We start from the raw sequence: 57,671 nt of genomic DNA on the forward strand, positions 1-57,671 counted from the left end.
CCGCTCGAGTACCCCGAAGGGCCTTTCCGCTCGACTTGCATGTGTTAAGCACGCCGCCAGCGTTCGTCCTGAGCCAGGATCAAACTCTCCAACAAAAACTTGTCGAACAGCATCCTGACAACAAACAATGTTGCCAAAGGAATCCCAACCAGCAATCCAAAAGGATCACCAGTCCGGGGTATAAATCATAATTGGCACTGGCTTTTCAAGCACCCTGTTGAGTTCTCAAAGAACAACCACACACCGACCAGAAGCCCCACTCAGTGGAGCACCCTCTCGGGGCTTTCCGTCCTCGTCCCCGCCGCTCACTGGCGCCGGGCACTTTTACTACGTTACCTCACCGTCTTCGCCGTGTCAAACCGTGTGTCCCGGTCTGCCGTGCTTCGTACGGGTTGGTCCCGGCGCACTCACGCAGCAGCGGACCGCTGCGTCAGGTCGTCGGATTTGGCAGGCCGGCCGCTGCGGTTTCCCGCAGACTTGCCCGGTTCCCTGCCGGTCGTGAACCTTACCCGGTCGGTTGCGCTGCACCAAATCCGCCTCCCGGCCAATTCGGCGAGCCCCGCCCGGACCGTGTCCCGCAGGAGCGAACCCCTGCCTGACCCGGCTGCCTGCCCGATTCGGTGCTCCAGGACTTTCGTCCCGTTTGCCCCGTTCCGCGCTGGCAGAGAGAAAGTTACGCGTCCGTGGGTTTGATCGTCAAATCCGGGGGTAGCGTCCCACGTCACACTCGCTGCCGGGGGCCGTATCCCCAGTTCAGGGCGTTTGGCGGTTTCGCAAAGGCGCGGGACACCGCCGAAGAGGGGCTCTCAGCCGACCGAGAGTGACCAGCCGAGCCGGATCTGGGGCCTTTGGCCGTCAGGCGGCAGGGCGGTTCAGGCGCCTACGGGCGGCGAACCAGGCGCGGACGCCGAGGACGCCGACGGTGCTGCCGATGGCCAGCGACGCCCCGATCAGCAGGGCGTGCACCCACAGGAAGCTGGTGGCGCCGTCCCCCACCGTGCCGGACGCCCAGGAGCGCGGGTCCTGCCAGATGGCGACGGCGAACCTCGGCCAGATCACCCAGGTCCAGACCCCGACTCCGACCAGGAAGACAGCCCACGCACGCGACAGCACCATGGCAGCCGAGTATGCCAGCGGAGCTGGTCACCGGCCCGGACGCCGGGATTGGACCGGCCCCTCGCGGCTGGATCTGACTCAGAAGCAGGTCCCGATGCCGCCGATCGCCGGGTTGGCCCGATCGTGGTGGCTGATGGCACCGGTCGGGTCGGCCATCAGCCCACCCCAGATCGCGCAGCCGCCCCGGACGTACGCCCGAGCGGGGCCGGCGGCGTAGAGCCTGGCGGCATCGTCGACCTGGGTCGGCAGGTCCTGGGCGGAGAGGTAGGTCTGTGTGCGGGTGAGCATGCCGAGGTGAGCGGCCTTGATGGTGACCGTGCAGCCGAATCCGGTGATCGGGTCGTACAACAGGTGGACCGTGCCGAGTCGGTTGCCGGTCCGCGCGTCCCGGATCGGGTCCTGGTCGACCGAGGCGGAGCCGAGCCCGCAGAGCGCCCGCGGGGAGTACGGATTGAGCGTTCGCGCCTGCGCCGCGCTCCCGCTCGCCGCGACGAGGCCCAGCGCGAGCGCCAGCACGGCGCCGAACCGTCGAATTGTGCTGTACATCTGCGTCCCCCTTCTTCGGCAATGCTTGGATGCGGGACCAGAATGGTGGCGCCGGACCTGCCCTCGAATGCGCGGGAGGGACACAGCGCCCCGACGGCGGAGGTGCGGATGAGCGGCCCGAACCGCGCTGAGCTGGGCGGTGGCCCTGCTCGTCATCGATGTTCGACAGCTATGACGTATTTCGCAGCGCGCATTTCGATGAACTCAGAACTGCCGAATTGTTTCCGGCGGGAGCGGGGTGGGCACAGCGGAACGGGACAGCCGAAGACCGTCACCGGAGGTGTCCCGTGCAACCCTCCATCTTCAATCCCTGGGACTGGCGCGACCCGTCGGCCCTCGCCGGCGGGTACGCGCAGACCACCCCCTCGGCCTCCCCTCCGGAAGGCCCGGACGGCGCGCACGACGGGCCGGACGCACCCGGCCCCGGCACGCCGATCGACCTGGTCGGCTACCGGGTGCAGGCGACCGACGGGCGGATCGGCACCATCGACGAGGCGAGCCACGACGCGGACGCCCGGTACCTGGTGGTGGACACCGGGCCATGGATCCTCGGCCACAAGGTGCTGCTGCCGGCCGGCACGGTGGCCCGGGTGGACCACCGGGACCGCAGCGTGCACGTCGACCGGACCCGACAGGAGATCAAGGACGCACCGCCCTTCGATCCGGAGTCGTCCGACCCGGAGTACCGGGAACGCGTCGGCAACTACTACGCGGAGAGCTATCGGCCGCGCCAAGCCGGGAGCCCCGAGCCACAGCGCTGAGCGGCGCTCCCGCGCCGGGAGTGCCGGGCCACTCCGGAGTGGGCGGTACCGGCACGACTTCACGGGTACCGTGAATCCGTGGTCCGGACGAGCAGTTGCGCGTCGGAGGCGGTCGAGATGGTCGACTGCCTCCCCCTCTGCGCGGTGCCCGGGTTCCCGATCAGCTCCGGCGATGGCCGTGAGCAACTCCTGGACGTACTCCGTGCTGGTGGTCTGCGGTACCGCGCCGGCGCGCGATGGCGGACGGCTCGCTGAGTCGAACCCGCTGACCGACGGGGCGAATTTTGCCCCGCTCGGCGCGCGCCCACGCGTTACCCACTTCCCGCACGAAAGGCACACCACCATGTCCGTCGCACGAATGCTCACCGGCGACCGGCCCACCGGCCGCCTGCACCTTGGCCACTACGTCGGCAGCATCGCCAACCGGGTGCGGCTGCACCAGCGCTACGAGAGCTTCTTCATCATCGCCGACCTGCACATGCTGACCACCAGGAACCGCCGCGAGGACATCGACCAGGTCTCCGGCAACGCCCGCGAGATGGTGACCGACATCCTGGCCGCCGGCATCGACCCGGCGCGGGCGACCTTCTACCTCCAGTCAGCAATCCCGGAGGTCGGCGACCTCAACACACTCCTGCAGAACCTGGTGAGCGTGCCCCGGCTGGAACGGGTGCCGTCGCTGAAGGACATGGCCCGGGACGCGGGCAAGGAGGAGATGCCGTACGGGCTGCTGGGCTACCCGGTGCTCCAGGCCGCGGACATCCTCTGCGTGAAGGGGCAGGTGGTCCCGGTCGGCCGGGACAACGCCGCGCACGTCGAGGTGACCCGGGAGATCGCCCGCCGATTCAACCACCTGTACGGCGCGGTCTTCCCGGTGCCCGAGCTGATCCCGGCGGACACGCCGAGCCTGGTGGGCACCGACGGCGCCGCCAAGATGAGCAAGAGCCGGGGCAACACGATCGCCCTCTCCGACGACCCCGCCACGGTGCGTCGCAAGGTGCTCGGCATGTACACCGACCCGAACCGGGTCCGGGCCGATGTGCCGGGCACGGTGGAGGGCAATCCGGTCTTCGCGTACCACGAGGTGTTCAACCCCGACCGTGACGAGGTGGCCGAACTGGCCGCGCGCTACCGGGCCGGACGGGTCGGTGACGTGGAGGTCAAGGAGCGGATGGTCGTCGCGCTGGAGCGGTTCCTGGCACCGATCAGGGAGCGGCGGGCCCGGATCGAAGCGGACCGGGGGCTGGTCGACCGGCTGATCGTCGAGGGCACCGAACGGACCCGCCAGGAGGTACGGCAGACGCTGGTCGAGGTCCGCCGGGCGATGGGGCTGACCGGCGCGTACCAGCAGGTGCGGCGGCGAGCGGAGCGGAGCCGGAGGCGGACGGACGCCCCGGCCTGAAGCCTCGGCGGTGCCGAACGGTGGGGCCGGCTGAGCTGCGGAAAGAAGAATTCTGGACGCCGTGTCGATATCCCCGGTCCCCGTTCGTCGTCATGCTGTACGGCGACCCGCCGCACCGAGAGGAGCCGAAGCGTGAAGTACATGCTGCTGTTCATGAGCCCCGCGACCGACGGGGGCGAGCCCATCGACGGGTGCAGCTTCGAGGACTGGATCCGCTACGACCGGGAGATGAAGGACGCGGGGATCTGGGTCTCCGGGCACCCGTTGCAGGACCTGACCACGTGCACGACGGTGCAGGTCGGCCCGGAAGGCGAACGCACGATCACCGACGGGCCGTTCGCGGAGACCCGTGAGGTGCTCGGCGGGTACGACATCATCGACGTGCCGAATCTCGATGTCGCGCTGGAATGGGCGGCCCGCAGCCCTGGCGCCCTCGGCGGTGGGTCGGTCCAGGTGCGCCCGGTCGCCGAGATCGAGGTCGGGGTCTGACGATGCCGGGCGAGGGGGCAGCGGGGGCGGAGCCGGTCGGGTCGTCCGTGGAGGCGGTGTTCCGGGAGGAACGCGGCCGGCTGCTCGCCTCGCTCGTGCACCGCTTCGGCGACCTCGACCTGGCCGAGGAGGTCGCCTCCGAGGCCATCGAGGCGGCGCTGGTGCGTTGGCCCACCGACGGCGTCCCGAGCCGGCCGGGCGCCTGGCTGCTCACCACGGCCCGCCGCCGCGCGGTGGACCGGCTGCGCCGCGACCGGGTGCTGGCCACCCGACTCGCCGTGCTCCAGGCGGAGGCCGAGCGGGCAGACGCCGCCCCACCCGCCGACGCGGACCGCGACCTGCCCGACGATCGGCTGGCGCTCTTCTTCACCTGCGCGCACCCGGCCCTGCCCGCCCAGGACCGCGGAGCGCTCACCCTGCGCTTCCTCGCCGGGCTCACCACGGTCGAGGTCGCGCGGGCCTTCCTGGTGCCGCCCGCGACCATGGCTCAGCGACTCGTCCGGGCCAAGCGGAAGATCCGCGACGCACGCATCCCGTTCCGGGTGCCCGGGGCCGACGAACTGCCCGAACGCCTGCCCACCGTGCTTCAGGCGGTCTACTCGATCTTCACCGAGGGCTATGCCGCCAGCTCCGGCCCGGATCTCCAGCGGACCGACCTCGCCGAGGAGGCCATCCGGCTGGCCCGAATCCTGCGTCGGTTGCTGCCGGCCGAGCGGGAGGTCGCCGGGCTGCTCGGATTGATGCTGCTGGTCCACGCCCGGCGCGCCGCGCGGACCGGGCCGGACGGCCGGGTGGTCCTGCTCGACGACCAGGACCGTGGGCGCTGGGACCACCGCATGATCGACGAGGGGCGCGGCCTGGTGGTGGTCGCGCTGACCGGCCGACCACCCGGGCCGTACGGGGTGCAGGCCGCCATCGCCGCGCTGCACGACGAGGCCGCCGATGTGGCCAGCACCGACTGGCCCCAGGTGGTGGCGCTGTACGACGTGCTGCTCGGCCTGGTCCCCTCGCCGGTCGTCGCACTCAACCGGGCCGCCGCGGTGGCCATGCGGGACGGGCCGGAGGCCGGGCTCGCCCTGCTGGACGAGTTGGCCGACGATCCCCGGCTGCGCGGCTACCACCTCTATTCGGCGACCCGGGCCGACCTGCTGCGCCGGCTCAACCGGTACGACGAGGCCGCGGCGGCGTACCGGAGCGCGCTGACGCTGGTCGGCACCGAGCCGGAACGGGCGCACCTGCTCCGCCGGCTCGAATCCGTCACCACCGACGAGCCGGCCGACTGACCGGATGCCCCGGCCGCCGCGCACCGGGCCGGTCGGCGCACCCGCTGTAACCTGCACCGGTGAGTCTGACCGTGCCACCCGGCGAGTTCGAGGCGTACCTGTTCGACTGCGACGGCACCATCGTCGACTCGATGCCACTGCACTATCTGGCCTGGCAGCGGGCACTGGACGAGTGGGGCTGCGAGTTCCCGGAGGAGCTGTTCTACGCCTGGGGTGGCCGGCCGGTGGCCGACATCATCGCCACCCTGAACGAGCGGCACGGTCTGGCCATGCCGGTGGCGACCGTCACCGAGCGCCGGGAGAGCTACTACCAGGAGCTGCTGCCGCAGCTCGCCGCCGTGCCCGAGGTGCTGGCGCACATCCACGACGCGCACCAGAGGGTCCCGTTCGCCGTCGTCTCCGGCAGCACCCGGGCCTCGGTCACCGCATCCCTCGACGCGCTCGGCCTGCTCGACCGGTTTGACGTGCTGGTATGCGCCGACGACTACACGCGGGCCAAGCCGGACCCGGAAGCCTTCCTGCTCGCGGCGTCACACCTCGGCGTACCCCCGGGGTCCTGCCTGGTCTTCGAGGACACCGACCTGGGCATTCAGGCCGCCACCGCGGCCGGCATGGCGTCGGTACGCGTGCCGCAACCCCGCGATCGCTGAGGCCCGACCAGGTGGTCGACGCCACGACTAGCGGCGCCGATCCGCTCAGTCCGGGCGGTGCTGCCGGTCCAGCGAGCGTTGGTGCCGCCGCAGCGCCCGGTGATGCGCGTGCGCGAGCAACCGGTCGACCTCGCTCAGGCTGCGCGGGCCTGGGTTGAGCACGCACGCCCACCCGTGGGTGCCGTAGGCGGGATGGGGAACGACCTGGTCGAGGGCGGTGAAGTCGACCGCGGAACGGTGCTCGGCGACCTGCGCCGGTGGGTGGCCGAACCGGCGCTCGAACTCCTCGCGGCCGAGGTCCAGGTTGAGCCGGAAGACGCCCGGCCGGTTGAGCTTCGAGTCCTCGTCGAAGCCGGTGGTGTCCTGCCCGACCAGGGTGGCGAACGGGCGGCGGTGGTCCGGGCCGACGAAGAAGAACCGGTCGCCCCAACTGGACTGCGGGGCACCGGACGCCTCGTCGGCCCGTACGACGGTCACCTCGGGCAGGGCGAGGATGAGGTCGGCGATGTCGTCGGCACCGAGGTCGAACGACCAGGCGGCGGGCATTGATGAAGAAGCCATGACCTTCACCGTATCGTTGAACCACCCGTTGAGACTCTCTCCACCGACGACCTCCTGGAGACGGCCCTGAACCCTCAAACCGCAGGACACGCCTACCGGCCGGTGGACCTGGCCCGGGAGCACGGCATCTCCAGCCAGGCGGTCCGCAACTACGAGCGCGACGGCGTCATCCCCGCCGCCCGGCGCACGCCGAGCGGCTACCGCGCGTACACCGAGGTGCACGCCGCGGCGTTGCGCGCCTACCTGGCGCTCGTCGCGGGGCACGGGTACGCGACCGCCGGCGAGATCATGCGGGCGGCGGTCCGCGGTGACCTGGACGCCGCCCTGCGCGCCGTCGACAGCAGTCACGCCCAACTGCTACGGGACCGCGAGACGCTCGACGCCGTCGAGGCGACGATCGGGGTGCTCACCGCGGCACCGACCCCCAGCCCGCCCGGCCGGCCGCTGACCGTCGGCGACCTCGCCCACCGGCTCGGCGTGACACCCGCGACCCTGCGGAAGTGGGAGAGGGCAGGCATCCTGTCCCCGGCGCGCGACCGCGCCGCCGGGCAGCGGCTGTACGGCCCCGACGACGTCCGCGACGCCGAACTGGCCCACCTTCTGCGCCGGGGCGGTTACCTGCTGGAGCACATCGCGACCGTGATGCGGCAGGTACGCGCCGCCGACGGTCCCGGCCCACTGGCGGCCTCCCTGCACACCTGGCGGCAGCGGCTGGCCACCCGCGGCCACGCGATGCTGGTGGCCGCCGGCCACCTTGCCGGCTACCCGGCGGCGACCGGACCGTGATCGCCCCGGCCGCTGGGCCTAGCTGACCTTCAGCAGCAGCTTGCCCTGGTAGGAGGTCTGCAGCCGGCGGTGTGCCTCCACCACCTTGCCCAGCGGGAACGTCTCGGCGACGTGCACCTCGAACGGTGCCGCCTCGATGAGCTCGTTGAGGCGCTGCAACTGCCGGAGGTTGGCCGCACCGTCGTACGCCCGGACCGGCACGCCGGGCCGTTCGCTCGGCTCGGGCTGCACACCATGGGGGTACGCGACCACACCGCCGTCGGACAGCGCCTCGGTGAGCCGGTGCAGCGTCTTGCCGCCAGCCATCGCCAGGATGCCGTCCACTCCATCCGGGGCCGCTTCCCGGATCCGCGCCAGCACCTGGGTCAGGTCGCCGTGGCCGTCGAGAGACACGTCGGCGCCGAGCCGGGTCACCAACGCCACCCCGTCCGGCCCGGAGGCCACCGCGATCACGTTGAGCCCCTGCCGCTTGGCCAGCTGCACGGCCAGGTGGCCCTGCCCGCCGCTCGCGCCGAAGATCAGCAGCCAGGCACCGGCCGACAGACTCAGGGCGTCCAGCCCCGCCAGCGCGGTCAACGCGTCGGTGGGCATGGCGCCGGCGTGCTCCACCGACACGCCTTCGGGCAGCTTCGCGACGTACTGCGCCTTCGCCACCGCGTACTCGGCGTAGAAGCCGCCTTTCGGCCTGGTGTTGGCGGACACGTAGACCAGGTCACCCACCGCGACGTTGGTCACCTGGCTGCCGGCGGCGGCCACCGTTCCGGCACCGTCCGGACCGGGCACGATCGGGAACGCGGCGCCCTCGGGCACCAGCGTGCCCTGGCGCTCGTAGGCGTCCCACACCCCCACGCCGGCGCTCCACACCTTGATCAGCACCTCGTCATCGGCGATCTCCGGCACCGGCAGGATCCGGAGGGTGATCACCTCCGGCCCGCCGAACTCGTCGAAGGCCGCGGCCTGCATCCGCTCGGGCACATCCCCGTCAACCATGTGGATTCCCTTTCCGCGCCAGCGTCACCGTCGCAGCATGCCGGTTCCGGGACGGGCCCGGTCCGGGGCTGTGCACCGTTCACCCACAAGGGCGACCGCCCGTGCTCGATCGCCTCGGGCACCGGTGCGCCCCGAGGCGGTGGCGTAGTCGGAGCCAACGCGGGAATGGCTGCCTCGTGCACGCTCCGTCGAGGCAGACCACGGCCGGGCTTCTGGTGGTGCTGGCCGCGGCCTCCGGCTGCCTCGACGTGATCTGCCTGACCCGGCTCAACGGGTACTTCGCCAGCGTGATCACCGGCAATCTGGTGCAGTTCGGCCACGCGATCGCCACGGCGAATGCCCGCTCGCTCGCCGGTGCCGTGGCGGCGGTGGGCGGTTACGCGCTCGGCGTGGCCGGTGCCACGCTGCCGTTACGCCACGGCGGACCGGGGTGGAACCGCCGTACCGCAGTGGTCGCGGCGGCCGAGGCGGTGCTGCTGCTCGGATTCACGGCGGGCTGGCTGGGCTGCGCGGCGCGTCCCGGGTACGCCGCCGGGCTCGTGCTGCTCGGGGTGGCGTCCGTGGCGAGTGGCATGCAGAGCGTGATCACCATCGGCGCCGGCATCCGGGGTGCCTCGACCACCTATCTGACCGGCTCGCTGACCAACATGGTCCGGCGTCGCGTCCTCGACCCACACTGGTTCGCGGACGTGGGTGGCCTCGGCCGGTTGGCGGGACTGGTCGGCGGCGCCGTACTCGGCACGGTGGTGCTGCGTCTGGCACCGACCTGGGCACCCGCGCTGGCGGCGGCACTGGTGGTCGCGGTCGTCGCGGTCGCCGTCGGCCTGACCCGCCGGGCGGTGGCCGCCGTCCCGCAATCGCCGGACCGGGACCGCCCCTCCTTCAGGCCGTGACCCCACCTCGATCATGCGGTCAGGACGTCTGCGCCTCCTGACCCCGGAGCGCCTGCTCGACGGCGTCGCGCACCCGAGCGTCCTCGCGCTCCGTGCGCCGGACGCGGTTGCGACGCCGGTACAGGAGCGCCCCGACGAGAACGGCGATCAGTACGAGGAGCACCAGCACCAGCATCCACGGCAGTGCCCAGCCGTGCGCCGTGGCCTGGACCGGCTTGAGCGAGGTGGTGGAGCCTGACGCGTCGGTGAGCAGCGGTGTGAGGGTTGCGGTCGCCGCCAGCCGGACCGCGGGAGCCATGCCGTGCACGGGCACGCTCACGTTCCAGCTCTCACCCGGAAGCAGCTCCGGCGGGGCTGCGACCCCGCCCGCCTTGACCCGCAGCGACCCGAATGGGCCCGAGATCGACACTGCCTGCTGGCCGGACAGGGCGGCGTTGCCGGTGTTGTGGATCTTGTAGGCGACGGTGGCGTCGCCCTTGCTGAACGGGTTGACCGTGCCGGCGTACTTCACGTGCAGGTCCTCGATGGCGAGGCTCGGCTTCAGCTCACCGCCGACCCGCAGTTTGATCCGGATACCGAGGCGCCGGTCCACGTTGATGCCCTCAGCCTGGTCGGCCTGCGTCAGCGAGGTGAGGATGCCGCCGACGTAGTCACCGGGCGTGGCATTGTCCGGAATGCTGATCTTGAAGGGGACCTGGGCGGTCTTCCCGGGCTGGATCGCGACGGTGCCGGTGCCGGCGTGCGACCACGCCCCGATCGCGACGGACTTCTTGTCCCGGGTGAGCAGGTCGAGCTGACCGGCGCCGGTCGTGAAGCCGTCGGCGGCGTACACGGAAAGGTTCAGCGGCACCGGGCCGCGGTTGGCGACGACCATCGCGTCCTCAACCACTCCACCGGGGTTGACGTTGTAGCTGTAGCTGGACCGGGCGGCGCCGTAGCTGTTGGAGGCCGTCCGGACCGTCCAGGCGACATCACCTTCCGCTGCCAGGGCGGGGCCTGCGGCCAGGCCGGCGACGGCGGAGGTGGCGAGCAGGGCGAGAGCGGTCGTACGAAGGAATGTCGCGGTCGTGGTCTTCCAGCGCGTTACGGACGCGTGCATTTCGGGTCCTTGAGGTGATCTTGGGAGGGTTGCAACGGGTGGCGGGGTAGGCCCCCGAAGGTGCCTACCCCGCCCGATGGAGCAGGTTCGATCAGCTGCTCAGCGCAGTGATCGTGAGGGTGGCGCGGTAGCTACCCTTCGCGATGCTGTCCGGGATCTTCAGGTCCAGGTCAGCGCCGAGCTTGGCGCCGCCCCGGGGGTGGCCCTGCACGGCCGCACCGAGGCCGCTCGAAACCGAGAGGCCCTTGCCCTGGTCGTCGAAGCCCGACAGGACCGGAGCACCGGCCTCGGCACCAGCGCCAGCGTCGAGCACGTACGGGGTCCAGCCCAGGTAGGAGCCGGAGAACGTCTTGTCGGCGTCCTGGAAGTCACCCACGTTGGCCGAGATCGACCACGGGGCGAGCGATCGACGGCTGTCCGACACGAGGATCGGGTTGATCTTGCCGTTTGCCTCGAAGTAGGTGCCGTCGCGCTCCTGCGCGGTACCGAGGTCGACCAGGCCGTTGTAGCCGTCGATCGTCCAGCCGAACTCACCCGGAGCCGGGTTCGGCACGTTCACCTGGATGGCCTGGCCGTCACCGTTGAACGGGTGCACCGTCACCTTGTCGACGATCGAGCCGACCGGCTGACCCTCGGCGGTGTTGTTGCATGGGGCGTTGCCGTTCTCGACCGCCGCGTTCGGCGCCGCGCACGTGCCGCTGCGGAGGTTCTGCAGAACCAGCTTGTCGCCTCGCACCTGCACCTTGACGTAGCTGCGGACGTGCTCCTGGTTCTGCACCGAGTTGTACCAGTACTTGCCCGGGTCCAGCGGGTCGGGACCGTTACCGCGGATGCCCGTGCCGGTGCTGTCCGGCTTCTTGATGTCGTAGTACTTCGAGCCGGAGGCCGAGTTCGCCGTCACGTAGATGACGCCGCCCGGGCCGGGGAACACGTCGGCAGCGCCGGGCTGCTCGGCCGGGTTCTCCTTCTGGCCGTTCTTGATCGAGTAGCTGCGGGAGTAGCTGTGGTCGTGACCCTGCAGCACCATGTCGATGCCGAGGTTCGAGAAGGCGGTCGTGAAGTGCTCACGACGGTCCTTGTTGTCCGTGTCGGTGGCGTGGCTGGCCGGCGAGTAGATCGAGTGGTGGTAGACCAGCACCTTCCACTTGGCCTCGGAGCCGTGCTTGTTGATCACGTCGGTGATGTACGAGACGTGCGCCGCGTCGCCGACGTTGCCGCCCTCGGCGGGCACCTTGTAGCTGTTGCTGTTGATGTCGATGAACAGCACGTCCTTGTAGACGAACCAGTAGTCACCACCGGACTTGGTGCCCGCCGGGTTCCCGTTGTCGTAGTACGGGGCCGTGCGGTCGGTGTTCGGGGTGAAGTGGTGCTGCTCGTAGGACTTGCCGCCGACGTCGTGGTTACCGATGGTGGCCACGAGCGGGTACTGACGCAGCTGGTCGGGCGCCAGGAACGAGGTCCATTGACCCTCGTCGTTGGCGCTCTCGACGTGGTCGCCGCCCGACACCAGCAGTTCGGCGTTCGGGTTCGCCGCGGTGGCGACCTTCAGGGTCTCCTCCCAGCCGGCCTGGTCCTTCAGCCGGTCACCGGAGGAACCGATCTGGGGGTCGCCGAAGAACAGGAAGTCGTAGTCGCCCTCGAAGTCCTGCGTCTTGAAGGCGTACGCCGCGGACCAGCTGCCCTCGGCGCCGACCCGGTACGAGTACGCCGTGTTCTCGCGCAGGTTGCTGATCGTGGCGTGCCGGTTGAAGCCGGTGGTGGAGGTGTTCGCGGCACCGACGGCGTCGAAGCTGACGGCACTGGCGGGGAACTCACCGTTCACGATCTCGGCGGTCGGGGCGAGCTGGATCTTCTGCGCGGTGTCGGCGGAGGAGTACCAGGTCACGACGCGCTGCGTCTCGTTGGCGCCGATGCCGAGGATGACGCCGGTGATCGTGGTGGACTCGGCCGCGCTGGCGGTGGCCGTCAGGCCGCTACCGAGGGCTGCGGCCATTCCGAGGACGCCCGCGGCGACCCCGGCGACGACGCGCCGCCGCACGAGCCCGGGGGCCCCTGTCGAGGTGCTCAATGTCATCGACATTGTTCCCTTTTCAAATAGAGAAATGGATGATCTTCGCCCGACGGCGGGGAAGCAAACCAAAGCTTTCGCCACGTGATGAACCAACCATGAACGTGATCTTGCAGATGGCTGCACTTCCCGAACTACTTAGCCTTACTCATGATCCAGATACGCGCTGCACGAACCAGACCAGCCCCATAATGGACACGGCTCCAGAAACAGCGCCGGTCGCCCAGAGGCCGATTTTCGGTGTACGGCGCCGCAACACGATCAGCAGCGGGAAGACAACGGCGATAATCGCCAACTGGACGACCTCGATGCCGACGTTGAACACCAGCAGGGACCACAGCAGGGTCCACGACCACGCCTCGTCGATCCCGAGCGCGCCCGCGAAACCCAGGCCGTGCACGAGGCCGAAGCAGAACACCACACCCAGACGGATCCAGCCGGAGCGGTCCAGACTGAAGTGGCCGCGGCCCGCCGGATCAAGGTCGGTGGCGTGATCGCCGCGCCGCCAGATTCCCCACAGGTGCCAGCCGGCGACCACGGCGATCGACAGCGCGATGACCGGCTCCACGACCCTCGCCGGCACGTCGACCAGGCCGAGGGCGGCGAGCATGAACGTCACCGAGTGCGCCAGGGTGAAACTCGTGGCCGCGAGCACGATCTCCCGCAGGCGCCGCGACCCGGCGATGAGCGCCAGCAGGAACAGGATGTGGTCGATGCCCGACAGCAGATGCTCGGCGCCCAGCAGGAAGAACTCCCGGAACCGCTCGTAGGCGGCCTGACCGGTGGAGAAGGAGGGGTTGGCCGCGTCGAGGGCCGCGCTGCCCGAACGGTCGTCGATCTCGTACGTGACGATCGTCTTGGTGCCCTTGACGTAGCCCTCGCCGTCGGCGAAGAGCCCGCTGCGCACCTCGTGCTCGTCGGCCTGCTCGGGGCAGGTCCAGTCGAGCAGCAGATCGGCGTACGGCACGCCTTCGCGCTCGCCGATCGTCGCGTCGCCCACCTGCGTCGGCCGACAGGCCGCACCCTTCGAGGTCACCGAGAAGCGGTCGGTGACGTACCTGATGGTCGAGTCGGCATGGGTTTTGAGCGCGGCGGCCTGCCCTGCGGTGTCCTCCGCCTCGAACGCGGCGGTTCCCGCCTGAAAGAGCGGATCATCGTCGCCGGAATCAGCGGCGGACACGACGAGGAGGTCGTATTCGAGCTCCAATGTCGTGCGTATGTGACCCTCGTCTCCCGCTGCAATTTTGGCGTACACAGTCGACGAAAACCCGTGCGCTGACGCCGGCCCGGCGCTCAGAAAAGAGAGGACCGCGGCAGCGATCCCGACTACAGCGACGATAACGGTACGACGGACGTGCCCTGACATGCGGCTCCCTCGGTTGGCCAGTGCACGTTGCATGGCACGGGTGAACACGAGCCCGCCCGCCGAAGAACCGCTGGAGAACAAAGCCCCGGAACGACCGCCTGCGGATTCTTGGCGACCGGAACTGGGATAGGAATACGAAGCAACACTTTCCGCCACCACTCGGAGGACGATCACTTTGCGCCCCCCGCTTCGGGCCGTTGCCATGCTGGCCGCGACCGCCGCGCTGATCACCGGATGCAGCTCCGGTGACGACTGGTCACAGCCGCACCCCAGGCCCGCCGCCATCGGCTCGCTCGGTCCGGGATTCATCGACCCCTCCACCAAGCCCGCTCCGGAGGGGACCGTCCGGCCGCAGCCCGGCTCATGGGCCGGCGTCCACCCGTCGAAGGACTACCGGGTCGTGCTGCTCACCGCCGGTGACGACCGCCCGACCAAGGCCCTCGTGACGGCAATTGAGGACTGGGCCGACGACGAACACGTCGACCTCAGAAAGATCGTCGTCGGCGACGCCCACGACTCCGTTTCCAGCATCGCCAAGGCCATGGAGATGGGCCCGGATCTCATCGTCAGCGCGGGGAACGACCTCATCGACCCCCTGGCGCTGGTCACCCCCAACCACCTGGACCGGCGGTTCCTCGTGGTGGGCGCGGAGCTGGCCGAGCCCACCCACAACGTCACGGCGGTCGACTGGTCCGGCGCGTCGTTCCGTGGCGAAGGGCTCGGCATGTCCTCGACGTACGACCCCGACTCGTTCACGACCGAGCGCTGCGCGGCCGCCATCCGGGCGGGGGTGGCGGCCGTGCTCAACGACCTGACCGGGATCGTGATCTGGGTCGACTAGCCCGTGTGATCGGGCGTGATCTCGTCGAGGCAGCTAGGCCGCCGAGCAGTGGGGGTCATCCCTCCACCGTGGCACGACAGATGAGTCGGGCTGACCGGCTGGGCGCGCCTTGTCCGATCGGCGCTGCTCATCTCCGTCAACGTCGCGCTACGCTCCCCGCGCCAAATGATCGACTTCCACGGGGGACGCATGGACATTCGCGCATGGGCACGTCTCGGGGTCGTACCGCTGATCGGCGCCATGGGCCTGGTGGCCCCGGCGACGACCGCGGCCGTCGCCGCGCCCGCGGGGATCCGCGACCTGTACGTCAACAGCAAGAACTGCACGCCAGGCGGGTACGGCACCGTCGACGCACCGTTCTGCACCATCTCCGATGCGGCAGCGCTGGCAGAGCCCGGGCAAACGGTGTTGGTGCAGCCCGGCGACTACCCGGAGGCCGTGACCATCACCCGGTCGGGCGAGGTTGGCGCGCCGATCACCTTTCGGGCCGTCAACGGGCCCGGCGGGACTGTCGCGGTGGGAAACACCACCGTGGGTGCGGTCACCGGCGTGGTCTTCACCCTCGACAACGTGCACGACGTCGGGGTCGAGGGATTCCGTCTGCTGAGCACAGCCGACCAGTCGGCCCTCGTGGTGAACGGGTCGCAGCGAGTAACTCTCGACGGCGTCGTCGTCCAGGGCGTCCGCGCCACCTTCGGCGCGGTCCGGGTGACGGGCCAGTCGGGCGGTGTCACCGTCAGCCGGAGCTACCTGTCGAGCGCACCTGCGGGCTATCCGGGTCTGGCGATCGACGCCGGAGTCGTCGGCGCGGTGGTGACCGGCAATGAGTTCTCCCTCTCGGGCCTGCGAGTCACCGACGCGCCCGGCACCGTCGTCACCAACAACACCCTGCTCACGAACTGCGCCGTGGGGATCGAGGTGACTGCGGCCTCGACGGGTGTGTCGGTCCGGAACAACATCGTCCGCACCAACCCGTTCCGGCAGGCCTGCGCCACCCCGGCGAATGCGACGGCGATCTCCGTCTCGGCTGGTTCGGTGCCGGGGACGTTCGCGGATTACAACCTGATCGACCCGATCACCGGCGGCGCTCTGTACGCCTGGGGCGACGGCAGATATCAGGACCTGCCGGCGTTCCGCCAGGCCACTGGGCAGGGCGGACACGATCTCGCGGTGGACCCGATGATCGGCGCCTACAAAGGGCCACTCCGGCCCTGGCACGCAATCGACCCGTCCTCGCCTGCGGTGGACTCCGGGGACGCCTCCGCTCGTGGCGTCACGGGCACGGACATGTTGGGCAACCCGCGCACCGACAACCCGGCGATCGCCAACACCGGCACCGGGGTCGGCTACCACGACCGGGGCGCGGTCGAGGCGCAGGGCGGTTCGGAGGGCCGGTCCACGATCCGGCGCAAGCCGGGCGGAAATCCCTTCGCGGTCACGGCTTCCGCGACTCCGCAGTACGCGTGGCCCGTCGGCGGCGAGGGCGGTTCGATCGCGTACCAGTTCGAGGGTGAGCAGCTCTGGCGGGTGACCTCCGCTCGTACGTTCGACCACACCTTGCGCCGGGCGGGTCAGGCCTGCGTCCACATCCGGATCAGCTTCACCGGCTTTCGACTCCCAGCCGAGTTCTCTTCCTACCGCTGCACTCAGGTCGGTGCGCTCTACGAGACGGTGCACCCGACCCGGCTACTCGACACCCGCGAGGCGGTGGGTACGCCCACCACCACCCCGGTCCCGGCCAAGTCCGAGGTGGTGCTCGACGTTCCCAGCATCAACGGGGTGGCGGCAGCGGACATCAGCGCGGTGGTGCTCAACGTGACAGTCACCCAACCCAGCACCGCCGGCTTCCTCACGGTCTACCCGGACGGTGCCCCGCTGCCCACCTCGTCGAACCTCAACTTCGTGCCGAACGAGACGGTGCCGAACCTGGCCACCGTGCCGATGACCAACGGAAAGCTCCGGTTTCGCAACAGCAGCGGCGGCACGGTTCACGTGATCGCCGACCTCCAAGGCTTCTACGGCTCCTATGGCGCCGCCATGCAGCCGCTCACACCGACCCGGGCCCTGGACACCCGCGCCGGGGCCGGTACGCCGATGGCAGCCAACGGATACCTGCGCCTGGACCTCACCGGCAAGGTGCCGGCGGAGGCAAAGGCGGCGATCGTCAATGTGACGGTGACCGCGCCGACGGCCAGCGGCGTGCTGACGCTCTACCCGGACACCTGGCCGACACCCATGGCATCCAACCTGAACTTCGTGGCCGGGCAGACCATCCCGAACCTGGTCATCGTGCCGCTGGTGGCCGGCAAGGCGATGATGCGCAATGCCAGCTCCGGCACCGCCCACGTGGTGGCTGACCTCGCCGGCTACTTTGCCGCGCCGTCGTACGGCGTCGCTGACCAGACGTACGTCCCGTACGGGCCAGACCGGATCGCGGACAGCCGCGGCCTCAGCGGCTGGGACCGTTCCTTCTACAACGAACCCTTTTACGCACGAGAGAAGGCGACGGTCAGCGTCCGGCGTTACGGGGCGTACTGCGAGGACGAGTGCCCGATACCGACGGCAGCGGTGGTGAACGTGACCGTCACCGATCCGACCACCGCCGGTGTTCTGGCCGTCTACCCGCCGGGAGGCACACCCACGACGTCCAGCGTCAACTTCCTGGCGAGGGAGACGGCGTCCAACCTGGCCGTGGTCAAACTCGGTGCCGAGGGGCGGATGGCCGCGTACAACAACAGCAGCGGCTCCACCCATGTCATCGTCGACCAGTCGGGATATTTCATCGCGGCCCCCTGACGGTCGCTCAGGTGCACGGCGGCCGCGTCCCACTTCGGGGCGCGGCCGCCTCCTACCCCACCGACAGGCCCCGCGAGATGAAGACCGGCCGTGACCAGCTCTTTAGCTGGTCACGGCCGAGGTCGAGCACCCGAACGAGGACGTCCAGGTCGGCCCCCCACAGGGCCGACCTGGACGTCAGGATCAGACGAGGTCGTACCGGTCGAGGTTCATCACCTTCACCCACGCCGCGGCGAAGTCGCGAACGAACTTCTCCCGCGCGTCGTCGCTCGCGTAGACCTCGGCGAGCGCGCGCAGCTCGGAGTTCGAGCCGAAGACGAGGTCGGCGCGGGTGCCGGTCCACTTGACCTCGCCCGTGCCAAGGTCACGGCCCTCGAAGAGGTTCGCGTCCTCGGACGTCGCCTTCCACGTCGTGCCCAGGTCGAGCAGGTTGACGAAGAAGTCGTTGGTCAGCGACCCGGTGTTCTCGGTCAGGACGCCGAGCGGTGACTGCTTGACGGTGGCGCCCAGGACGCGGAGACCGCCGACGAGGACCGTCATCTCGGGCGCGCTCAGGGTCAGCAGGTTCGCCCGGTCGATCAGGAGGAACTCGGCCGGCAGCCGGTTGCCCTTGCCCAGGTAGTTGCGGAACCCGTCCGCGGTCGGCTCGAGCGCGGCGAAGGACTCGACGTCGGTCTGCTCCTGCGACGCGTCCGTACGTCCCGGCGTGAAGGGGACCTCGACGGTGTGGCCGGCGTTGCTGGCGGCCAGTTCGACGGCCGCGGACCCGCCGAGCACGATCAGGTCGGCGAGCGAGACCTGCTTCCCTCCGGTCTGAGCGGCGTTGAACGCCTCCTGGATTCCCTCCAGGGTGCGCAGCACCGTCGCCAGTTCCTCGGGGTTGTTGACCTCCCAGCCGTTCTGCGGCTCGAGCCGGATACGGGCCCCGTTCGCGCCGCCACGCTTGTCGCCGCCGCGGAACGTGGACGCCGATGCCCATGCGGCGGAGACCAGCTGGGGCACCGACAGCCCCGAGGCGAGGATCTGAGCCTTGAGGGTCGCGACATCCGCGGCGTCGACGAGCTCGTGCGTCACGGCGGGGATCGGGTCCTGCCACAGCAGCGTCTCGGTCGGGACCTCCGGGCCGAGGTAGCGCTCGATCGGCCCCATGTCGCGGTGCGTCAGCTTGAACCATGCCCGCGCGAAGGCGTCCGCGAACTCCTCCGGGTGCTCCAGGAAGCGCCGCGAGATCGGCTCGTAGATCGGGTCCACCCGGAGCGCGAGGTCCGTCGTCAGCATCGTCGGGGCGTGGCTGCGCGACGGGTCGTGGGCGTCGGGGACGGTACTCGCGCCGGCACCACCCTTCGGCTTCCACTGGATCGCTCCGGCGGGGCTGGTCGTCTGCTCCCACTCGTAGCCGAACAGGATCTCGAAGAAGCTGTTGTCCCACGTCACGGGGGTGTTCGTCCACGCACCCTCGAGACCGCTGGTGATCGTGTCGCCGCCCCGGCCGGTGCCGAAGGTGTTCTTCCAGCCCAGCCCCTGCTCCTCCAGCGAGGCACCCTCGGGCTCGGCACCGACGTACTTGTTCGGGTCGGCCGCGCCGTGGGTCTTGCCGAACGTGTGCCCGCCGGCGATCAGCGCGACGGTCTCCTCGTCGTTCATCGCCATGCGGTGGAACGTCTCGCGGATGTCCCTCGCGGAGGCGAGCGGGTCTCCGCTGCCGTGCGGGCCTTCCGGGTTCACGTAGATGAGGCCCATCTGGACCGCGGCCAGCGGGTTCTCAAGGTCCCGCTCACCGGTGTGGCGCTCGTCCCCGAGCCAGGTGGACTCGGGACCCCAGTAGACGTCCTCGTCCGGCTCCCAGACGTCCTCCCGACCGCCGGCGTAGCCGAAGGTCTGGAAGCCCATCGTCTCCAGGGCGACGTTTCCGGCGAGGACCATGAGGTCGGCCCACGAGAGGTTCTGGCCGTACTTCTTCTTGACCGGCCACAGCAGACGGCGGGCCTTGTCCAGGTTCGCGTTGTCCGGCCAGCTGTTGAGCGGCGCGAAGCGCTGCATGCCGGCGCCGGCGCCGCCGCGGCCGTCGCTGATCCGGTACGTGCCCGCGCTGTGCCACGCCATCCGGATGATGAACGGGCCGTAGTGGCCGTAGTCGGCGGGCCACCAGTCCTGCGAGGTCGTCAGGACCTCCGCGATGTCCTGCTTCACGGCGGCCAGGTCGAGGGTCTTGAACGCCGCGGCGTAGTTGAACTGCTCACCGAGAGGGTTCGCCACGGCCGGGTTCTTGGCGAGGATCCGCAGGTTCAGCCGGTTCGGCCACCACTCCCGGTTTCCCCCGCCCTGGGTCGGATGCGGGGCACGTGCGGCCGCCGAGACTGGACAGCCACCCTCGCTCTCCTCCGAGTTCATGTCTCCTACGACTGCATCATGGTGGTGCTCAGCCACGTGATTCCTTCCGGGATTGGGGTTCAGGGGTTCAGGAACTGTGTGCGGTGGAACAGCCGGGGCACAGGCCCCGGTAGACGACCTCGGCCTCGTCGATCAAGAAGCCCTGGTCGTCGGACGCGGTCAGGCACGGTGCCTGACCGACGGCGCAGTCGACGTCGGCGATGACGCCGCACGATCGGCACACCACGTGGTGGTGGTTGTCCCCGACCCGCGACTCGTATCGCGCCACGAAACCGGCCGGCTGGATGCGTCGCACCAGCCCCGAAGCCGTCAGCACACGCAGTACGTCGTACACGGCCTGGTGGGACACCTCAGGGAGATCGCGGCGCACGACACCGATGATCGAGTCGGTGTCGGCGTGTGAATGGGCGTACACCGCGTTCAGCACCGCCACCCGAGGGCGGGTCACGCGCAGCGCTGCCTCGCGCAGCATCTGTTTGAAGTCCAAGGCCGTGGCCACGCTCGGCAGTCTGGCCTCTTTTCTGGAATCAGTCAAGATCGGCCGCATGGCGCCCTGGCGAAGCGCGGGTGACGAGTTCGGTCGGCAGGTGCGGCACGGGCACTGCCGGCGGTTCCGATTGCGGGAGCACCATGCCTAGAACTACTATGCATTGCAGATCTAGGTATAGGCGGTCCATATGCGTATCACCAAAGACCTCGTCGCGGCGTCGGCTACGCCGCTCGTGCTGGGGATTCTCGCCGAGGGCGAGAGCTACGGCTACGCGATCCTCAAGCAGGTCAACGACCTGTCGGGCGGGCAACTGGAGTGGACCGACGGCCTGCTCTACCCGCTGCTGCACCGCCTGGAGCGGCTCGGCCACGTCGAGTCGGCCTGGGAGTCCCCGCCGGGGGGACGACGCCGCAAGTACTACCGCATCACCGACCAGGGCCGGGCCGAGCTGGCCGAGCAGCACCGCCAGTGGGCCGCGGTCGTCGACGCCCTGCGGGGCGTCTGGAGCACGACACAGTCCATCAAGCCGATCACGGCGCCGGCATGGGGGTCGGGACTATGACCATCGACAACGATCTGGAGGGCCAGATCGCCGAGTGGCGGGCCTACATCGACCGCCGCCGGGAGCTGCACCACACCGACGCCGAGGAGCTGGAGGACCACCTCCGCAGCCGGATCACCGAGCTGACCGAGGCGGGCCTGCGACCCGACGAGTCGTTCCTCATCGCTGTCAAACGCATGGGCAGCCTCGATGAACTGTCGCGGGAGTTCGCTCGCGAGCACTCCGAGCGGCTATGGAAACAGCTCGTACTGCCCGGGGAGCCGGATACGCCCACCGCCGCCCGTACCCGTCGCGAGCTGCCCGTCATGGTGCTCTGTGCGGCCGTCGCGGCGCTCGCGATCAAGGTGCCGTCGCTGTTCGGGCTTGACCTGTCCGGGGACGATGGCAGCTTCTACGCGCGAAACATCAGCCTCTTCGCGCTGCCGGCGCTCGCGGCGTACTTCGCCTGGCAACGCCGGGTCGGTGTTCGCGTCATCGGGGCGCTGGCGTTGCTGTTCGTTCTCGGCGCGGTCGCCGCGAACGCGTATCCGCTGGCCGATGACTCGCAGACCATGGTGCTCACGGCGATCCACCTGCCAATAGCCCTCTGGCTGGTGGTCGGCGTCGCCTACGTGGGCGGCGACTGGCGCTCCGACCGGCGGCGGATGGACTTCATCCGGTTCACCGGGGAGTGGTTGATCTACTTTGTCCTCATTGGACTAGGGGGTGGCGTGCTCACCGCCTTCACGGTGGGCACCTTCCACGCCATCGGCCTGGACGCCGAGGGATTCATCCAGTCGTGGCTGCTGCCGTGCGGCGCCATGGCCGCCGTGATCGTGTCGGCGTGGTTGGTGGAGGCCAAGCAGAGCGTCATCGAGAACATGGCGCCGGTGCTGACCCGCGTCTTCACGCCGCTCTTCGCGGCCATCCTGCTGGCCTTCCTGGTCGCCATCATCTGGACCAACAACGGCATCGACGTCGAGCGCGACGCGCTCATCCTCTTCGACCTGCTGCTGGTCATCGTGCTGGGCATGCTGTTGTACGCCATCTCCGCCCGTGACCTCACGGCCCGACCCGGCCTCTTCGACCGCCTGCAGCTCGCGCTCATCGTCAGCGCGCTGGTCATTGACTTCCTGGTGCTTGTGGCGATCACGGGCCGGATCAGCGAATGGGGCTTCAGCCCGAACAAGACCGCCGCGCTGGGCGAAAACCTCATCCTGCTCACCAACCTCGCCTGGTCGGCATGGCTGTACCTCGGCTTCTTGCGCGGCCGAATGCCCTTCGCCCACCTGGAACGCTGGCAGACCCGTTACGTGATCGTGTACGCAGCGTGGGCCTGGGCAGTCGTCCTCGCCTTCCCACCCCTGTTCGGCTTCGCCTGAGCCCTCCCCCGACCGCCGGCTGGATCCGGCAGAAAAGACGGGCCTCCTCTGCCGCATCGACGTGGGAAACTCCTTCTCGCGGGTAATCACGGCGCCTGTTCCACAGTGGGGGGACCACATGCGTACACCTTCGCGGGCTTATCGCCGGGTCGCGGCGATGGTCGTGGCAACGGCGCTCGGCTGCGGATTGACGGTGGGGCTGCCGGCCACTCCGGCCGCCGCAGCGGTGACCGCGCCGACCGATCTCAAGACTGCCAACCAGCCCTGCGCCACTGCCGTCCCCGGGCCATATCTGAGCCCGATCAGGCTCAACGACGCCAATGCCGTGGTGCTGAAGGGCACCTTCAGCCGGACAGGCGACAGCACCGAGTTGCAGGCCGACTTCCAGGTATGGGACGTCGCCGACCCGGAGCACCCGCAGCAGTGGCTCAGTGGCATCGCCGAGCAGAGCGACGAGGTCTACGTCCAGCTCGAAGACGAGTCGAAGCAGCTCGACGGCGTGACGTACGCCTGGCGGGTGCGCGTGCTCGACGGTGCGGACCCCTCACCGTGGAGCAGCACCTGCCACTTCACCGTCGACCGCCGCGGCGGCCCGGCACCGACCGTCACCTCCACCGAATATCCCCCCGGCAGTTGGGACGACGCCCACGGCGCGATCGGGGTCCCCGGTGACTTCACGCTGACCTCGGCCAGCGACGACACCGTCAGCTACCGCTACCGGTTCTACTCCGCCGAGTTGAGCGACGATTCCCCCGAGTCCACGGTCGACGCCGCAGGGCTCGGCGGTCCGGCGACCATCCGGTGGACGCCCCGGGCAGCCGGCCACCACTCGGTCACCGCCTACGCCGTCGACCGGGCCGGAAACAGTTCCGAGGCCCTCTACCAGGAGTTCCACGTCAAGGAGACGCGCCCGTCGATCTTCTCGGCCGCGTACCCGGACTGGGGCACCAACCTGGACTACAACGTCGGCGTGTCCGGCGCGTTCGAGCTGAGCGCGACGGTCCCCGACGCGGCGACGTTCGTCTGGCGGATCGACGAGAACGGGCCCTCGGGTACGGTTCCGGCGGATGCCGCCGGGAGAGCGACGGCGATGATCGCCCCGACGCGCGCCGGCCGGCAGACCCTCTACGTGCACAGCGTCACCGGCGATGGCACCGCGCACGCCCCCCGCGCCTACGAATTCCTCGTCGACAACGGCCCGAGGGTCACCGGCGACACGAACCGGGGTGTGACGATCGGTTCCTCGCTCACGTTCCATCTCGCGCCCCGGGTACCGCAGGTCGAGGCGTACCTCTACTGGCCGGAGTACTCCGGCCTGGAGGAGCGGCCGATCGAGAAGATCACCGTGCCGGCTCGCGCCGACGGCACCGCCGACCTCACCTGGACGGCCACCGAGACCAGCGTCACCGGCCTGCACATCCAGAGCCGAAGTGCGGACGGCACCCTGTCCGAGCCGCGCTGGAACTATGTCTCGGTCGACGGCGCGTCGCCGACGGTGACGCGCACCGGCGGCACCGACCTGGGGACGCCGGCCACCTTCACGGCCCGCACCCGCATGGAGAACGTCGTCGAGTACGTGGCGACGCTGAACCGCGACGACGCCACGAAGCAGGTCGTCCGGCCGGCCGCCGACGGCAGCGTCACCTTCGGGTACACGCCGACGAAGAGCGGCTACAACTACGTTGTCGTCGTCGCTCGCAACGCCGCTGGCGTGCAGACCGAGGAGGGCGGCACGTACTGGACGGTGTCGGACGCGCCGCGGGTCACCTCGACCGACTTTCCGGCAACCGGCAGCGGCCGGCTCGCGACGGGCACCTTCACCTTCACGCCGCGCCTTCCCGGCACGACCGCGTACGAGTACTCGATCAATTTCGGGCAGTACGTCACCGTGGCCGCCAAGCCCGACGGCACCGCGACGCTGACCTGGACGCCAGCGGAGGCTGGCACGTACTACCTGACCGTTCGCAGCCTCACGGCCGGCGGCACCCGCTCCATGAACACGCAGTACAGCTTCACCGTCGAGCCCGGCGTGGCCACGGTCAGCTCGGTGGCTCCAACCACCGTGCCCCCGGGCGGCCTCCGGACGATCACCCTCCACGGCACCGGGCTGCATCCGCGTGACGAGGTCCAGGTGACCCCCGCCACGGGACAACCGCTGACGGCGACGGTCAAGACAGTCTCGGCGGACGGCACGACGATGACCGCCGAGGTGAACCTCGCCTCCGCGCCGGCCGGCAATGCCAGCCTGACCCTGCGCCCGTATGGCGCGGGCCAGCCGGTGGTCCTGGCCAACGCCTTCACGATCAACCCGCCCCTGGCGATGCGCGCGGTCAACCCTCCGACGATCACCGGAACCCTGGAGGTCGGGGGCACCGTCACCGCGAACCCGGGCCAATGGACTCCCACGGCGACCGCCTACGTGTACCAGTGGTCGGCGAACGGCATCGCGATCACCGGCGCGACCGGCGCAACGATCAAGATCCCCGTGGCGCTGTACGGAAAGCGGCTCACCGTCACGGTGACCGCCAGCCGAGACGGATACGCCCCCGCCACGGCCACCTCGGCCTCCACGGCTGCGGTCGCCAGGGGCCAGCGACCCCCTCGCCGGCCGATAGTGCCGCCGGACACGCAGTGGCCAGACACGCGCCGACCGACACCATGATCATCACCGGTTGACGTTCACACCAGTGTCGTCCGAGGTGCTCAATGTCGGCGATGTCGCGGTGTCCCAGCGCGGGGATGCCCCGATGTCGGTGATCTGGAGTTGACCATCACCAGCGGTGCCGCGTCGCTGCCGCGGCCGGGCCGTACTTCGAGCGCCTAGCGCAGCCGCAAGCCCGCGATGACGAGTCCGACCATGAGGCGCGCGTCGTAGTCAGGGCTGTCGGCGCCGATGCAGAGATTGCCGATGCCATGCATCAGGACGAGGGCGTCCAGGTCGGGGATGATCTCGCCCGCCGAGGCGGCGGCGTCGAGCAGCTCGGCGCAGACGGGGACGAGACGGTCGAGGAAGTAGGCGTGCAGCGTCTGGAAGGCGGCATCGTCGGACCGCATCGCCTCAGCCAGGCCGTGCTTGGTGACCAGGAAGTCGACGAAGAGGTGGATCCAGCTCGCCAGGGCGGCGTGCGGGGTGGCGCTCTCCGCCAGCAGCACCGGGCCGGCCTCGGCGCACGCCTCGACCTGGTGCCGGTACACCGCGACGATGAGATCGGCCCGCGTCGGGAAGTGGCGGTAGATCGTGCCGACCCCGACGCCGGCCCTGGCGGCGATGTCGCGCACGGGCGCGTCGACTCCGGAGCTGACGAACGCCGCGGCGGCCGCCTCCAGTAGCGCCGCCTCGTTGCGCCGCGAATCAGCCCGCTGCTTCCGCGCGCCACCCGATCCGCTGCCCGTACCGGCCACCGTTACCCCCGTCACATCCCTTGTTAAGCGGAACCATGTTCCGTATGTTTTAGCGGAACATGGTTCCGCATTGGCAGCATGCCAGAACGGCAGGCCCAATGCCAAGTCAGAAGGAACGCCCATGCCCGCAATGCCAGAGCCCACGCCGGTCGTCTCGGTCCACCCCATCACGCTGCCGGCCCCGGATCGCGGCGACGATCAGCGCGTACGGGTCTCCGCACCCACGACCGGCCACGAACTACCCGTCATCGTCTTCTCGCACGGCTTCGGCGGTTCGGCCGCCAACTACGGTCCGCTGGTCGACTTCTGGGCCTCCCACGGCTTCGTCGTCATCCAGTCCACCCACCTCGACTCACGGAGACTGAACCTTCCGCCCGACGACCCCCGCACGCCGCTGATCTGGCGAATCCGGGTGGACGACCTGAAGCGCACCCTCGACCAACTCGACCTGCTGGAGTCGTCCGTCCCCGGCCTTGTCGGACGCCTCGACCACACCCGCATCGCCGTGGCCGGCCACTCCTGGGGCGCCCAGACGGCGAGCACCCTACTGGGGGCGCGAGTCCTCGACGCCGACGGCAACCCCGGAGAGGACATGTCCGACCCACGGATCAAGGCAGGCGTCCTGCTGGCCGTGACCGGCCAAGGTGGAGCCGATCTTGCCCCGTTCGCGGCCGAGCACTTTCCCTTCATGAGCCCGAGCTTCGTCGACATGACCACCCCGGCCCTCGTCGTCGCGGGCGACCGGGACGACTCCCCGTTGTCGGTCCGCGGGCCGGACTGGTTCACCGACGCGTATCACCTGAGCCCGGGCAGCAAGAGCCTGCTCACCCTGTTCGGAGCGGAGCACTCGCTCGGCGGCGTCTCCGACTACGAAGCCAGAGAGACGACGGACGAGAGCCCCGAAAGGGTTGCTCTGATCCAGCGGCTCACGTGGGCCTACCTTCGGGACGCCCTCGGCCTCAAAGACTCCACCTGGCCGGCGCCGGTCGAGAGCACCCTGGGCCGTCTCGAATCCAGGTAGAGACGAGCGGGCTCGGGAGGATACAGCCACGGTGCTCGCGCTCGGTGCCGTGCTGCTGGGGGAGGGAAAGGTGACCTCTTCGTCACCTTTCGGCCGAATCGGGAGCCTGGTTCTCTGACGGACAGCTAGTCACGTCCGCCAGAGAATGCGAGTCCCCATGTCGATCCTCCGCCGAACCACAGCCATCGCCGCCGCGGCCGTCGCCGCTGCCACCGTCTCGCTGGTCAACGCGTCGCCCGCCCTGGCCAGCACCCCGGCCAACTGCTCCAGCGTCCGCCAGATCGGTACGACGCGGGTGCTGACGGTCGGCGGCATGGAGGCGGCCTCGGTCAAGCAGTACTACGGTTGCGGCTACAACTACGCCTACATCTACGTGTGGGAGCAGTACCGCAACACCCACACCAACTGGGACCTCTACGTCCACGTGATCGACCACTCAAACAGCGGCTCGGACTACGGGGTGGGCCAGCTCAACAACACCACCCGCGCGGAGTTGTGGGGCGCGCCGGCCAACACGGCCGCGCACTGCACGCACGTCACCGGCTACCTCAACTCCACGGGCGGCTCGACCAGCAAGGTCTGCTGACGTCCCAACCCGCCAGCTCCGGCAGGCGGCGAGCGCGCCGTCCAGGGAGCTGACGCCCGCAGAAGAATGAGGGGCAGCCCCGGCTGGGCGTCGCCCGACCACCGCCGTGCGGTCCATGCCCAGATCCGGGCATGGGCCGCCGGCGGCGGGGACCGCACGGTCTCGGGAGTCCGACGGCCCGACGACCGCGCTGCCGGCCTCGGTACCATTCAACGACGATGGTCCACAGTAAGCAGCCGGTGACGTACCCGGAGTCCGCACTCGGGGTCGACGGTTGCACCGACGCCGTCGAGGTCGGTCGGGGCGGTTTCGGCCTCGTCTACCAGGCCTGGCAGCCGACCTTCTCGCGCTGGGTCGCGGTCAAGGTGCTCGCCGCCGACTGGCATGGCCCGTCCCGCGCCCGCTTCGAACGGGAACTGCGTGTTCTCGGCCGGCTCTCCGACCACCCGCACATCGTCACCCTGCACCAGGCAGGCCGTACCGCGCCGCGGGGCCACGACCTGGCGAACGTCAACGTGCTCCTCAACGAGCCGCATCGACTGTGGTCGGCCGTGGTGATCCACGTCGACGACGCCCAGTGGCGGCTCTCGATCGACAAGGCCGGCACCGTCGAGACGCCGCTGTTCCCCAAACTGGCCAGCCTGCGGGTCTGAGGCCCTTCACCGAAGAAGGCCCGCCTCGGCGGGCCTTCTTCCGGTCCACTGTTCCCGCCAGAGGTGATCGTGGTGGCGGTGCGCTGGTATCTGCGGTTCAGCCCGTCGTATCGGGACGTTGAGGAGTTGCTGGTCGAATGCGGCGTGGAGGTGGATCACGAACCGTGTTCCGCTGGTGCAGCGGCTCACCCCGCTGCTGGCCGGCACCGCCCGGTTCCACAGGCACTCCCGGGTGACAGGTGGTTCGTCGGTGAGACTTACGTCAAGGTCAACCGGGTGTGGCGGTACGTGTACCGGGCGGTCGACCAGTACGGGCAGGTCATTGACGTGCTGGTCGCGGCCTGCGGTGATGCTGACGCGGTCCGGCGGTTCTTCCGGCGGGCGCCGTCGATGGTGAAGGTGCCCTCCAGCGAGGTTGTCACCGACGCAGCGCCGGTCTTCCCCTGGGTGAGCTGGTCCCGCTGGCTCTTCTTTCATGATCAACGTTGCGTCGCGAACACCACGATGTTGTCCTTGTACGATTTCGCTGCTTTGTCGTAGTCGCCACCACAGGTAATCACGCGGAGCTGCGCCTTGCCGGTGTGACCGTAGACCAGGTTCAGCGGGAGCTTTTTCTTCGGGTAGCGGGCCACCCCGTCGACGGTAAAGCGGGCCTTCTTGCCGTCTTTGCGGAGCACATCGATGGTGTCCCCCGGTTTCAGCGCGCCCAGGCGGAAGAAGACAGCCCGACCCGTGGCGCGTGAGTCGACGTGGCCCACCACCACCGCGGTCCCCACCTCGCCGGGACTTGGTCCCAGCTGGTACCACCCGGCCGCATTGGGCTGATTCAGCGGTGGGACCGCGATCTGCTGGTTCCGGTCCAGCCCGAGCGGAACCGTCGGCGCGTCAACGCCGATCCGCGGGATCGTGATACGGGTCGGCTGCGATCGCGGCATCCCGGCCAACGTCGGTGAGGGAGACGGGCGGGTCGCGGTCGACCCGAGAGCGCCTTCGATGCGGCCGGGAGCACTGCGCGCCTCGCCGTGGGTCGTCCCGGAGTCCGGCGACGCGTTGGCTCCGCTCGGCGTCGGCTGTGGTGTGGTGGGTTCGTCCGTCAACGGTGACGGCAGAGACTGCGGTGCGGCGGCGGGGTCGGGCTGCGGCGGTCCGACCGGATCAGGAGCCGTGGCCGCGAACGCGATCACTCCTGCTCCGCTAAGCGTTACAAGGGTGACCAGGACGAGGCCAGCGGCGCGCCACGGGAGACCGTGGCGGCCGCTGGCGCTCCTGGCCGCTCTAGGCGACAGTGCCATTGGTGGACCGCCGACGCAGCAGTGCGATGCCACCGAGCACGCCCACGCCCATCATGCCGGCACCGGTCGCCGTCAGAACACCGGTGTTGGTGTCGGAGAGCGCGCCGCCGTCACCGGCCGCGACGCCGGCCGTCTTCGGCAACACCCAGGCTCCGTCCGGACCCGCGTACGCGCCGCCAGCCGTGGTGGCAGGCTGGCCCACCGGCGAACCAGCCTCGCCAAGACCGGCCTCGACCATCCTGAGGAGGTCGCCGAGCAGATCGGTCTCCACGTCCACCTCCACGTCGATGTCGCGGATGCAGACGACGAGGGTGTGCTGAGTTTTGTTGTCGTTCGTCGCCGCCTGCGCTGCGGACAGGGACACGTTGAAGGTGACGACGCTGTCCGTGATGGTGTTGTCCTTGATGATCTGGGAGATGTTCTGCTCGTTGATCTGCTTGTTGGTCGCGCAGGTAACCCCGTTACCGTTCTTGTCGCGCAGGTTGAACGTCTTGGGCTTGTCGTCTGACTTCTTCTTCGACTCCTCCCCCTGCTTCGAGGCCGCGGGCTCCTTGGGTTCTCCGTCGGTCGCGGCGAGCGCGGTGGCGGGTGCCGCGAGCAGCAGCGCGGCGCTGCCCAGCACCACCCCGCCGGCGAGCTTGGTCAAAAATTTCATCGACATACTCCTCAATCCCTTCTGGTTGGCTCAGGACGACGAGCCATGACGAACGTTAGGCCGATAAACGTGAAACGAGAGGAGTTTCCGGGTTTCGTAACATGTAGTACGTGAGAGGCCATAAGTAGTTAATTCATGTTCGCTGGGGCGTAAGGGCCGTTCTGTCCGCCGAGCTTTGGTAGCGGCCAGGCGCTGCCGGGTGGTGCTGCCACCCGTACCGGCTCGCGGTGGCACCTGTGCACCGCCGGCGGGGGAGCCGCCGGCCTGCTGATCGCGGCGGCCGAGGAACGCTTCCGCGCCCTGGGCGCTGCCCGGGTCGGCATCACTTTGGTGGCTACACCAGTCGTACCGTGGGGCGGTGGTCGTGGAAGCCCAGCAGCTCGCGCACGCGTGGCAGTGGCCAGGCGAGTTGCTCGGCGCGTGCTGGAAGGGTCAAGCCGTGGCGGCTGGCAAGGTCGAATGCCTGCTGTAGCAGGATCGGCTGTTCACCGGGAAATCCTGCGATGGGCTGCGGGGTGAGCACCCGGTCGCGTCGTAGGGCATGCAGCTGTTGACACGCCCGGAGAAGAGGCCAACCTCGCGGCAACGGTAGAGCAGGCTGTCGGCCGATATCCCCAGGCGTCCTGCAAGCTCGTCAGGATTTTGAAGTTGAGCCGGTGCGGCAGGTGCGACAGGTGCGGCAGCGCGGGGGGTCAGGAACTCAGCGGCGAACGTGTCCGCTTCGCGTTCTTGTGCCGTGTCACCGGGCAGCGTGTAACCGTGCAGCACGAGATGACCCAGCTCGTGGGCGGCGGTGAACGATAACGGTACACATCGTCGGCGCGGTCTCTGCTGATCACCACAATCGGGCGTGGTAGACGTGAGGTGGAGAGGGCGTCGACGGTGGCAACCTCGCCGTCGGCTAGTGGGGCGAGGGCGACGACGATGCCGTGCGCCTCCATGGTGCGCACCAGGTGCGGATGGGGCCGGTTCCAAGCCCCAATGGGATCGCAGAGCGCGGGCTGCCGCGCCGGGGTCGCCCGCCGAGGAGCTCGGCGACGAGCGGAGCCAGCTCGGGTCGAGACCGGGAGCCGGCCTCGTACTGCCCGACAGTGGCCGGCGTGACACCGACGGCCTCCGCGATTTCCTTCTTGTCTTGCCTGCAAGATGACGCGCCTGGGTCAGCCGAGCCCGATCGATCGCTCGCGCCACTGCCCCCGGCATTTACCGACGAGGCCACCCGTGCTGCGTCATCGCGGACGAGGGCGAGACGGAGCTGCTCAGACCTGGTCATCGTGGGTCAGCAAGTGGCCGACGGCTGTTCGCTAGACGGGCGTCCCTGCTGACCTTCTCAGCCGGCGAGAGGGCTGAGGATGGGATGTCGCAGCGGCGCCTCGTCGAAGCGACGCGCCCCGGCGCGGCCGGACTCGTTGGCCCGGGGCAGACCGGTGACCGAAAGCGACCGACCATGCGTCGCGTCGAGCGCTGCCGGCAGGACAACAGTTCGACGTGCTTCCACTGCAGGCTGCCGTTCGCGGGCAGGGACGCTGTTGCCGCAATCGGGTAACAACGACTGCGTCGTTCACCGCTAGCCGGATCGATCCTGCACGGTGAGCATGAGAAGTATGACCAGGACGAGGCCAGCGGCACGCCACGGGAAACCGTGCCGGCCGCTGGCGCTTCTGACCGCCTCAGGTGACGGTGCCGTTGGCGGACCGCCGACGACGCAGCGGTGCGATGCCACCGGGCACGCCCACACCGATCATGTCGGCACCGGTCGCCGTCAGAGCATCGGTGTTGGTGTCGGAGAGCGCGCCACCGTTACCCACCGCGACGTCGCCCGTCCTCGGGAACCCAGGCTCCGTCCGGACCCGCGTATGCGTCGCCAATCGCGGGGTCGTTGCCGGAATGCTGGCCTACTGGGCGAGCCGGCCCCGCCGATACCGGCACGCTGGAGCGACTCGGGGCAACTCCTACTCCTCCACGTCCACGTCCACGTCGATGTCCCCGATGCAGACGACGATGTTGTGCTGAGTTTGGTTGTCGTTTGTCGCCTCGACCCAGGCGGACTGCTCGACGTCGACGTCGACGTCGCTGTCCTTGATGGTGTTGTCGCTGATGATCTGGGCGATGTCCACCTTGTTGGTCTGCTCGCTGTTCGCGCAGACAACCTCGTTGCGGTCCGAGGCCTGTCCGTAGGGCGCGGCGAGCGCGGCGACAGGCGTACCGAGCAGCAGGGCGGCACTGCCCAGCGCCACCCCGCCGGCGAGCTTGATCAGAAACTTCTTCGACATGTCCCTCACTCCTTCTGGTCGTCCCAGGCGGACGAGCCACGATGAACATAAGAAGGATTCATGTCCGGTCGGAGCGCTTTCCAGGTTTCTGAGGCAAACATGCCTCCGGCTGCTATACGTAACTGTTTCACGTTTCCGGGCGATAAGCCTGGTTCAGGTCTTGTCGGCGGCGACTCACGCGGCCTCGTACGGTACGGCTGCACCCGCGTCCTCGCCTTCGCCTCGCTGTCCAGCACCGCCTTCGCGGTCGGACTTGCCTGGGCGCCGAACGCCCACGCCATCGCCGCTCTGTGGATACTGACCGGTCTGGCGTGGGCGGCCGTCATGCCAATCCAGCAGGCCGCCATCGCCGACGCCTCCGGCGCCAACATCGGCCGCGGCATGGGCATCTACGAGTCGGCTAGCCTGATCGGTGCGCTCCTGGGCACGGCGGGCGCCGGAGCCGTCTACGACCGAGCCAACTGGGTCGGAGTGACCGGTGGGATGATCAACTTGGGCGGCATGGAGTTTCACCTGCCCTGTGCTGGTCAGTTGTCGATGCTGCCGCTGCGGCCCTTTCGGCGGTTGACGCCGACGGCCCGCCCACTTCTCAGCGCAGAGTGTGTCAGCTAAGAACCTGAGTCCCGATGGTGTTCAGCAAAGCGAACTGGTCGGCTGTGGCGGTCCCTGCTGGTGGAGAGCAGATGGCGATGCGCAGGTCGTTGCCGGGGATGGTGAGGGTGTCGCAGTCGACGGTGACGGGGCCGATGTCGGGGTGGTGGACGGTTTTGCTGTCGGTGGTGTGGAAGCCGACCGTGTGGGAGCCCCAGAGGTCGTCGAAGCGGTCGCTGGCGCCGCGCAGACTGCTGATCAGTGCCGTGAGCTGGGTGTCCTTGGGGTAGCGGGCAGCGGAGGAGCGCAGGTCGGAGACGAGGGCGGTCTCGAAGCGGCCCTGTTGGTCGGGGGTGTGGGTGACGCGGGTGGGCTGGTGGGTGAAGTGCCGCCAGGCGATGTTGCGGTCCTTGCCACGCCAGGGCGAGGGGTCGCCCATGAGGGCGGCCCACAGGAGGTTCCATGAGATGAGGTTCCAGGCGGCGTCGTGGACGCTGAGCGGGCTGCTGTTGAGCTGGTCGAGGAGGCGCTGGACGCGGCGGGACGTGCGGGGAAACCTGGCCGGTGGTGGGCGGCGCCTGACCGGCCAGGAGGTAGAGGTGGTCGCGTTCGGCCTCGGTCAGGCGCAGGGCGCGGGCGAGGGAAGCGAGGACCTGCGGGGAGGGCGAGGTGGCCCGGCCCCGTTCCAGACGGAAGACATAGTCCACGGACAGTCCGGCGAGCTGTGCGAGCTCTTCGCGGCGCAGCCCTGGTGCCCGGCGGACGCCGCCATGGGGGAGGCCGAGGTTCGTGGGGCTGGTGCGGTCGCGCCAGTGGCGCAGGGCTTGGCCGAGGGCTGCCGGACCGTCGTTCACCCTTCCATTGTCCGCCGGACCTGCGTGAACAGCCTGGTACTGGCCGACCCCCCGCTGAGGAGGGCTCTCCCTGTCTCGTCCGGCGGTGCATAGGTTGAGTGGCATGACAACAGTCACCGTGATCACCGGGGCCAACAAGGGCCTCGGATTCGAAACGGCCCGTCGCCTCATTGAGGCGGGCCACACCGTCTACGCCGGAGCCCGCGACGCCGCCCGCGGCGCGCAGGCCACCAAGGCCCTCGGTGCCCGGTCGCTGCTGATCGACATCACCGACGACGCGTCCGTCGCCGCGGCCGCCGACCAGGTGCGCGCCGAGGCGGGCCGGGTGCGCGCCGAGGCGGGCCGGGTGCGCGCCGAGGCGGGCCGGGTCGACGTCCTGGTCAACAACGCAGGCGTCGCCGGCCCGGCTCTCCCGGCTGGCGAGCTGACCGCCGCTGACCTGCATCGTCCGGTCGAGGCTGGTGGTAGCCGGTGACAGCCGCGGGCTTTCTGAGCGGGTGACCCTCGATGTGCACGTGCCGCGATCCCTGACGCGGGTCGATCACCGTGCGTCGGGTAGGCGCCGGTCAGCCGGCGTGGCAACCGACTTCGACGGTGACGTTCAGCGGGTCTTCTTCGTCGCCCGTTTGCGAGGCGGCGTCAACAGCTCAGCGATCGCGGCGATCGCGGACGGCACCAGCCGGTAGTACGCCCAGACGCCGCGCTTGTCGCGCTCGAGCAGGCCGGCCTCGGTGAGGATCCGAAGGTGATGACTCACGGTCGGCTGGGAGAGCCCGAGCGGCGCGGTGAGGTCACTCACGGACGCCTCGCCCTCGGGAGCCGACTGGATCAGGCTGAGCAGTCGTAGCCGGGCCGGGTCGGCGAATGCCTTTAGCACTCCCGCGAGCCGCTCGGCGTCGGCACGCTTGATCGGTTCGCCAGCAAGAGGCGAGATGGCAGGCATCGTCGTTTCCGCAGTTCCCACGTCATGCATCGTTGCAGCAACACCCCCGCTAGACCGGTGTAACGAGGCCTTGATCACGGTGAGGCTCTCGGGTGGGACTTTCCCGCACCCGGCCGGCGAGCAGTTCGACACTCTCCTCGAGGTCCAGGTACTCGGCGAGAACTGGCGCATCGAGTACATCAGTCCGATCCGGGCGCCGTCATTGGCAGCTCGTGTGGGCGTAGGCGGGGACCGTGGCGCATCGCGTCGCGGCGAGCGGGCTCTCCGGCTGCCGAACCGGGGGCCGGGAGCCGGACCTGGCCCGACCCCCGGCCGAGAGGGTCCGTGCCCCTTGGTGCCAACCCAGGTTCACAAGACCACCGCTCGCCGCCTACCCGAACGTGCACCTAGTTCACTGGGTCAGCCGGAGGTTGAGTGGAGCTAGTGCCCGTGATCTCATCGGGGCGCCAACTCAGGAGTGACATGCCCCGACGAATGACCTACCGCCAAATCGCGGACGACATCGCCGCCCGCATCGCCACCGGCGAGTACCCACCCGAGTCCAAGATTCCTTCCTATAGCGAGCTGTCACAGCTCTACAGCGTTTCCATTGCAACCGTGCAGCGTGCACTTCTGGTGCTGCACGCCAAAGGCGTCGTATATGGAGAGCCTGGTCGGGGCGTCTACGTCAAGGAGCATGACGACTCGTGAAGTAAGGCGAAACAGGAGACGTGGACGTTACGCCGACTGCGTGGAGCTGAACCCGTTGGACGCTCGTGGGAGCGCACCAAGTCCGGTAGTACCAGCGTTCGTCTATGGAGTCGTGCAGGTAGGGGGCTTATGCGAACCGTCTTCATGTTGCGCAATTTGCACGAACCGGCACCCGGCTTGTCCGGGCGCTTAAGACGCCGCTAAGCCCGGCGTCATCGTGGCACGTTCCTCACCCGCGCACTGAAAGCCCCTCTCCGGCCGCTGCCTGGCGGACGGGCGGGCCGCCAGGACGACGCCCCCAGCGGCATTAGCCCAGGATCGGCGCTCGACGCGTCCACGATCGAACCCTTCGCGGTCGCCGAGACGGACGCCGCCCCCTTCGAGGCGGTTATCGCCGCCTTTCACCGGGTCGCGGACGAGATCTTCGCCGACCGCCTCGACCTGGTTCGCCTGCGTCAGTCCATCATCGAGGGCAGCCCAGAACTGCAGGAGCGCGAGCTGCGCAAGACGGGCTCGCTGGCGGCGGCGGTCGCCGCCGCCCTGCGTACCAAGGGCGTCGGCGAGACCACGGCCACCCTGGCCACCGAGTCGGGCGTCATGGTTTGCCGGGTGGCGTTCGCCCGCTGGGTCGCGCCCGGCAGCGACGCCTCCCTCACCGACCTGATCGCCGAGGTGGCCGCCGAGCTGCGCGCGGTCACGTCAGCCCCAGAACTACACCCGGATCTCGGTCAGTACTGAACGGTGCAGTACCGGTGGCCCGCTGGTGGGCCGTAGAACCTCACCCTCCCCGACGGGCAGACCGTGAAGTCGGCAGGCGTCCCATCCGGCGAACTTCTGGCCAGGCAGCGGGCGAGCGGTGCGCCGTCCGTCACCGTCACCTCCGCGCTGGCCCCGACCACGCCGGCCGTGTCATTGCCATCACCGAGTGGCTATGCCGCGATAGCGAATATCCGGACTGGCGCGGCGCGCCGGAAGAGGACGCTTCGTCCCTCGAAGCGACTGGCTGCCCGCCCTTGACGGAAACCAGCGCCCGGACCCGCGCGGACCGCCATGGACCCGGAAGGCGTATCACTCCCAGATCTGGTTTCGGCTTTCTCGCGCTTCTTCGGCGTTCGTTGACAGCACCGCGCCGGGGTCGACAAGACGCAGGCCGACGCCGCGCACCGCCTGGATCCGCAGCGGGCAGTCCAATTCGTCGAGCTTGCGGCGGAGTCGCTTCACCACCGACCACACGTCGCCCCGGCCGCCGAGGTGGTCGTTGCCCCAGACCGCGCGGTGCAGCGACTCGAAGGTGCAGGTGCGGCCGAGTTGTGCCAGCAGAAGGTACCGAAGCAGGTCGTGCTCGAGGGGCGACAGGGGTACGGTGCGCCCGGACCAGGTTGCCACCCGCCTGTCCGAGTCGACCTCCGGGACGACATCAGCCGTTCCTATGAGGGCTCGCGGGAGCGGCTCGACGACGCGTGGATGGACTGACGGGGCTTCGGCGGGCGGGGCGCTGTCGACAAGTAGCGACAGGAGCTCCTCCGGCGACGAGACCAGCAGCACCGGAGCATGGCCGGTCACCAGCGACGCCAGGCGCACTCTCTCCGCCGTCGAGGAGGCGATCGCGATGATCACGGTCGCGCCGTCGGCTCCCGGTGGACGTTCCATCCGGACGTCCTCGATGGACTTCTCTCCCCGAGCGAGAGTCATCTTTCTCCTTACCTGTGGCCTACTGCGTTCCGCCTGCGTCGCCGGCCCGATATGGAACAGGAGCAGACGCTGGTAGGACCGGAACGACCCCCCAAAGCCCTCTGGGCGCCGTGTGGGTCACGCCGGCTACCCGAAAGGACACTATGAACTATGTGAATGGATGGTCAAGCACAGCACGTGAGCAGCTTGTCACTAGCAGTCGACGAGATTGACAGTTATCGTCAGGGCCATGACGAAGTTCGGCAGAAATTGCCCATCGGTTCCGGATGGGGTGTAGGGGCTCATTACGCTGGTGTGGCGTTGACCAGCAGCGACACGGCAGGCCGTCGGAACAGTGACCTCGCCGATCTGATCAGGCGACTCGCCGACGAGGAACCCCTCCTGGCGCTACACCGTCGGGGTCTTAGAGGCCGATGCCCGTGACCCAGCCGGAGTCGGTGATGCCCATGGCGTGACAGGATCCATCCTGAGTCGGTCGGGAGCAGCGACGTGAGAGCCACGAGGTGGTCGTCTGCCGTCCACAGCACCGCCCGGTCGCTGGGGTCGAGAACACTCTCCTTGATCGGCGGTCAGCCGAGCGGCGAACCGTCGAAGGAGTAACTGAAGTCGTAGAGCTTCCTGCCGCCGCCGACTCGGCTGAGGGCGGCGGCGTGCCGGGCCTCCTGGTGGTCGACGTACGACACGACCCGGCCGACCGCGGGTCGACCTTGCGCCCGGGGGGCGGGCTTGGGCGCGGCAAGGCCGGCAACTCCGCCCTCGTAGGCCACGACCGGGTCGAGTGCCATCTGCACCACGTAGGTCTCGGTCGGCTGTGGGCTGGCACTCGCGGTGCTGGTCCCCGGCACGATGGTGAGTCCCATGGGCGCCACGCCCAGCGCAACCGGCGCGTTTGTCCGCTGCTGCCAGGTACTAGCGGTTTGGTCGTTCGGGCCACGTGGTCCTTCCCTGCCGGCGGGCCGCTTCCGAGCATCCAACGGCCGGAGTCGATATGTGCTGTGCGTGCAGCCTCGTGACTTACTCATCGGTCGCCCCTGTCGGAGTCATGCCATGTCGGAGAACCCGCCATCTCATGGGTTTGGGACGAGGACCCGGAAACGCCGCACGGTTATGACGCGCTGACCATCAGTTAGCCACGAGTTGACCGGAGTGCTCCCGAGTTGCCCATGCCGCCGGGTAGACCCACCTGTGCCGCATCATCCATGTTGGTCTATAGCCCACGACCGTGGGGTGTCGTGCGCGTCCTGTCTCTGCGGCGCGCTAGTACATGGAGGTTCCGTGCACACACGAACCAGACATGCGAGACGCGCGTCAGTCGTGACAGCGGCTTTCGCGGTTCTCGCGACAGCGATGGCGAGCGCAGTACCCGCGTTCGCCGCGCCGTCGACCACAGCACCGTCAGCCAACCCGGCCGACAAGCTCACCTCGGCCGTCGAGAAGACGCTCACCACGCACGACTCGGCGGACTTCTGGGTGAAGCTGTCGGCGAAGGCCAACCTGGACGCGGCGCCGAACATCGCCGACTGGGGCAAGCGCGGCCAGTACGTCTACGACGCGCTCACCAGCACGGCCAAGACGTCCCAGGCGGACGTGATCCAGCAGCTCGAGGCGAACGGCGTCGACCACGAGAGCTTCTGGATCAGCAACCGCATCCTCGTCGAGGACGGCACGCTGGAGCTCGCCAAGGAGCTCGCCGCGCAGTCCGAGGTCAGCCAGATCACCGAGACCACGAAGTTCGACCTCGTCGAACCGGTCAAGCGCGAGAAGGCGCCGGCGAACGCCCCAGCCGCGGTCGAGTGGGGCCTCGACTTCATCAACGCCCCTGAGGTCTGGGCCCAGGGCTTCACGGGCGAGGGCATCGTCGTGTCGAGCGTCGACACCGGCGTCCAGTTCGACCACCCGGCGCTCGCCGACGGTTACCGCGGTCGGCAGCCCGACGGGACGATCGTCAACGACTACAACGCGTTCGACTCCTCTGGGCGGTGCGGCGCCGGCAATCCGTGCGACGTGAACGGGCACGGCACCCACACCATGGGCACCATGATGGGCGACGACGGCGCGGGCAACCAGATCGGTGTCGCGCCCGACGCGCAGTGGATCGAGGCCAACGGCTGCGACACCTGCTCGGACGCCGACCTGCTCGAGTCCGGTGAGTGGATCACCGCGCCGACCCGCACGGACGGCACCGACCCCGACCCGGCGAAGCGGCCGCAGGTCGTCAACAACTCGTGGGGCGCGGTCGCCGCCGGGGCCATCGACGACTGGTACCAGGACATCACCGACGCGTGGGCTGCCGCCGGCATCTTCGGCGCCTGGTCGGCGGGCAACAGCGGTCCCGGTTGCCAGACGACCTCCTCGCCGGGCGCGAACACTACGAACTACTCGGCGGGCGCGGTCGACTCCTCGGGCCGCATCGCGTCCTTCTCCTCGCGCGGTCCCGGTGAGGGCGGCGGGATCAAGCCGAACATCTCGGCCCCGGGCGTGGCCGTTCGCTCCTCGGTCCCCGGTGATGGGTACGCGCTCTTCAACGGCACCTCGATGGCCGCCCCGCACCTCGCGGGCGCCGTCGCCGTACTGTGGAGCGCCGCACCGGCACTGATCGGCGACATTCCGGGCACCTGGGAACTGCTGAACCAGGCCGCCCACAACGTCGACGACACCTCGTGCGGCGGCACCGCCGAGAACAACAACGTCTACGGCGAGGGCACGCTCGACCTGGCCGCGCTGATCGACGCTGCGCCGATCGGTGACATGGGCACCGTTGCCGGCACCGTCACCGAGACCGACGGCGACCCGATCAGCGGGGCGCGCGTGACGGTCGACGGCGAGCACGACCGTACCGTCACCACCGGCACGGACGGCACGTACTCCGCCCGCGTCGCCGTGGGCGACTACCAGGTCTCGGCCTCGGCGTTCGGCTACCTGCCGTCTGCCCCGACCGGCGCCACGGTCACCGTCGACGCGACCACCACGGTGGACATCGACCTCGAGGCCGCGCCACGCCACACCGTGTCCGGCACCGTCACGGACGTCGCCACGGGCAACCCGTTCGTCGGCACCACGGTGAGCATCTCCGCACCGATCGACCCGGTCACCACCGACGCCAACGGCGCGTTCGCGTTCGCCGACGTGCCCGAGGGCACCTACACCATCTCGATCGAGGGCGGCACCTGCACGAGCGCGTTCTCGGAGGAGGTCGTCGTCGACGGTGACGAGACGGTCACCGCCGAGATCGCCCGTCGGTACGACGACTTCGGGTACTTCTGCACGGTCGGCAGCGACGGGGCCGCCACGGGTGACACCCGGGTGAACCTGACCGGTGACGACGCGGCGACCACGGTCCCGCTGCCGTTCTCGTTCCCGTACTACGAGGGCGACTACACGACGGCGTACGTGACCACCAACGGCCACGTGAACTTCGCCGGGCTCTCGACCTCACTCGGCAACGTCCAGATCCCGAACAGTTCCGTACCCAACGCGGCGATCTACGGGCTGTGGGACGACCTGTTCTTCGACGCCTCGTCGGGTCTGTACTCCGCGACCACCCAGGTCGATGGGGTCGACGCGTTCGTCCTCGAGTACCGGAACGTCGCGTTCTTCTCCAACCGCGCCGAGCGGACGAACTTCTCCGTGACACTCCTGGCGAACGGTGAGATCGAGCTCGGCTACGGGGCGAACTCGGGCGGAGCGCTCTCAGCAGGCAGCTCGGCCACGGTGGGAATCGAGAACGAGAACGGCACCATCGCCCATCAGTTCTCCTACAACACCCCGGCGATCAACGCCGGAATGTCGATCCACTACGACTCCGCGCCGCGGGGCACGGTGACCGGCACGGTGACCGACCGGAACACGGGTGCGCCGATCTCTGGCGCGACCGTGGCGGTCTCCTCCGAGGCCCAGAGCAAGACCGCGACCACTGGAGCGGACGGCACGTACTCGACGTCGGTCCTCACCGGTGACTACTCGGTCGAGGTCACGGCGCCGAACTACCAGGGTGCCACCGGCTCGGTCACGGTCACCGAGGACGGCACCGTGAGGTTCGATGCCGCGCTGGCGGCGGGCAAGGTGACCATCGCTTCGGACGGCGACACCCATGCCGAGCTGACGATGGGCGGTTCGCACACCGAGGAGCTCACGATCACCAACGAGGGCACCGCCCCGGCGTCGGTCGAGCTGGAAGCCCGCAGCGGCGAGTTCGCGCCGCTCGCCACGGGTGCTCTCACGGCGGTGAAGAGTAAGGCGACCGTCCCGGCGTCGGTGGCCCCGAAGGGGAAGCTGTCGGCGGCCGGCTCGTCGATGTCGCGTTCGAACGTCAAGGGCGAGACGGTGACGCCTCAGGCGGCGCCGATCCCGGCCGACGAGATCACCATCACGCACTCCGCGTCGCAGGCGATCATGACCGGCAACTCGGCGTCGTGCAACAACGGCGCCACCACCCGGAACAACTCCTACCTGCGGACGTTCACACTGGACGACTTCGGGCTCAACGGCCTGGACGTGTCGAGCGTGTCGTTCGGGGTGGAGGTGAACCAGGGGAGCCAGCCGCTCACGGTCAACCTCTACACGCTCGAGGGCGACCTGCGGTACGCCAACATGACGCTCATCGGCTCGGCCGACGCCACGGTCCCGGCCGGTAACGGCACTCTGGTGACGGTCCCGGTCGAGGGCGCGGTTCCGTCCGGTGGCACCCTGGTGGTCGAGGTGAGCGTCCCTGCGGATGGCTACTTCTTCATCGGCTCGAACAACGCCGGCCAGACGGCTCCGTCGTACATCGCCTCGGTGGACTGCGGCATCTCCGAACCGGCCGACACCTCGTCGATCGGCTTCCCGGGCATGCACATCGTGATGAACGTGACGGGTAGCACGGGCGGCGCTCCGGCGGACTGGGTGTCCTTCGACAGGCCGTCCGTCACGCTCGAGCCGGGCGAGTCGGTCACGGTGGAGGCGACCATGTCGGCCGACGTCGACCAGCCGGGCGCGTACTCCGCCGCGATCGGTGCCAGCACCAACACGCCGTATAACGTGGGTGAGGTGCCGGTGTCGATGAACGTCACCGCCCCGAAGTCGTGGGGCAAGGTCGCCGGCACCGTCACCTCGGCGGCCACCGGCGAGCCGTTGGGTGGCGCCATCGTCCAGGTGACCGGCGGCAAGGGATACCGCCAGACGCTGGTCACCGAGGACGACGGTACGTACGCGTACTGGATCGACGCGACGGTGAACCCGCTCACGCTGGTCGTTGCGGTCCAGGGCTACGCGCCTGAAACGGCGAAGGTCACGCTCAAGGCGGGCAAGACGGTCACGGCGGACTTCTCGCTCGACCCGCTCCGGTAGCGCGTACACGGGGCGCGCCGTAGCGCGCGTCCCGTAGCGCGCGTCCTGTACGACGGCGGCCCGGTCACCATCCAGGTGGCCGGGTCGCCGTCGGGCATCGAACGGACCTGCCTACGCCGAGCGGGTCATGGCCCGCGCGGGCGCGGCCGGCTGCCGGCCCACCACCTCACCGGTCCCGGTTCCAAAGCGAGGCGCTAGCGAGGGCCGTGAGGGCTTGGCGTTCCAGAGCGGGGTGGATCTCGGCGTAGGCGAGGCGGCTGTGGTCGTCCACGGCGCAGTGGACGTAGTCGAAGCCGACGCAGTCGTGGTCCCAGCCGAGGGCCTGGTGCGGGTAGTTCCGACTCGGGCAGCACGCCGCTGGCGTAGCTGGCGTGCCACGCAGTCACCGCTGCTGCGAGCGGGAGCCGTGTTCCTGTTGGTTAAGGGATTGTGATGGCGATTTCGTTGGGGAGCGCGTCGAGGAAGATCAGTACACCGGCGATGCCGACGATCCAGCTCATTGCGGTGCGCGAGCCGCCCGCGATCTTTCGTTGCCAGCGTTCGAGGCGTTCCTGCATTCGCTCGCGCAGTAGCAACCATGCCAAGTACAAAGCGATGCCGGGCAGGATCATGATGATCACGTAGACCCCCAGCAGCAGGAGCCACTGTGCTGGTTCCAGTCCGGCGGAGGTCATGATTCCGATCGCGCCGAAGTACGGGACCGCGGTGTAGAACTCGAAGAGCCAGGTCCCCAGCCCCACGAGGACCATCGAGCGCGGGGTGGGGGTCTTGACCGGAGCCGGCTCTACGTCGGGTCGTTTCTTCGCGGGGATGAACCAGCTACCAGCGAAGAGTGCGATACCGATCCCGCCCTGGATCCACGCCCATACTGACGGGTCGATCGCAGGCAGTATCGCTCCCAGCCCCAACATCAGTAGGACGCCAAGAGCGAGGTATGCGACGGCGATCGTTCCCAGGTACAGGCCCAGTAGGAGCCCGAGGCGTCGGGGGCGTGCCAGGAGCAGGTAGACGGTCACTCCGATGAGGGCGGGGCTGAGCATGTCGAGCAGGGCCAGCCCGAACACTGCCCCCACGGTCACGATTGACACAGCCCCGGCACCTTCCTCATCGACGGTCACATTGACGTCCCATCGTGCCGGACCGCCGACTCAATCACCCCAACCTGGCGAGACATCCGAAGATCACAGCACCCATAAACATCTGAATCAGACGCCTCTTAGCCGAGGGGGCTCAGGGTTCGAATCTCGATGGCTGGTCGGTCCTGTGCAGTGACGCGGCTCGGACTCACGGGGCGGAGCGGTGCGGGCGGAGGCGGCCGCCGATGCGTCGTCCTCCGCCGTTCGATGACCGGCGGCTTGACGCCCGCTAGCCCGGACGACAGGCGTTGCTGGGAGCGGAAGATCGGTCTCGCTCATCCAGTGACAGACCTCGAACGTCTTGACTGTTGCCCAACCCCGCACCTTCTGCCCGGAGCGGACCCCTGCGATCGCTAGAACAGCCAACAAGAAAGCGGTTGTCGCCGCGGAAGGCACGGTTGTCTCCGACGAACGTCTTGACCACTGCGACTGGAACAGAGTCAGCGGCCGGAGCCTGTCAGGCTCCGGCCGCTGACCGCGACTCACATATGGATTACAGTCGCGCGCACTGGCCTGATGCGGGGCCCTTAACGCTGTTGGGTCGGCTCTCGTTTGCCGGGGCCGGGGTGTTGCCCGAGCAGGCGAGGGGTCCGCTGATGGTGTTGGCGGAGATGACTACCGGTTGGCTGCCGGTGTTGCTGTTGACGGTGATCGGACCGTTGACGGTAACGGTGTCGATCCGGACTCCACCGGTGTTGGCGGTGACCGACACTGGGCCGTTCACCTTGCCCTTGGTGATGTTCAGCTGGCCGGTCGCGCCGGTGACGGTGACCGGGCCGGACACGGTGGCGCTGGCGAGATCGAACAGGACCGGGCGGGTGGCGTACACCGGGCCGCTGATGGTGCCGCCGGTGACCACTAGCGAGGCGCCCGGGTTGACCGTGACGGGGCCGCCGATCGTGGCGTTCTCCAGGCAGGTCAGGCCCGCGGTGACCACGAGCGGCTTGCGGTACGCGCCGGTGATGGTCGTGGTGCACTGCGGACCCGCCTGCCCGACGGCCGACCGCGGCTGAGTATCCGCGGTGACTGGCGAGTTCGCGGCGAAGTAGCTCACCAGCATGGTGAGGTCGTTGTCGCCGGTGGTCGCCGGGTCGGCGCCGTCGCCGAGGGTGGCGAAGTTGTCACCGCCCGTCGCGAGGAACGAGTTCACCGTGACCCGGTACGTGCCCGCCGGGTCGAGCGGTGTGCCATTGAGCTTGATCGAGGTGATCCGCGAGCCCTTCGGCGCGTCGGGGTTGTAGGTGTAGCTGAACCCCTTCGAGACACCCAGCCACAGCACCGGACGGGACGCCCCGTCTGGCTGCCACTGCTCCTCCAGCACCTGCTTGATCTGGGCGCCGGTGTAGCTCTTCGTCACCACGTCGTTGGCGAACGGCTGGACGGCGAAGGCGTCCGCGTAGGTCACCATGCCGTCGGTGCGGTAGAGCAGGTCGGCGCGTAGGCCACCGGGGTTCATGAACGCGATCTGCGCCCCGCCCCGGCCCTGGTCCTTCGTGCCGGCGAGTTGCACGTCGGCGATGAAGTTGCCGAGCGCCGACTCCTTGCCCCGGTCCTCGTTGCCGTTGGTGTAGGCCCGCTTGATGTCTGCGGTGATCGAGCCCAGCTGCTGCTTGCCGAGCTCGCCTGCCTTGGTCTTGGCGGTGGCCACGATGTCGGCCACCGCCTGGTCCTGCGGCGCGCCGACCACGTCGACCAGCTGCGCGTCGGCCGTCGTGACCTGGCCCGTGTTCGGGTCGTAGGTCAGCGCGACCTTGCCCAGCCGCTTGCCGTAGTCCTCGGCCTGTACCACCGGACGCAGCCGGTCCGATCCGGGGACCGGGAGCTCGAACGCGTACGGCTGGTGGGTGTGACCGCTGAAGATCGCGTCGATGGTGGCGTCGACCCGGGTGAACTTGCCGAAGACCGGGTCGTTGGCAAGCGCCTCGGCGGAGGTGATGTTCTCCGTCGCGGCGCCCTCGTGCGCGAGCAGCACCACCACGTCGGCCTCCCCGTTGTCCGGGTTGCCGTCCTTGAGCTGGCCGGCGACCAGGTTGGCCTCGGCGACCGGGTCGCGGAAAGTCAGCCCGGCGATGCCGTCGGGGCTGACCAGCGACTTGGTTTGCTCGGTCACCACGCCGACGAAGCCCACCCGCACCCCGCCCACCGTGCTGACGGAGTACGCCGGCAGCGCCCGGGCGTCGCCCCGGTACACGTTGGCGCCCAGGTACGGGAAGTCGGCGCGGTCGGACACCCGGCCGGTGAGGTCGGCGATGCCCTTGTCGAACTCGTGGTTGCCCACGGCCGAGGCGGCGAGGCCGGCCTGGTTCAGCGCGTCGATCGTCGGGTTGTCCCCGTCGATCGCCGAGATGAACGTGGATGCGCCGATGTTGTCGCCGGCGGACACGAACGCGGTGTTGGGGTTCTGCGCGCGCAGCTGCCCGACCAGGCCGGCGAGCTGGGCGGCGCCGCCGACAGGCTGGCCGCCGACGGTGGCTGGGGATTCCAGCCGGCCGTGGAAGTCGTTGATGCTGAGCAGCTGCAGGTTGACGGGGTTCGCGCGGGTGTTGATGCCCACCACGAGCGGGTTGTGGTCGCTGGCCCGGTACGGGTTCGCCTCGTAGAAGGCGGGCAGCCCGTCGTATTGGAACGCGTACGACTCGACCGCGTTGATCTGCCACACGTCGACGCCGGTGACCCGGGCCGCGAGCGAGGGGGAGGCGAGGGCGTGGTCGAGGGAGCCGGACTCGCCGCTGAAGACGTAGGTGGCCTTGCCGGTGTTGTTCAGGTCCCGGTACTGCTTGTCGTAGAGGACCTGCATCGGGTCCTCGTGGGTGTAGGCGTTGAAGTCGCCGAGCAGCAGCACGTCGTCGGTGCCGCTGTCCGCCTTGACGTGGTCGACGAATACGGCCAGCGCCCGCGCCTGACGGACCCGGTCGCCGTTCCACGAGCCTTGGCCGTCGCCGGTGTCGGCGTTGTCGCCGGTCCCGGTGCCGCTCTTGGACTTGAGGTGGTTGGCGATCACGGTGAAGGCGATCTTCCCCGCGGTGAAGGTCTGGGCGATGGGCTCGCGGGCGTTGGACCAGACGGTCTCGTCGTTCACCGACCGCGACGGGCCCTTGGGTTGTACCTTCGCCGGCTTGAAGATGATCGCCGTGGTGATGAAGTCCTGCTGGGTCGGGCCGGGCAGGTTAGCCGGGCTGCGGACGTAGTCCCAGGTGCCGTTGCCGTCCTTGGTGTTCAGGGCGGCGACCAGGCGCTTGAGCGCCTGCTGCGGGTCGCCTGCGTCGAACCGGACCGAGTTCTCGATCTCCTCGAGCGCCACCACGTCGGCACCAAGCGCGCTGATCGCCGAGACGATCTTCGCCTCCTGCTTGGCCAGACCGGCCTCGTCAGCGGCGCCGCGGGCGTCCCCGCCGAAGTGCACGAAGTAGTTCAGCACGTTGAAGCTGCCCACCCGCACGTCGCCGCCGACGTCCACCGGCTGCGGGGTACGCGGGTTGGTGGTCTTGAAGCTGGTCCGGGCGGGCGGCGCGGTGTCCGCGTCGACCGGGGTGCTGGGCTGTAGGCGCCACTCGTTGAAGCCGTACGAGAGCACCGACGACCCGAATGCCTCTACCGAGTCGCCGACCCGCAGCGGGCTGGCCTTCGACAGGTACGGCGGCAGCAGGCCGGCGGTGGACAGGTTGGTGGTCCGGCCGTCGTCTAGCAGGATCCGCGCGAGCTTGTTCGCGGCGGCCACCTGCTTCGCCTCGTCCGAGCCGGGACGGGCGACGTCCGTGGGGTTGGCGGCCGGACGGTTACCGGCGGTGAGCACGACCTCGCCGTAGCGGTTGGTGTTGTACACCTCGGAGACGGTGTACTGGCCGACCGGCGACACCAGCATCGACTCGACCGACTCGCGGGCGCCGTCGGCCAGCGGCAGGCTGACCGGGACGGGCGCCGGCAGCGTCTGGCTGTGCTCGCAGACCTGCAGGTCGGCCTTCGCGCCGATGGTGAGCTGGGTGAGCCCGTTGAACTCGCTCGGGGTTCCGCTAACCCGGACCCGGTCGCCGATCGCCACCGACGGGTGGTTGGCCGTGCTGGTCGTCAGGTAGACGAAGATGCCGTCCGAGGCGGTGCCCGCGGCGACGGGACGGTCCCCGCCGCTGCCGGCGGTCTGCACGTAGATCCCGTTGTAGCCACCGCTGCGGTGGTCGGCGGTCACCACGCCCTCGACAGTGACCCGGGTGCCCGCGAGCGGCGTGGCGTCTCCGCCGCCCTGGACCTCGCCAATGGTGTGGTCGACGGTGACGGTACAGCCCGGAGCCGGATCCGGGTCGGGATCACCGCCGCCCGGGACGGTGTTCACGACGCCGAAGCTGCTCGGCGCGGGGGCCCGCCACGTACCGTCGATCTTCTGCAGCGATTCGCCGGCCGGCGTGGTCGCGGTCTCCGCGACGCCGATGTCGACGCCGGTCAGCCCATTGGCCGGCCCGCCGACGGCGGTCATCGTCCCCTCGTAGGTGAGGAACTCCGCCACGGCACCGCCCGGGGCGACGAGCGCTACGCCGTCGGGCGACCCGTTCTGGATGCCGTCCGCCGGGTACGTCGCGACGACCACACCGGCCGCCGGCATCGGGCCGCTCAGCGTGCGGGTGTTGTAGGCCGCACCGTTCGCGCCGTTGTACAGAACGATCTGCCAGCCGGTCAGATCGAAGCCGGCGGGCGCCTCGATCTCGATGGCCTCGCCGGTGTCGGTACCAGCGTTGTCATAGTGGATCTCACTGATAAAGGGGTCCGATGCCGCTGGCTCCGCCAGCGCGGGTGCCCCGCTGGTCAGAAGGAGCGCGCCGCTTGCGAGGAGGACGCTGAACACGTTTCGTGTTCGTTTGCGCCGGTTCCAGTCCATTAAGTTCGCCTCCGATGGCGGGGTTGGCCAGGTGGAGATTAGAGGCCTTTTTCTGTCCGCCCAAGAGCCGCCAGGTGTATGGAGCAGATTGATCACGGCTAGATGAACAGAACTGATCGAGGCTGCCGACCGATTGTGGCGATCGCATCGGCCGAATGGCCATTAGCGACAGACCCGCCGGATGACCGCTCGGAGCGCCAGTGGCCGGAATGCCGCTCGAAACAGGTCCGGTGCAGGCTGATTCAGTCGTTTCCCCGAGCAACCTTGCGGTCAGTTGATCATTTGGTGAACCTTGTTAGCCGCGGTTGTGGGACTCCGTTGTCGACGGCGAGGACAAGGGCAACCTCACGGCAGGTGCGACACGCCGCCGGGGGTCCTGGCCACGCAGCCCGGCCGGTTGCCGGCCAACCATGCAATCGGTCAACGATCTGTCGTTCTGCGGCGCCCCCGGGCTTGACCCCGGTGTGGTCTAGCGTTGCAGCTGGTCCTGCACGGCGATGACCACCTCCGGGCCCGGCCGGCGGACGACCGCAGCCTTCGACGGGGTGATCCGCAAGAAACGGTTGCACGTCGACCTGACCGAGAGAGCCCAGCGGACGGCCAGCACAACGAGCGGACCCGGAGGCGGGGCCGGGGCCAGCGGTATTCGCGCTTCTGGGCTCGGAGACGTACGTGTCGCCGCCGCCTTCTTCGCGGCCCGGATCACCCCTCCTCGGCGAGGTCGGATGGCCTGTTCAGGAGGTTCAGGGCCCGCCCGCCCGGCGTTCACCTGTCCATTCCTACCGGCCGCAGGGCTTCCTCACGTCGCGGCTTCGGGCCTGCCAGCGACGGGGCCGGGGCAGAGATAGATCCACTACCTCCAGTCATCTGGCCTCCTCGATGCCGATGGTGTTTCGCGTAACGTCTTCGCACTTCGGAGCGCCTTCTGGTCGGCGGGCCAGGATCCGATCCCGGCCCGCGTCGCATATCGGATCAGAACGGGGAACGATGAGCCGAACAGCAAACAGGGGCCGGCGCGCCCGGGTCTGGATGGTGGGGGTGGGCGTGCTCGCCCTCCTGGCCGCCGGTGCGGGCACCGCCGTGGCGGGCAGCGGCCGGTCCGCCGACGACAACGCGGCGGAAGCGCACCTGGTCGCTGACAGCACCAAGTCGAAGGCCGACAAGACGCCCCAGTCTCCGCGGCCGGGACGGAAGCCACGTCCCACCGCGTCGCCGACGTCCAGCCCGACCGCCAGCCCGACGCCGACCCCGACCACCACCACTTCGCCTCCGAGCACCGACGTGAACGCCCAGATCCCGATCCCGGGGTACGTCACCGGCTTCCGGTTCGGCGACATCCTGGTAGACGAGGCACGCGGCCGGGTCTACATCACCGGGGGCAAGGGCACCGACGGTCTGATCGTCACCGACCTGGACGGCAACGTCCTTCGCACCCTTCAGGGCATCGCGCCGGGGGCCGCCGGGATGACGCTGAGCCCGGACGGCAGCAAGCTCTACATCGCCGCCGGCGACCAGGACTGGCTCAGGATCGTGGACCTGGACACGTGGGAACTGGACGGGCAGTTCGCTGGGAAGACCGACGGGACCATGACGTGCCCGAAGGACATGGCCTTCGCGGCCGGCCAACTCTGGGTCTCCTGGGGATGCGAGAACGAGCCCACGGCGGGCATCGGCCGGGTCGACCTCGCGACCGGCAAGTTCTCCGTGAACGCCGTGGACGCCATCGACGAGCGGATCAGCTCGGCGATGCTGCTGGCCACCTCGCCCGCTCAGCCCGACATGCTGATCGCCGGCGCGACGGGCACCAGCCCCGCCCTGCTGGTCCGCTTCGAGGCCACCGCGACGGGGCTGGTCCAGCGGGCGATCAGCCGCACCGACGGTGGGTCGGTCGCGCAGTTGGCGGTCACTCCCGACGGCACCGAGGTGATCGTCCCCTCGGGCGCGCCGTACTACCACCCGGTCCTGCGCACGTCCGACCTCGTCGAGGTGCACCGGTACCCGACCGTGACGTACCCGAACGCCGTGGCGATCCGGCCCGACGGCCTCGTCGTCGCCGGCACCAACTCGTCGTACGACAAGGACGTCTGGGTCTTCGAGCCGGGCGGCACCACGCCGATCATCACGTGCGAATTCGGGCACCTGCCGAACCAGGAGACGTGGGCGCACAACCTGGTCAAGGGGGGGCTGGCCGTGTCCGGCAACAAGATCTACGCGGTCACTGACCAGTCGGCCGAGCCGGAGATGGTGACGTTGCGGATCCGTACCCTGCCGTGACACCCGACGCCCGGCCCGCGACCGGCGGGCCGGGCGATCGGCGGTCGTCACCGGCTGCGGCACCGGTTTGAGGAGCCGGAGGCCAATTTCGGCGAAGGCCGCCGTGTTGAGAAGCTCCTCGACGCGCGCCGGCCTCGCGGACCACCTCGGCGATTCCCAGGTGCCCGCCCGGCGGCACCAGCCATCAACCACCCTGCCGCCGCCGGGCTGAGCGCGCCGAGGAGACAGCGCTGGGGTACGGCGGCGGCGCTGAAAGGAGCCACCCATTCGCACCTGCCCCCACGCGCAAGGCGATCGGGCTGAAGAACCGGTTGACCGCGACTGCTGGGAGGCAGAAGGCGAGTACCACGCCGAGCACGGGCTCTGCCTCATCTACCCGCGGACTGGTCAGGATGCGCGACGTCAACAATGTCGTGATGACAATCCGCGATCTAGAAGGCGACGAGTCAGGCGGGTGTTGCGGGTTGGCACAGCAGCTCACCCGTGGCCGGATCCTGGCACAGATAGCGACGGTCTTCGTGCATCCATCCCCATAACCAGTCCTGCCACAGGGGCTCACCACAGTGCCGGCACTCGGCACGTTGTTCCTCGGGTGCCGGTTGTGGCACCTGGGTCGATGTATCTGGCGCGCTCGTTGTCACGGTTTTCCTAGCGTTGATGTTCCGGTTTGTCGTACCTCGGCCCATAACCGTCCGGCCGAAACTCCCTCATCAGCGGGGGTGTTGGAAAGCTCGCGGTCGGCGCGCAGCCGGTAGAGGCACGGCCAGTAGGCCTGGCAGTCCCGGCACCGGCGAGGGTCGCCATCGCTCTGCCGATGTCACGGCCGTCTCTGCGCGCCGTCGTGAGCATCCCCCCAGTCCGATGACTTCATCTGGCCAGCACGATGACCACCATGGCAAGGCACCCGATCAGCAAGGTCGTCCCGCCTTACATGGCATAGGGCCACCACTAGTCGGACAGCTAGGTTTCGATGCGAATCAATTGAGTCGGCAGGCTCTAGTGCAAAGGTGGAGGCGGCGTCGTGTTGTCGGCCGACGGCCGCTCCGGCGGTGGAGTTTGGGGCATCGATTGAGCCATGGCTGCTCCCTGCGGGCGTCCCTGCGCGCTGTTCGGGTTTGGATCGGGCGGGACCACCGGGGGGCGGGCGGTCCCGCCCTGTCCAGGAGGCCGCGCACTCGACCTTCTTTCTCCACCGGCGTGGGACATCGGCATGGCGTTACACAAACAAGTCGGATGAACGCGGACTCGACCCCCCAAACCGCAGCTGAAAGCGGCCCGCTCGTTCATTCATCGAGTTGTAGTGCCTGCCGCAGCCTGTCGACCGGCCGGCCGGCGGATGGCTGGGCGGACCAATCCCCTCGGCGCAGACCAAGCGCGACCAGCAGCGCAAGCCAGGCCGCGCCGAGGGCGTAACCGGCGAGAACGTCGGTGAGCCAATGCGCGCCGAGGTAGACCCGGGAGGCGCCGACGAGCAGCACGACCACCGCCGTGGCTGCCAGCATCCTGGCGCGGGCAAGCGACGACCGGCCGGCCAGCACCACGACGGCGAGCATGCCCCAGACGGCAATCGCCTGCGTGGCATGCCCGGACGGGTAGGCGGTGCCACCGCCCGCTCCGATCAGGTCCACGGCGGGCGGGCGGGTCCGGCCCACGAGCGGCTTCGCGAAGGCGTAAAGCAACACGGCGCCGACATACGCCGCCCACAACCACCCGGCGCGCCGCCGATCACCGCGGCGCAGCAGAACGATCGTGGCGGCGACGAGGACCGGGACGAGAACCCAGCTGGACCCGAGCCAGGTGACGGTGCGCATGACCGGCGTCAGCCAGCCAAAGCGGTGCGCCACGGCGAAGGCGTGCACGCGAGCGTCAAGCGTGGCGAGTCCTTCGCCGCTGATCACGTCTTGGGTGAGCCCACCGAAGATCCACGCGGCGAGCGCGGCGGCGGTCAGTGCGGCGGTCAACGGCAGCCCGTGGGGCGTGGCGGGATCCAGACGGCGGTGCGCCCACCCCAGCTGGGCTGGGAATCGGCGCCGGGCCCACCGGGCGGGCGGTATCGCGGCCAGCCGGCCGCCGAAAGTGTGCAGCCGGTCAGAGTATCGGCGGGTGGCCCGCGTCGCGTACCGGAGCGCGAACACGAGTACAAGCAGGGCGAGCAGCGCCAGTCCGATCCGGCTGGCCCACTGCGCCGCCCGCTGCCAGCTCGCCCCAGCCAGATAACCGGCAAGCACCACGGCGGTCGCCCACACCGCGCCACCGAGGACGTTGTAGACGGCAAAGGTGCGGTACGGCATCCGGGCCATCCCCGCAAGCCCAGGGATTATGACCCGCAAGGCGGCGGTGAACCGGCCCAGAAACACCGCATTGCCGCCGCGTTCAGCCAGGTACCGCTCGGCCCGCTCCATGTGCTCTCGTTTGATGATCAGCCGACCGAGCCGCACGCTCAGCAAACGCCGACCATAACGGCGACCAACCGCGTACCCGATGGTGTCGCCGATGATCGCGCCGGCTATCGCAGCGGCGAGCACGGCGGCGAGGCTGACCCGATGCTGGAAGGCGAGTACCCCGCCGAGCAGCACCGCGATCTCGCCGGGGAAGACGAAGCCGACGAACGCCGACGACTCCAGCAGTGGCACCGCGAACACAATCGCGAGGGCCGCGAAGCCGTGCAGTTCGAGGATGTGGCGAGCGATCGTGTCGATCACGAGCTAGCGCCCCGCCACCAGCCGACGGCGCTGCGGTTTAGCAGCGAGGACCAGCAGACAGCCAAGCGCGTGGGCGAGGCCACCCGGCGGATCGTTCCTCCCGATCCCCTCCTCCTGCCTCACCTGCGAGACCGCCATCTACTACCCGTTAGTTGCCGAGGACACGGGTGAGTACGGCAGTTGCGGCCACGAATGGGCCGGTCAGCAGCGCCGCGGCCCGCACCAAGGGTCCGGTCAAGGTGAACGGTGGGTACCGGACTTTTCCCGATCCTGGACCACGCCGACCACGCTCTTTACCTCGATCAGGAGGCCGGAGACCGCGTCGATCAGCTGACCGAAGATCAGGACCCGCGCGCACAGCACGGCGATGATGGCCTTGGAACGCGTCAGCAGGTTCGCCCAGAGGATCTGCCGCGGTCGGCTGGTGCGACAACGCACCCCGTTGACCGCTCCGGTCGCCACCCGGTCGGTGACCTCGGGCACTCGTCAGCCCGCGAGGCATGTCCCGAGCCTCTCTAGTGCGGCGGTCATACGTCCGAGCGTACGGACGACCCAGCCGGTCAGTGGGCGAACCGCCGGGGTGGCGTTGCTAGCCGCGCGGCGAGGACGCGCGGCGAGGGGTGAGGGTGGCGGCGAGCAGGCCCAGGGCGAGGAGCTGGGTGGCGCCGAGGACGGCGATCAGGGTGGGCAGCGACCGGGTGTACAGGGCACCGACCAGGCCGCCGCCGGCCAGCGCGGCCAGACCCTGCACGGCGGCGAACACGCCGTACGCGGTGGCGCGACGTGCCGCCGGGACGATATCGGCCACCAGGGCCTTGACGGTCGAGTCCTGCACGCCGACAGCGGCGCCCCAGAGCAGAGCACCAGCCACGACCGCGTCCACACTTCCTGACAGGGCCAAGGCGGGCACCGCGGCGCCGAGCAGGGGCAGGGCGAGCAGCACCCGCCCACTCCACCGGTCGTACAGGTAGCCGCTGGCCAGCGCGGCGACGGCCGCGGCGGCCATGGCGCCGGCGTACAGCAGGGGAATGCCTGCGAGGGGGATCAGGCCGGTGCGGTGGGCGTGGAAGGAGATGATCCCGAAGGTCACCAGGCCGGCGGTGGCAGCTCCGGCCGCGGCGGCGAACAGGAAGAACCGGCGGGGCAGGTCGGCGCCGAACCAGCGGCCCAGGGCGGTCGGCGGGCGGCTGGCAGCGGCGGGGGGCGCGGCCCGTTCGGTGTCGTACGCGGCGGGGTCGGGTACGCGTAGCCGGATCCACAGCAGCAGGCCGACGGCGAGGGCGCCGGGGACGGCCAGGACGGCCATCGCCGGCCAGATCAGTCCGGTGGCGGCGGCGAGTGCGGCGACCAGCAGCGGCCCGGTGAACGCGCCGACCTGGTCGAGGGCCTTGTGCACGGCGAATCCACGGCCGCGGCCGACGGCGCCGGCCGCCTGGGCCAGCAGCGCGGTCTTGGCCGGACTTCGCACCGCCTTGCCGGCGCGCTCGGTCAGGATCAGCCCGCAGGCCAGCGCCAGACCGGCGCCGCCGACGAAGGGGGCCACAGCCAGCAGGGGGACGCAGACCGCGGTGAGGGTGTAGCCGACCAGCGTCAGGGACCAGTACCGGCCGGTGCGGTCCGCGAGGGGTCCGAAGGCCAGGCGCAGCAGCAGCGACATGGCCTCCCCGGCTCCGGTGACCAGGCCGACGACCATCGCCGACGCGCCGAGGGCTCCCAGGAGCGGTCCGCTGATGGACCGCGCACCCTCGTAGGCCATGTCGGCGGCGAGGCTGACCACCCCGAAGCTGACCACGACCCGCCACGCCGACCAGGCCGGGGTGGGAGTTCCGGCTCTGGCCGCGGTGGTGCTGTCGGACAGGTCGGTGGGGACGCTAGGCACGGTATCTCCTCGAGCCGGCGCCGGGATGGACGCCCGATGCCGATGGCAGCAGGATCGTGATCGTGGTGCCGGCGGTCGGGTGTGCGCACGGCAGCTCGAATCGGGTGTCCGTGCGGTGGTGTGCCCCGGCGGAGCAGATCCGTAGTTCGCCGTCGTGGGCGCGGACGATGGCCTCGACGAGGGATAGGCCGAGCCCTGTGCCCGGGGAGGTGCGGGCGGTGTCGGCGCGGCTGAACCGTTCGGCGGCGTGCGGCAGGAATTCGGGGCTCATGCCGGGCCCGTCGTCGTGGACGGTGAGCCGGATCAGTCCGTCGGCGGGGGCGGCGGCGACGGTGACGGGCGGCGCGCCGTACCGGACGGTGTTGTCGAGCAGGTTGGTGACGACCCGGCCGAGGCCCGTGCCATCTCCCCTGACGATCAAGCCTGCCGTGACCTCGGCGTGCAGGGCCTCACCGGTCGTGGCCTGGTAGCGCTCGACGAGGCCGGCCAACAGTTCGCTGAGGTCCACCTCGGGGGCGGTGTCGGCGTGGGCGGGTTGCACGCCGACGCTGAGCAGGGTGTCGGCGAGCGCGATGAGGTGGGCGGTGTCGGCGGCCGCGCTGCGCACAGTCTGTTCCAATTCGGCGGCGCTGCGCGGACGACGCAGGGCCAGTTCCAGCTCGGTGGACAGCAGGGTCAGTGGGGTGCGCAGTTCGTGGCTGGCGTCGTTGATGAACCGTCGCTCCCGGTCCAGGGCCGACTCCAGCGCGGCGAGCATGTCATTGAGGGTGCGGCCGAGCCGGGTCACCTCGTCGTCGGACCGGTCAGGTACGGCCAGCCGCACGCCGGTGGCGCCCGCGGCGATGCGGGCGGCCTCGCTGCGGTACCGCTCGACCGGGGCGAGTGCCGCGCGGGCGAGGCGGTAGCCGACGACGGAGGCGATGGCGAGGGCGGCAAGGTTGGCGAGGGCGAGCTGGCCGATGAGTTCCCGCAGCGCCTCGTCGCGCTGGTCGCGACGCACCGCGGCGACGATGACGGCGGGCTGGCCGGCCGGTGGCCTGGCGCCAGGTTGCAGGGGTACGGCGTACAGGCACAGCGGGCGGGTGCTGATCGGCAGAAGGGAGCCTCGGTCGGCGCGTACCGGCGCCCGCAGCGCCACGTCGAGCTGCCCCGGGGTGAGCAGCGAACCGGCCGGCAGACCGGGACTGGCCGAGAGCACATGACCAGCGGCGTCGAGGACCTGGTAGTACTCCCCCGCCCCGGTCCGGCCGGCGTTCGGCGGGAGCCCGCCGGCGCGGACGAGGTCGGTCAGCTGCGCCGACTGGGCGGCCAGGTCCTGGTCGAGGCGGACGTCGAGGGCGTACTGCACGCGCAGGTAGACGAACGCGCCGGCACCGGCGAGGACCAGGAGCATCGCTGCGGCGAAGCCGGCGATCAGCCGGATGCGCAGCGGCAGTCGACCCAACAGGCCGACATTGGGGCCACCGGCTGACGACCTGGCAAGGACACCGCGTGGCCGCGCCGGGCGGGAGGGCATGTCAGCCCCCGTCGGCGCGCAGGCGGTAGCCGACGCCGCGCAGGGTTTCGATGGCCTGCCTGCCGAAGGGCTTGTCGACCTTGCCTCGGAGGGTGGCGATGTGGACGTCGATGACGTTGGAGCGGATGTCGGTTTCGCCGTCCCACACCTCATCAAGGATCTGGTAGCGGGTCAGGCACTGCCCAGCCCGGGTCAGCAGGAGGGCGAGGATGTCAAACTCGCGGGCCGACAGGTCGATCTCCACCTCGCCGCGGAACACCCGCCGCTGTCCGGGGTCCAGGTGCAGGTCTCCGGCGCGTACCTCGGCCGACGGCGGGCCTGCGGCGCGCCGGTGCAGTGCCCGCAGCCGGGCGAGCAGCTCGTCAAAGGAGAACGGCTTGGTCAGGTAGTCGTCGGCGCCCGCGTCCAGACCGGTGACCCGGTCGGGGACGTCACCGCGGGCGGTGAGCATCAGCACCGGTACCTCGTTGCCCTGCTGGCGAAGGGCCCGGCAGACGGCGATGCCGTCGATCCCCGGCAACATGATGTCGAGCACCACCGCGTCGTGGGTGCCGGTAGCCGCGGCGAGCAGCCCGTCCGAGCCGGTGTGCCGGATATCAACGGTATGACCCGCTTCCCGCAGCCCTTGGGCGAGCAGGGCAGCCAGGCGCCGCTCGTCCTCCACCACCAGAACCCGCACCCCGCTCCTCCCCCCGCTCGTACCGGCGACAAGTGCAGCACAGCGTCGGTGGTCTTCATCTGGCCTTCATGTCCGGCTGTCTACCGTCGGCACCTCAACATTGCACGGCGGAAGGACAGCATGAACACCCGTCTCTTCCTGGAAATCAACAACCTGGCCAGGGCGACGCCATGGGCGCACGCCCCGC

At 69.4% G+C, this 57,671-nt stretch carries 49 protein-coding genes, 1 rRNA gene and 3 pseudogenes (2 of these 53 only partly in view); 23 read left to right on the forward strand and 30 right to left on the reverse strand.

Features of this window, described 5'->3' with window-relative positions:
- From OG470_RS05640 to OG470_RS05650, 3 genes are all read right to left on the reverse strand, one after another.
- Positions 1–95, reverse strand: a 16S ribosomal RNA gene (locus OG470_RS05640) (it extends 1,422 nt beyond the left edge of the window).
- 760 nt (positions 96–855) lie between these two features.
- On the reverse strand, positions 856–1,116 hold the full coding sequence (locus tag OG470_RS05645; protein ID WP_328421451.1) for an SCO4848 family membrane protein: 261 nt from the start codon (positions 1,114–1,116) through the stop codon (positions 856–858).
- Positions 1,117–1,194: 78 nt separating this feature from the next.
- Entirely contained in the window at positions 1,195–1,662 is a 468-nt protein-coding gene (locus OG470_RS05650) for a hypothetical protein (protein ID WP_328421454.1), read from the reverse strand.
- 287 nt (positions 1,663–1,949) lie between these two features.
- Here OG470_RS05650 and OG470_RS05655 point away from each other — a divergent pair, with 287 nt between their 5' ends.
- The 5 genes from OG470_RS05655 (at position 1,950) to OG470_RS05675 (ending at position 6,247) form a co-directional block, all read left to right on the forward strand.
- On the forward strand, positions 1,950–2,423 hold the full coding sequence (locus OG470_RS05655; RefSeq protein WP_328421456.1) for a PRC-barrel domain-containing protein: 474 nt from the start codon (positions 1,950–1,952) through the stop codon (positions 2,421–2,423).
- Positions 2,424–2,766: 343 nt separating this feature from the next.
- Positions 2,767–3,825, forward strand: coding sequence for a tryptophan--tRNA ligase (gene trpS / locus OG470_RS05660; protein ID WP_328426148.1), 1,059 nt, complete (start codon positions 2,767–2,769; stop codon positions 3,823–3,825).
- 141 nt (positions 3,826–3,966) lie between these two features.
- A complete protein-coding gene (locus OG470_RS05665) occupies positions 3,967–4,314 on the forward strand; it encodes a YciI family protein (protein ID WP_328426150.1) in 348 nt (115 codons plus the stop codon).
- A 2-nt stretch (positions 4,315–4,316) separates the two neighbouring features.
- Positions 4,317–5,597 (forward strand): RNA polymerase sigma factor, encoded by a 1,281-nt coding sequence (locus OG470_RS05670; protein WP_328421458.1) that lies wholly within the window; start codon positions 4,317–4,319, stop codon positions 5,595–5,597.
- Positions 5,598–5,656: 59 nt separating this feature from the next.
- Complete coding sequence (locus OG470_RS05675; protein WP_328421460.1) at positions 5,657–6,247, forward strand: HAD family hydrolase; 591 nt, start codon at positions 5,657–5,659, stop codon at positions 6,245–6,247.
- 45 nt (positions 6,248–6,292) lie between these two features.
- On the opposite strand, the gene OG470_RS05680 is transcribed toward OG470_RS05675, so the two are convergent.
- Positions 6,293–6,808 (reverse strand): DUF6194 family protein, encoded by a 516-nt coding sequence (locus tag OG470_RS05680; protein ID WP_328421462.1) that lies wholly within the window; start codon positions 6,806–6,808, stop codon positions 6,293–6,295.
- Positions 6,809–6,910: 102 nt separating this feature from the next.
- Here OG470_RS05680 and OG470_RS05685 point away from each other — a divergent pair, with 102 nt between their 5' ends.
- Entirely contained in the window at positions 6,911–7,594 is a 684-nt protein-coding gene (locus tag OG470_RS05685; RefSeq protein WP_328421463.1) for a TioE family transcriptional regulator, read from the forward strand.
- An 18-nt stretch (positions 7,595–7,612) separates the two neighbouring features.
- On the opposite strand, the gene OG470_RS05690 is transcribed toward OG470_RS05685, so the two are convergent.
- Positions 7,613–8,584, reverse strand: coding sequence for a quinone oxidoreductase family protein (locus tag OG470_RS05690; RefSeq protein ID WP_328421464.1), 972 nt, complete (start codon positions 8,582–8,584; stop codon positions 7,613–7,615).
- Between the two features lie 176 nt (positions 8,585–8,760).
- Between OG470_RS05690 and OG470_RS05695 the strand changes: the two genes are divergently transcribed.
- Complete coding sequence (locus tag OG470_RS05695) at positions 8,761–9,477, forward strand: YoaK family protein (protein ID WP_328421466.1); 717 nt, start codon at positions 8,761–8,763, stop codon at positions 9,475–9,477.
- A gap of 19 nt (positions 9,478–9,496) precedes the next feature.
- Here OG470_RS05695 and OG470_RS05700 read toward each other — a convergent pair whose 3' ends face one another.
- From OG470_RS05700 to OG470_RS05710, 3 genes are all read right to left on the reverse strand, one after another.
- Positions 9,497–10,576, reverse strand: a complete 1,080-nt coding sequence (locus tag OG470_RS05700; protein ID WP_328421468.1) for a WxL protein peptidoglycan domain-containing protein — start codon at positions 10,574–10,576, stop codon at positions 9,497–9,499.
- Positions 10,577–10,667: 91 nt separating this feature from the next.
- Positions 10,668–12,650 (reverse strand): metallophosphoesterase family protein, encoded by a 1,983-nt coding sequence (locus OG470_RS05705; RefSeq protein WP_328421470.1) that lies wholly within the window; start codon positions 12,648–12,650, stop codon positions 10,668–10,670.
- A 142-nt stretch (positions 12,651–12,792) separates the two neighbouring features.
- Positions 12,793–14,010 carry a HupE/UreJ family protein gene (locus OG470_RS05710; protein ID WP_328421472.1) on the reverse strand — a complete coding sequence of 406 codons (1,218 nt, stop codon included), beginning with the start codon at positions 14,008–14,010 and terminating at the stop codon, positions 12,793–12,795.
- Positions 14,011–14,185: 175 nt separating this feature from the next.
- Here OG470_RS05710 and OG470_RS05715 point away from each other — a divergent pair, with 175 nt between their 5' ends.
- Together OG470_RS05715 and OG470_RS05720 are read left to right on the forward strand one after the other, a co-directional pair.
- Positions 14,186–14,851, forward strand: coding sequence for a hypothetical protein (locus tag OG470_RS05715; protein WP_328421474.1), 666 nt, complete (start codon positions 14,186–14,188; stop codon positions 14,849–14,851).
- Positions 14,852–15,040: 189 nt separating this feature from the next.
- Positions 15,041–17,647: a right-handed parallel beta-helix repeat-containing protein gene (locus OG470_RS05720; RefSeq protein ID WP_328421476.1), complete on the forward strand. Its 2,607-nt coding sequence runs from the start codon at positions 15,041–15,043 to the stop codon at positions 17,645–17,647.
- Between the two features lie 183 nt (positions 17,648–17,830).
- Here the strand turns inward: OG470_RS05720 and katG are convergent, their stop codons facing one another.
- Together katG and OG470_RS05730 are read right to left on the reverse strand one after the other, a co-directional pair.
- The gene (katG, locus tag OG470_RS05725) at positions 17,831–20,038 is read right to left on the reverse strand and encodes a catalase/peroxidase HPI (RefSeq protein WP_328421478.1); all 2,208 of its coding nucleotides are present in this window, start codon (positions 20,036–20,038) and stop codon (positions 17,831–17,833) included.
- Between the two features lie 67 nt (positions 20,039–20,105).
- Positions 20,106–20,510 carry a Fur family transcriptional regulator gene (locus OG470_RS05730; RefSeq protein WP_328426152.1) on the reverse strand — a complete coding sequence of 135 codons (405 nt, stop codon included), beginning with the start codon at positions 20,508–20,510 and terminating at the stop codon, positions 20,106–20,108.
- 205 nt (positions 20,511–20,715) lie between these two features.
- Between OG470_RS05730 and OG470_RS05735 the strand changes: the two genes are divergently transcribed.
- The 3 genes from OG470_RS05735 (at position 20,716) to OG470_RS05745 (ending at position 25,113) form a co-directional block, all read left to right on the forward strand.
- Positions 20,716–21,090, forward strand: coding sequence for a PadR family transcriptional regulator (locus OG470_RS05735; RefSeq protein ID WP_328421480.1), 375 nt, complete (start codon positions 20,716–20,718; stop codon positions 21,088–21,090).
- Positions 21,087–22,451, forward strand: a complete 1,365-nt coding sequence (locus OG470_RS05740; protein WP_328421482.1) for a permease prefix domain 1-containing protein — start codon at positions 21,087–21,089, stop codon at positions 22,449–22,451. Before OG470_RS05735 ends, OG470_RS05740 begins: the two co-directional genes overlap by 4 nt.
- 118 nt (positions 22,452–22,569) lie before the next feature.
- A complete protein-coding gene (locus tag OG470_RS05745) occupies positions 22,570–25,113 on the forward strand; it encodes a hypothetical protein (RefSeq protein WP_328421484.1) in 2,544 nt (847 codons plus the stop codon).
- A gap of 158 nt (positions 25,114–25,271) precedes the next feature.
- On the opposite strand, the gene OG470_RS05750 is transcribed toward OG470_RS05745, so the two are convergent.
- Positions 25,272–25,976, reverse strand: a complete 705-nt coding sequence (locus OG470_RS05750) for a TetR/AcrR family transcriptional regulator (protein WP_328421486.1) — start codon at positions 25,974–25,976, stop codon at positions 25,272–25,274.
- Here OG470_RS05750 and OG470_RS05755 point away from each other — a divergent pair.
- From OG470_RS05755 to OG470_RS05770, 4 genes and pseudogenes are all read left to right on the forward strand, one after another.
- Positions 25,975–26,874: an alpha/beta hydrolase family protein gene (locus tag OG470_RS05755; protein WP_328421488.1), complete on the forward strand. Its 900-nt coding sequence runs from the start codon at positions 25,975–25,977 to the stop codon at positions 26,872–26,874. The two genes, OG470_RS05750 and OG470_RS05755, sit on opposite strands and share 2 nt — an antisense overlap.
- Before the next feature lie 157 nt (positions 26,875–27,031).
- Positions 27,032–27,460: a hypothetical protein gene (locus OG470_RS05760; RefSeq protein WP_328421490.1), complete on the forward strand. Its 429-nt coding sequence runs from the start codon at positions 27,032–27,034 to the stop codon at positions 27,458–27,460.
- Between the two features lie 218 nt (positions 27,461–27,678).
- Complete coding sequence (locus OG470_RS05765; protein WP_328421492.1) at positions 27,679–28,113, forward strand: protein kinase domain-containing protein; 435 nt, start codon at positions 27,679–27,681, stop codon at positions 28,111–28,113.
- A gap of 48 nt (positions 28,114–28,161) precedes the next feature.
- A pseudogene (locus tag OG470_RS05770) lies at positions 28,162–28,563 on the forward strand (IS6 family transposase); the annotation flags it as partial.
- A 29-nt stretch (positions 28,564–28,592) separates the two neighbouring features.
- Here OG470_RS05770 and OG470_RS05775 read toward each other — a convergent pair.
- From OG470_RS05775 to OG470_RS05795, 7 genes are all read right to left on the reverse strand, one after another.
- Positions 28,593–29,297 (reverse strand): class F sortase, encoded by a 705-nt coding sequence (locus OG470_RS05775; protein ID WP_442931044.1) that lies wholly within the window; start codon positions 29,295–29,297, stop codon positions 28,593–28,595.
- A 91-nt stretch (positions 29,298–29,388) separates the two neighbouring features.
- Positions 29,389–30,060, reverse strand: a complete 672-nt coding sequence (locus OG470_RS05780; RefSeq protein ID WP_328421496.1) for a hypothetical protein — start codon at positions 30,058–30,060, stop codon at positions 29,389–29,391.
- 334 nt (positions 30,061–30,394) lie between these two features.
- Positions 30,395–30,583, reverse strand: a complete 189-nt coding sequence (locus OG470_RS05785; RefSeq protein ID WP_328421498.1) for a hypothetical protein — start codon at positions 30,581–30,583, stop codon at positions 30,395–30,397.
- Positions 30,493–30,828, reverse strand: a complete 336-nt coding sequence (locus OG470_RS37165; protein ID WP_442931045.1) for an ImmA/IrrE family metallo-endopeptidase — start codon at positions 30,826–30,828, stop codon at positions 30,493–30,495. Before OG470_RS37165 ends, OG470_RS05785 begins: the two co-directional genes overlap by 91 nt.
- Before the next feature lie 133 nt (positions 30,829–30,961).
- Positions 30,962–31,333 carry a helix-turn-helix domain-containing protein gene (locus OG470_RS37170; protein ID WP_442931046.1) on the reverse strand — a complete coding sequence of 124 codons (372 nt, stop codon included), beginning with the start codon at positions 31,331–31,333 and terminating at the stop codon, positions 30,962–30,964.
- Positions 31,334–31,730: 397 nt separating this feature from the next.
- Positions 31,731–31,868: a hypothetical protein gene (locus OG470_RS05790; protein ID WP_328421500.1), complete on the reverse strand. Its 138-nt coding sequence runs from the start codon at positions 31,866–31,868 to the stop codon at positions 31,731–31,733.
- A gap of 144 nt (positions 31,869–32,012) precedes the next feature.
- Complete coding sequence (locus OG470_RS05795; RefSeq protein ID WP_328421502.1) at positions 32,013–32,333, reverse strand: hypothetical protein; 321 nt, start codon at positions 32,331–32,333, stop codon at positions 32,013–32,015.
- Positions 32,334–32,393: 60 nt separating this feature from the next.
- Here OG470_RS05795 and OG470_RS05800 point away from each other — a divergent pair, with 60 nt between their 5' ends.
- Complete coding sequence (locus tag OG470_RS05800) at positions 32,394–32,945, forward strand: MFS transporter (RefSeq protein ID WP_328421504.1); 552 nt, start codon at positions 32,394–32,396, stop codon at positions 32,943–32,945.
- Here OG470_RS05800 and OG470_RS05805 read toward each other — a convergent pair.
- Together OG470_RS05805 and OG470_RS05810 are read right to left on the reverse strand one after the other, a co-directional pair.
- Positions 32,938–33,405, reverse strand: a pseudogene (locus OG470_RS05805) (MmyB family transcriptional regulator); the annotation flags it as partial. The gene OG470_RS05800 and the pseudogene OG470_RS05805 overlap by 8 nt on opposite strands.
- A gap of 175 nt (positions 33,406–33,580) precedes the next feature.
- Positions 33,581–33,949: pseudogene (locus tag OG470_RS05810) on the reverse strand (helix-turn-helix domain-containing protein); the annotation flags it as partial.
- Between OG470_RS05810 and OG470_RS05815 the strand changes: the two are divergent.
- Positions 33,882–34,253 carry an SDR family NAD(P)-dependent oxidoreductase gene (locus OG470_RS05815; protein ID WP_328421506.1) on the forward strand — a complete coding sequence of 124 codons (372 nt, stop codon included), beginning with the start codon at positions 33,882–33,884 and terminating at the stop codon, positions 34,251–34,253. The pseudogene OG470_RS05810 and the gene OG470_RS05815 sit on opposite strands and share 68 nt — an antisense overlap.
- Positions 34,254–34,379: 126 nt before the next feature.
- Here OG470_RS05815 and OG470_RS05820 read toward each other — a convergent pair whose 3' ends face one another.
- Complete coding sequence (locus OG470_RS05820) at positions 34,380–34,751, reverse strand: ArsR/SmtB family transcription factor (RefSeq protein ID WP_328421508.1); 372 nt, start codon at positions 34,749–34,751, stop codon at positions 34,380–34,382.
- Positions 34,752–35,195: 444 nt separating this feature from the next.
- Here OG470_RS05820 and OG470_RS05825 point away from each other — a divergent pair, with 444 nt between their 5' ends.
- Positions 35,196–35,411, forward strand: a complete 216-nt coding sequence (locus OG470_RS05825; RefSeq protein ID WP_442931047.1) for a winged helix-turn-helix domain-containing protein — start codon at positions 35,196–35,198, stop codon at positions 35,409–35,411.
- 339 nt (positions 35,412–35,750) lie between these two features.
- The gene (locus OG470_RS05830) at positions 35,751–36,149 is read left to right on the forward strand and encodes an acyl-CoA-like ligand-binding transcription factor (protein ID WP_328426154.1); all 399 of its coding nucleotides are present in this window, start codon (positions 35,751–35,753) and stop codon (positions 36,147–36,149) included.
- A 330-nt stretch (positions 36,150–36,479) separates the two neighbouring features.
- Here OG470_RS05830 and OG470_RS05835 read toward each other — a convergent pair whose 3' ends face one another.
- Together OG470_RS05835 and OG470_RS05840 are read right to left on the reverse strand one after the other, a co-directional pair.
- Complete coding sequence (locus OG470_RS05835; protein ID WP_328421512.1) at positions 36,480–37,028, reverse strand: winged helix-turn-helix domain-containing protein; 549 nt, start codon at positions 37,026–37,028, stop codon at positions 36,480–36,482.
- Positions 37,029–37,672: 644 nt separating this feature from the next.
- Positions 37,673–37,963, reverse strand: coding sequence for a hypothetical protein (locus OG470_RS05840; protein ID WP_328421514.1), 291 nt, complete (start codon positions 37,961–37,963; stop codon positions 37,673–37,675).
- A 367-nt stretch (positions 37,964–38,330) separates the two neighbouring features.
- On the opposite strand from OG470_RS05840, the gene OG470_RS05845 reads away from it, so the two are divergent.
- A complete protein-coding gene (locus OG470_RS05845; RefSeq protein ID WP_328421516.1) occupies positions 38,331–42,431 on the forward strand; it encodes a carboxypeptidase regulatory-like domain-containing protein in 4,101 nt (1,366 codons plus the stop codon).
- A gap of 419 nt (positions 42,432–42,850) precedes the next feature.
- Here the strand turns inward: OG470_RS05845 and OG470_RS05850 are convergent, their stop codons facing one another.
- Together OG470_RS05850 and OG470_RS05855 are read right to left on the reverse strand one after the other, a co-directional pair.
- Positions 42,851–43,519, reverse strand: a complete 669-nt coding sequence (locus tag OG470_RS05850) for a GAP family protein (RefSeq protein ID WP_328421518.1) — start codon at positions 43,517–43,519, stop codon at positions 42,851–42,853.
- A 541-nt stretch (positions 43,520–44,060) separates the two neighbouring features.
- A complete protein-coding gene (locus OG470_RS05855) occupies positions 44,061–48,401 on the reverse strand; it encodes an ExeM/NucH family extracellular endonuclease (protein ID WP_328421520.1) in 4,341 nt (1,446 codons plus the stop codon).
- A 1,020-nt stretch (positions 48,402–49,421) separates the two neighbouring features.
- Here OG470_RS05855 and OG470_RS05860 point away from each other — a divergent pair.
- Positions 49,422–50,708, forward strand: a complete 1,287-nt coding sequence (locus tag OG470_RS05860; protein ID WP_328421523.1) for a hypothetical protein — start codon at positions 49,422–49,424, stop codon at positions 50,706–50,708.
- A 1,283-nt stretch (positions 50,709–51,991) separates the two neighbouring features.
- Here OG470_RS05860 and OG470_RS05865 read toward each other — a convergent pair.
- The 5 genes from OG470_RS05865 to OG470_RS05885 form a co-directional block, all read right to left on the reverse strand.
- A complete protein-coding gene (locus OG470_RS05865) occupies positions 51,992–53,410 on the reverse strand; it encodes a bifunctional DedA family/phosphatase PAP2 family protein (protein ID WP_328421525.1) in 1,419 nt (472 codons plus the stop codon).
- Positions 53,411–53,644: 234 nt separating this feature from the next.
- Positions 53,645–53,893 carry a hypothetical protein gene (locus OG470_RS05870; RefSeq protein ID WP_328421527.1) on the reverse strand — a complete coding sequence of 83 codons (249 nt, stop codon included), beginning with the start codon at positions 53,891–53,893 and terminating at the stop codon, positions 53,645–53,647.
- A 106-nt stretch (positions 53,894–53,999) separates the two neighbouring features.
- Entirely contained in the window at positions 54,000–55,202 is a 1,203-nt protein-coding gene (locus OG470_RS05875; protein WP_328426156.1) for an MFS transporter, read from the reverse strand.
- 79 nt (positions 55,203–55,281) lie between these two features.
- Positions 55,282–56,733: a sensor histidine kinase gene (locus OG470_RS05880; protein WP_328421529.1), complete on the reverse strand. Its 1,452-nt coding sequence runs from the start codon at positions 56,731–56,733 to the stop codon at positions 55,282–55,284.
- A gap of 73 nt (positions 56,734–56,806) precedes the next feature.
- On the reverse strand, positions 56,807–57,484 hold the full coding sequence (locus tag OG470_RS05885) for a response regulator transcription factor (RefSeq protein WP_328421531.1): 678 nt from the start codon (positions 57,482–57,484) through the stop codon (positions 56,807–56,809).
- A 120-nt stretch (positions 57,485–57,604) separates the two neighbouring features.
- Between OG470_RS05885 and OG470_RS05890 the strand changes: the two genes are divergently transcribed.
- A protein-coding gene (locus tag OG470_RS05890; protein ID WP_328421533.1) for a phosphatase PAP2 family protein crosses the window boundary here: on the forward strand, positions 57,605–57,671 show its 5' end (the start). It continues 530 nt past the right edge of the window; 67 of the gene's 597 nt are visible here — the first part of the coding sequence; its start codon is at positions 57,605–57,607; the stop codon falls past the right edge of the window.

It is taken from the genome of Micromonospora sp. NBC_00389 (assembly GCF_036059255.1).
Lineage (GTDB): Bacteria > Actinomycetota > Actinomycetes > Mycobacteriales > Micromonosporaceae > Micromonospora.

Bases quoted from the DNA above. Each gene is read 5' to 3' on its own strand.
- OG470_RS05780 (WP_328421496.1), bottom strand. From the start codon at position 30,060: ATGAAATTTTTGACCAAGCTCGCCGGCGGGGTGGTGCTGGGCAGCGCC.
- OG470_RS05815 (WP_328421506.1), top strand. From the start codon at position 33,882: ATGACAACAGTCACCGTGATCACCGGGGCCAACAAGGGCCTCGGATTC.
- trpS (WP_328426148.1), top strand. From the start codon at position 2,767: ATGTCCGTCGCACGAATGCTCACCGGCGACCGGCCCACCGGCCGCCTG.
- OG470_RS05645 (WP_328421451.1), bottom strand. From the start codon at position 1,116: ATGGTGCTGTCGCGTGCGTGGGCTGTCTTCCTGGTCGGAGTCGGGGTC.
- OG470_RS05820 (WP_328421508.1), bottom strand. From the start codon at position 34,751: ATGCATGACGTGGGAACTGCGGAAACGACGATGCCTGCCATCTCGCCT.
- OG470_RS05690 (WP_328421464.1), bottom strand. From the start codon at position 8,584: ATGGTTGACGGGGATGTGCCCGAGCGGATGCAGGCCGCGGCCTTCGAC.
- OG470_RS05840 (WP_328421514.1), bottom strand. From the start codon at position 37,963: ATGGGACTCACCATCGTGCCGGGGACCAGCACCGCGAGTGCCAGCCCA.
- OG470_RS05765 (WP_328421492.1), top strand. From the start codon at position 27,679: ATGGTCCACAGTAAGCAGCCGGTGACGTACCCGGAGTCCGCACTCGGG.
- OG470_RS05705 (WP_328421470.1), bottom strand. From the start codon at position 12,650: ATGACATTGAGCACCTCGACAGGGGCCCCCGGGCTCGTGCGGCGGCGC.
- OG470_RS05795 (WP_328421502.1), bottom strand. From the start codon at position 32,333: ATGTCGAAGAAGTTTCTGATCAAGCTCGCCGGCGGGGTGGCGCTGGGC.
- OG470_RS05730 (WP_328426152.1), bottom strand. From the start codon at position 20,510: ATGCTGCGCGAGGCAGCGCTGCGCGTGACCCGCCCTCGGGTGGCGGTG.
- OG470_RS05750 (WP_328421486.1), bottom strand. From the start codon at position 25,976: ATGGGCGTTCCTTCTGACTTGGCATTGGGCCTGCCGTTCTGGCATGCT.
- OG470_RS05710 (WP_328421472.1), bottom strand. From the start codon at position 14,010: ATGTCAGGGCACGTCCGTCGTACCGTTATCGTCGCTGTAGTCGGGATC.
- OG470_RS37170 (WP_442931046.1), bottom strand. From the start codon at position 31,333: ATGACCAGGTCTGAGCAGCTCCGTCTCGCCCTCGTCCGCGATGACGCA.
- OG470_RS05755 (WP_328421488.1), top strand. From the start codon at position 25,975: ATGCCCGCAATGCCAGAGCCCACGCCGGTCGTCTCGGTCCACCCCATC.
- OG470_RS05760 (WP_328421490.1), top strand. From the start codon at position 27,032: ATGTCGATCCTCCGCCGAACCACAGCCATCGCCGCCGCGGCCGTCGCC.
- OG470_RS05720 (WP_328421476.1), top strand. From the start codon at position 15,041: ATGGACATTCGCGCATGGGCACGTCTCGGGGTCGTACCGCTGATCGGC.
- katG (WP_328421478.1), bottom strand. From the start codon at position 20,038: ATGAACTCGGAGGAGAGCGAGGGTGGCTGTCCAGTCTCGGCGGCCGCA.
- OG470_RS05700 (WP_328421468.1), bottom strand. From the start codon at position 10,576: ATGCACGCGTCCGTAACGCGCTGGAAGACCACGACCGCGACATTCCTT.
- OG470_RS05665 (WP_328426150.1), top strand. From the start codon at position 3,967: ATGCTGCTGTTCATGAGCCCCGCGACCGACGGGGGCGAGCCCATCGAC.
- OG470_RS05735 (WP_328421480.1), top strand. From the start codon at position 20,716: ATGCGTATCACCAAAGACCTCGTCGCGGCGTCGGCTACGCCGCTCGTG.
- OG470_RS05650 (WP_328421454.1), bottom strand. From the start codon at position 1,662: ATGTACAGCACAATTCGACGGTTCGGCGCCGTGCTGGCGCTCGCGCTG.
- OG470_RS05740 (WP_328421482.1), top strand. From the start codon at position 21,087: ATGACCATCGACAACGATCTGGAGGGCCAGATCGCCGAGTGGCGGGCC.
- OG470_RS05825 (WP_442931047.1), top strand. From the start codon at position 35,196: ATGACCTACCGCCAAATCGCGGACGACATCGCCGCCCGCATCGCCACC.
- OG470_RS05800 (WP_328421504.1), top strand. From the start codon at position 32,394: ATGTCCGGTCGGAGCGCTTTCCAGGTTTCTGAGGCAAACATGCCTCCG.
- OG470_RS05745 (WP_328421484.1), top strand. From the start codon at position 22,570: ATGCGTACACCTTCGCGGGCTTATCGCCGGGTCGCGGCGATGGTCGTG.
- OG470_RS05670 (WP_328421458.1), top strand. From the start codon at position 4,317: ATGCCGGGCGAGGGGGCAGCGGGGGCGGAGCCGGTCGGGTCGTCCGTG.
- OG470_RS05680 (WP_328421462.1), bottom strand. From the start codon at position 6,808: ATGGCTTCTTCATCAATGCCCGCCGCCTGGTCGTTCGACCTCGGTGCC.
- OG470_RS05860 (WP_328421523.1), top strand. From the start codon at position 49,422: ATGAGCCGAACAGCAAACAGGGGCCGGCGCGCCCGGGTCTGGATGGTG.